Origin of the sequence: Longispora sp. NPDC051575, assembly GCF_040681875.1 — a bacterium.
Taxonomy (GTDB): Bacteria; Actinomycetota; Actinomycetes; order Mycobacteriales; family Micromonosporaceae; genus Longispora.
Genome location: NZ_JBFAZP010000004.1, coordinates 1 through 56,104 on the forward strand (window position 1 = coordinate 1; position 56,104 = coordinate 56,104).

The 56,104-nt window shown below is 74.8% G+C and carries 52 protein-coding genes and 2 riboswitches; of the genes, 18 read left to right on the plus strand and 34 right to left on the minus strand.

The window, feature by feature from the left end:
• Positions 1 to 199: 199 nt before the first annotated feature.
• From AB0M43_RS11010 to AB0M43_RS11025, 4 genes are all read right to left on the minus strand, one after another.
• Positions 200 to 2,875: a hypothetical protein gene (locus tag AB0M43_RS11010; protein WP_363723357.1), complete on the minus strand. Its 2,676-nt coding sequence runs from the start codon at positions 2,873 to 2,875 to the stop codon at positions 200 to 202.
• An 84-nt stretch (positions 2,876 to 2,959) separates the two neighbouring features.
• Complete coding sequence (locus AB0M43_RS11015; protein WP_363723359.1) at positions 2,960 to 3,190, minus strand: helix-turn-helix transcriptional regulator; 231 nt, start codon at positions 3,188 to 3,190, stop codon at positions 2,960 to 2,962.
• Entirely contained in the window at positions 3,184 to 3,612 is a 429-nt protein-coding gene (locus AB0M43_RS11020; protein WP_363723361.1) for a hypothetical protein, read from the minus strand. The genes AB0M43_RS11015 and AB0M43_RS11020 overlap by 7 nt, the downstream gene beginning before the upstream one ends.
• Positions 3,613 to 3,681: 69 nt before the next feature.
• On the minus strand, positions 3,682 to 4,665 hold the full coding sequence (locus AB0M43_RS11025) for a DUF5937 family protein (RefSeq protein WP_363723363.1): 984 nt from the start codon (positions 4,663 to 4,665) through the stop codon (positions 3,682 to 3,684).
• Between the two features lie 93 nt (positions 4,666 to 4,758).
• Between AB0M43_RS11025 and AB0M43_RS11030 the strand changes: the two genes are divergently transcribed.
• From AB0M43_RS11030 to AB0M43_RS11050, 5 genes are all read left to right on the plus strand, one after another.
• Positions 4,759 to 5,322, plus strand: a complete 564-nt coding sequence (locus AB0M43_RS11030; RefSeq protein WP_363723365.1) for a tetratricopeptide repeat protein — start codon at positions 4,759 to 4,761, stop codon at positions 5,320 to 5,322.
• Positions 5,323 to 5,570: 248 nt separating this feature from the next.
• Positions 5,571 to 5,900, plus strand: coding sequence for a winged helix-turn-helix domain-containing protein (locus AB0M43_RS11035; RefSeq protein WP_363723366.1), 330 nt, complete (start codon positions 5,571 to 5,573; stop codon positions 5,898 to 5,900).
• Positions 5,900 to 6,154: a hypothetical protein gene (locus AB0M43_RS11040; RefSeq protein ID WP_363723367.1), complete on the plus strand. Its 255-nt coding sequence runs from the start codon at positions 5,900 to 5,902 to the stop codon at positions 6,152 to 6,154. The genes AB0M43_RS11035 and AB0M43_RS11040 overlap by 1 nt, the downstream gene beginning before the upstream one ends.
• A gap of 139 nt (positions 6,155 to 6,293) precedes the next feature.
• Positions 6,294 to 7,841 carry an acyl-CoA thioester hydrolase/BAAT C-terminal domain-containing protein gene (locus AB0M43_RS11045; RefSeq protein ID WP_363723368.1) on the plus strand — a complete coding sequence of 516 codons (1,548 nt, stop codon included), beginning with the start codon at positions 6,294 to 6,296 and terminating at the stop codon, positions 7,839 to 7,841.
• A gap of 60 nt (positions 7,842 to 7,901) precedes the next feature.
• Positions 7,902 to 8,510, plus strand: coding sequence for an NIPSNAP family protein (locus tag AB0M43_RS11050; RefSeq protein ID WP_363723370.1), 609 nt, complete (start codon positions 7,902 to 7,904; stop codon positions 8,508 to 8,510).
• An 11-nt stretch (positions 8,511 to 8,521) separates the two neighbouring features.
• Here the strand turns inward: AB0M43_RS11050 and AB0M43_RS11055 are convergent, their stop codons facing one another.
• Complete coding sequence (locus AB0M43_RS11055) at positions 8,522 to 8,893, minus strand: VOC family protein (protein WP_363723372.1); 372 nt, start codon at positions 8,891 to 8,893, stop codon at positions 8,522 to 8,524.
• Between the two features lie 111 nt (positions 8,894 to 9,004).
• On the opposite strand from AB0M43_RS11055, the gene AB0M43_RS11060 reads away from it, so the two are divergent.
• Complete coding sequence (locus AB0M43_RS11060) at positions 9,005 to 9,481, plus strand: VOC family protein (protein ID WP_363723374.1); 477 nt, start codon at positions 9,005 to 9,007, stop codon at positions 9,479 to 9,481.
• A 28-nt stretch (positions 9,482 to 9,509) separates the two neighbouring features.
• Here AB0M43_RS11060 and AB0M43_RS11065 read toward each other — a convergent pair whose 3' ends face one another.
• Positions 9,510 to 9,911, minus strand: a complete 402-nt coding sequence (locus AB0M43_RS11065) for a hypothetical protein (RefSeq protein WP_363723375.1) — start codon at positions 9,909 to 9,911, stop codon at positions 9,510 to 9,512.
• Positions 9,912 to 10,141: 230 nt separating this feature from the next.
• On the opposite strand from AB0M43_RS11065, the gene AB0M43_RS11070 reads away from it, so the two are divergent.
• A complete protein-coding gene (locus AB0M43_RS11070) occupies positions 10,142 to 11,554 on the plus strand; it encodes an alkaline phosphatase PhoX (RefSeq protein ID WP_363723377.1) in 1,413 nt (470 codons plus the stop codon).
• A 154-nt stretch (positions 11,555 to 11,708) separates the two neighbouring features.
• Here the strand turns inward: AB0M43_RS11070 and AB0M43_RS11075 are convergent, their stop codons facing one another.
• From AB0M43_RS11075 to AB0M43_RS11085, 3 genes are all read right to left on the minus strand, one after another.
• Complete coding sequence (locus AB0M43_RS11075) at positions 11,709 to 13,016, minus strand: dienelactone hydrolase family protein (RefSeq protein WP_363723379.1); 1,308 nt, start codon at positions 13,014 to 13,016, stop codon at positions 11,709 to 11,711.
• A gap of 63 nt (positions 13,017 to 13,079) precedes the next feature.
• Positions 13,080 to 14,123: a methyltransferase domain-containing protein gene (locus AB0M43_RS11080; RefSeq protein WP_363723381.1), complete on the minus strand. Its 1,044-nt coding sequence runs from the start codon at positions 14,121 to 14,123 to the stop codon at positions 13,080 to 13,082.
• The gene (locus AB0M43_RS11085; RefSeq protein ID WP_363723382.1) at positions 14,123 to 14,416 is read right to left on the minus strand and encodes a hypothetical protein; all 294 of its coding nucleotides are present in this window, start codon (positions 14,414 to 14,416) and stop codon (positions 14,123 to 14,125) included. The genes AB0M43_RS11080 and AB0M43_RS11085 overlap by 1 nt, the downstream gene beginning before the upstream one ends.
• Before the next feature lie 58 nt (positions 14,417 to 14,474).
• Here AB0M43_RS11085 and AB0M43_RS11090 point away from each other — a divergent pair, with 58 nt between their 5' ends.
• A complete protein-coding gene (locus AB0M43_RS11090; RefSeq protein WP_363723384.1) occupies positions 14,475 to 15,110 on the plus strand; it encodes a TetR/AcrR family transcriptional regulator in 636 nt (211 codons plus the stop codon).
• Between the two features lie 84 nt (positions 15,111 to 15,194).
• On the opposite strand, the gene AB0M43_RS11095 is transcribed toward AB0M43_RS11090, so the two are convergent.
• A complete protein-coding gene (locus AB0M43_RS11095; protein ID WP_363723386.1) occupies positions 15,195 to 18,296 on the minus strand; it encodes a tetratricopeptide repeat protein in 3,102 nt (1,033 codons plus the stop codon).
• Between the two features lie 1,315 nt (positions 18,297 to 19,611).
• On the opposite strand from AB0M43_RS11095, the gene AB0M43_RS11100 reads away from it, so the two are divergent.
• Entirely contained in the window at positions 19,612 to 20,010 is a 399-nt protein-coding gene (locus AB0M43_RS11100; RefSeq protein ID WP_363723388.1) for a hypothetical protein, read from the plus strand.
• Positions 20,011 to 20,058: 48 nt separating this feature from the next.
• Here the strand turns inward: AB0M43_RS11100 and AB0M43_RS11105 are convergent, their stop codons facing one another.
• Positions 20,059 to 21,354 (minus strand): MFS transporter, encoded by a 1,296-nt coding sequence (locus tag AB0M43_RS11105; RefSeq protein WP_363723390.1) that lies wholly within the window; start codon positions 21,352 to 21,354, stop codon positions 20,059 to 20,061.
• Positions 21,355 to 21,716: 362 nt separating this feature from the next.
• Between AB0M43_RS11105 and AB0M43_RS11110 the strand changes: the two genes are divergently transcribed.
• Positions 21,717 to 22,718: a GNAT family N-acetyltransferase gene (locus AB0M43_RS11110; protein WP_363723392.1), complete on the plus strand. Its 1,002-nt coding sequence runs from the start codon at positions 21,717 to 21,719 to the stop codon at positions 22,716 to 22,718.
• 105 nt (positions 22,719 to 22,823) lie between these two features.
• On the opposite strand, the gene AB0M43_RS11115 is transcribed toward AB0M43_RS11110, so the two are convergent.
• The 8 genes from AB0M43_RS11115 to AB0M43_RS11150 form a co-directional block, all read right to left on the minus strand.
• Positions 22,824 to 23,459: a hypothetical protein gene (locus AB0M43_RS11115; protein WP_363723394.1), complete on the minus strand. Its 636-nt coding sequence runs from the start codon at positions 23,457 to 23,459 to the stop codon at positions 22,824 to 22,826.
• 13 nt (positions 23,460 to 23,472) lie between these two features.
• A complete protein-coding gene (locus tag AB0M43_RS11120) occupies positions 23,473 to 25,965 on the minus strand; it encodes an ATP-binding cassette domain-containing protein (protein ID WP_363723395.1) in 2,493 nt (830 codons plus the stop codon).
• A gap of 3 nt (positions 25,966 to 25,968) precedes the next feature.
• Positions 25,969 to 27,975 carry a protein kinase gene (locus tag AB0M43_RS11125; RefSeq protein ID WP_363723397.1) on the minus strand — a complete coding sequence of 669 codons (2,007 nt, stop codon included), beginning with the start codon at positions 27,973 to 27,975 and terminating at the stop codon, positions 25,969 to 25,971.
• A 114-nt stretch (positions 27,976 to 28,089) separates the two neighbouring features.
• On the minus strand, positions 28,090 to 28,671 hold the full coding sequence (locus AB0M43_RS11130; protein ID WP_363723399.1) for an SRPBCC domain-containing protein: 582 nt from the start codon (positions 28,669 to 28,671) through the stop codon (positions 28,090 to 28,092).
• Positions 28,668 to 29,030 (minus strand): metalloregulator ArsR/SmtB family transcription factor, encoded by a 363-nt coding sequence (locus tag AB0M43_RS11135; RefSeq protein ID WP_363723401.1) that lies wholly within the window; start codon positions 29,028 to 29,030, stop codon positions 28,668 to 28,670. The genes AB0M43_RS11130 and AB0M43_RS11135 overlap by 4 nt, the downstream gene beginning before the upstream one ends.
• Positions 29,031 to 29,144: 114 nt before the next feature.
• A complete protein-coding gene (locus AB0M43_RS11140; RefSeq protein ID WP_363723403.1) occupies positions 29,145 to 29,480 on the minus strand; it encodes a hypothetical protein in 336 nt (111 codons plus the stop codon).
• Positions 29,481 to 29,570: 90 nt separating this feature from the next.
• Complete coding sequence (locus tag AB0M43_RS11145) at positions 29,571 to 29,774, minus strand: hypothetical protein (protein ID WP_363723405.1); 204 nt, start codon at positions 29,772 to 29,774, stop codon at positions 29,571 to 29,573.
• A gap of 240 nt (positions 29,775 to 30,014) precedes the next feature.
• Positions 30,015 to 30,668: a 3'-5' exonuclease gene (locus tag AB0M43_RS11150; RefSeq protein WP_363723406.1), complete on the minus strand. Its 654-nt coding sequence runs from the start codon at positions 30,666 to 30,668 to the stop codon at positions 30,015 to 30,017.
• 246 nt (positions 30,669 to 30,914) lie between these two features.
• On the opposite strand from AB0M43_RS11150, the gene AB0M43_RS11155 reads away from it, so the two are divergent.
• Together AB0M43_RS11155 and AB0M43_RS11160 are read left to right on the plus strand one after the other, a co-directional pair.
• Positions 30,915 to 31,541 (plus strand): flavin reductase family protein, encoded by a 627-nt coding sequence (locus AB0M43_RS11155; RefSeq protein WP_363723408.1) that lies wholly within the window; start codon positions 30,915 to 30,917, stop codon positions 31,539 to 31,541.
• A gap of 10 nt (positions 31,542 to 31,551) precedes the next feature.
• Positions 31,552 to 32,208 carry an NAD(P)H-binding protein gene (locus AB0M43_RS11160; RefSeq protein ID WP_363723410.1) on the plus strand — a complete coding sequence of 219 codons (657 nt, stop codon included), beginning with the start codon at positions 31,552 to 31,554 and terminating at the stop codon, positions 32,206 to 32,208.
• 3 nt (positions 32,209 to 32,211) lie between these two features.
• Here the strand turns inward: AB0M43_RS11160 and AB0M43_RS11165 are convergent, their stop codons facing one another.
• Entirely contained in the window at positions 32,212 to 32,865 is a 654-nt protein-coding gene (locus AB0M43_RS11165; RefSeq protein WP_363723412.1) for a GNAT family N-acetyltransferase, read from the minus strand.
• Positions 32,866 to 33,160: 295 nt separating this feature from the next.
• Between AB0M43_RS11165 and AB0M43_RS11170 the strand changes: the two genes are divergently transcribed.
• Together AB0M43_RS11170 and AB0M43_RS11175 are read left to right on the plus strand one after the other, a co-directional pair.
• Complete coding sequence (locus AB0M43_RS11170) at positions 33,161 to 33,517, plus strand: hypothetical protein (protein ID WP_363723414.1); 357 nt, start codon at positions 33,161 to 33,163, stop codon at positions 33,515 to 33,517.
• A 68-nt stretch (positions 33,518 to 33,585) separates the two neighbouring features.
• Positions 33,586 to 33,939: a hypothetical protein gene (locus AB0M43_RS11175; protein ID WP_363723416.1), complete on the plus strand. Its 354-nt coding sequence runs from the start codon at positions 33,586 to 33,588 to the stop codon at positions 33,937 to 33,939.
• 95 nt (positions 33,940 to 34,034) lie between these two features.
• Here AB0M43_RS11175 and AB0M43_RS11180 read toward each other — a convergent pair whose 3' ends face one another.
• The 7 genes from AB0M43_RS11180 to AB0M43_RS11210 all read right to left on the minus strand — a co-directional run bounded on the left by AB0M43_RS11180 (position 34,035) and on the right by AB0M43_RS11210 (position 41,981).
• The gene (locus AB0M43_RS11180; RefSeq protein WP_363723418.1) at positions 34,035 to 35,027 is read right to left on the minus strand and encodes a hypothetical protein; all 993 of its coding nucleotides are present in this window, start codon (positions 35,025 to 35,027) and stop codon (positions 34,035 to 34,037) included.
• Between the two features lie 11 nt (positions 35,028 to 35,038).
• Positions 35,039 to 35,191: riboswitch (cyclic di-AMP (ydaO/yuaA leader) on the minus strand.
• A gap of 151 nt (positions 35,192 to 35,342) precedes the next feature.
• A complete protein-coding gene (locus AB0M43_RS11185) occupies positions 35,343 to 35,822 on the minus strand; it encodes a universal stress protein (RefSeq protein ID WP_363723420.1) in 480 nt (159 codons plus the stop codon).
• Positions 35,819 to 37,057 carry an ArsB/NhaD family transporter gene (locus AB0M43_RS11190; protein ID WP_363723422.1) on the minus strand — a complete coding sequence of 413 codons (1,239 nt, stop codon included), beginning with the start codon at positions 37,055 to 37,057 and terminating at the stop codon, positions 35,819 to 35,821. Before AB0M43_RS11190 ends, AB0M43_RS11185 begins: the two co-directional genes overlap by 4 nt.
• A 188-nt stretch (positions 37,058 to 37,245) precedes the next feature.
• Positions 37,246 to 38,073, minus strand: a complete 828-nt coding sequence (locus AB0M43_RS11195) for a PhzF family phenazine biosynthesis protein (protein ID WP_363723423.1) — start codon at positions 38,071 to 38,073, stop codon at positions 37,246 to 37,248.
• Positions 38,074 to 38,209: 136 nt separating this feature from the next.
• Entirely contained in the window at positions 38,210 to 39,298 is a 1,089-nt protein-coding gene (locus tag AB0M43_RS11200) for an NADAR family protein (protein ID WP_363723425.1), read from the minus strand.
• Between the two features lie 129 nt (positions 39,299 to 39,427).
• A complete protein-coding gene (locus AB0M43_RS11205; protein ID WP_363723427.1) occupies positions 39,428 to 40,696 on the minus strand; it encodes an MFS transporter in 1,269 nt (422 codons plus the stop codon).
• A 49-nt stretch (positions 40,697 to 40,745) separates the two neighbouring features.
• Positions 40,746 to 41,981, minus strand: a complete 1,236-nt coding sequence (locus AB0M43_RS11210; RefSeq protein ID WP_363723428.1) for an aminotransferase class V-fold PLP-dependent enzyme — start codon at positions 41,979 to 41,981, stop codon at positions 40,746 to 40,748.
• On the opposite strand from AB0M43_RS11210, the gene AB0M43_RS11215 reads away from it, so the two are divergent.
• Positions 41,980 to 43,371, plus strand: a complete 1,392-nt coding sequence (locus tag AB0M43_RS11215; protein ID WP_363723430.1) for a PLP-dependent aminotransferase family protein — start codon at positions 41,980 to 41,982, stop codon at positions 43,369 to 43,371. The genes AB0M43_RS11210 and AB0M43_RS11215 overlap by 2 nt on opposite strands.
• A gap of 111 nt (positions 43,372 to 43,482) precedes the next feature.
• On the opposite strand, the gene AB0M43_RS11220 is transcribed toward AB0M43_RS11215, so the two are convergent.
• Positions 43,483 to 45,117, minus strand: a complete 1,635-nt coding sequence (locus tag AB0M43_RS11220) for an FAD-dependent oxidoreductase (RefSeq protein ID WP_363723432.1) — start codon at positions 45,115 to 45,117, stop codon at positions 43,483 to 43,485.
• Between the two features lie 84 nt (positions 45,118 to 45,201).
• Here AB0M43_RS11220 and AB0M43_RS11225 point away from each other — a divergent pair, with 84 nt between their 5' ends.
• Positions 45,202 to 46,524, plus strand: a complete 1,323-nt coding sequence (locus AB0M43_RS11225; protein WP_363724540.1) for a cytochrome P450 — start codon at positions 45,202 to 45,204, stop codon at positions 46,522 to 46,524.
• A gap of 50 nt (positions 46,525 to 46,574) precedes the next feature.
• The gene (locus AB0M43_RS11230) at positions 46,575 to 47,213 is read left to right on the plus strand and encodes a maleylpyruvate isomerase N-terminal domain-containing protein (protein WP_363723434.1); all 639 of its coding nucleotides are present in this window, start codon (positions 46,575 to 46,577) and stop codon (positions 47,211 to 47,213) included.
• Between the two features lie 69 nt (positions 47,214 to 47,282).
• Here the strand turns inward: AB0M43_RS11230 and AB0M43_RS11235 are convergent, their stop codons facing one another.
• The 5 genes from AB0M43_RS11235 to AB0M43_RS11255 are packed head-to-tail and all read right to left on the minus strand — an operon-like array spanning position 47,283 to position 53,086.
• A complete protein-coding gene (locus AB0M43_RS11235) occupies positions 47,283 to 48,587 on the minus strand; it encodes an aminotransferase class III-fold pyridoxal phosphate-dependent enzyme (protein ID WP_363723436.1) in 1,305 nt (434 codons plus the stop codon).
• Positions 48,584 to 49,294 carry a CoA-transferase gene (locus AB0M43_RS11240; protein WP_363723438.1) on the minus strand — a complete coding sequence of 237 codons (711 nt, stop codon included), beginning with the start codon at positions 49,292 to 49,294 and terminating at the stop codon, positions 48,584 to 48,586. The genes AB0M43_RS11235 and AB0M43_RS11240 overlap by 4 nt, the downstream gene beginning before the upstream one ends.
• The gene (locus AB0M43_RS11245; protein WP_363723440.1) at positions 49,291 to 50,178 is read right to left on the minus strand and encodes a CoA-transferase; all 888 of its coding nucleotides are present in this window, start codon (positions 50,176 to 50,178) and stop codon (positions 49,291 to 49,293) included. The genes AB0M43_RS11240 and AB0M43_RS11245 overlap by 4 nt, the downstream gene beginning before the upstream one ends.
• Positions 50,179 to 50,188: 10 nt before the next feature.
• Positions 50,189 to 51,526 carry an aminotransferase class III-fold pyridoxal phosphate-dependent enzyme gene (locus AB0M43_RS11250; RefSeq protein WP_363723442.1) on the minus strand — a complete coding sequence of 446 codons (1,338 nt, stop codon included), beginning with the start codon at positions 51,524 to 51,526 and terminating at the stop codon, positions 50,189 to 50,191.
• Complete coding sequence (locus AB0M43_RS11255) at positions 51,527 to 53,086, minus strand: aldehyde dehydrogenase family protein (protein WP_363723443.1); 1,560 nt, start codon at positions 53,084 to 53,086, stop codon at positions 51,527 to 51,529.
• 326 nt (positions 53,087 to 53,412) lie between these two features.
• Positions 53,413 to 53,620: riboswitch (cobalamin riboswitch) on the minus strand.
• Positions 53,621 to 53,721: 101 nt separating this feature from the next.
• On the opposite strand from AB0M43_RS11255, the gene AB0M43_RS11260 reads away from it, so the two are divergent.
• On the plus strand, positions 53,722 to 55,113 hold the full coding sequence (locus AB0M43_RS11260) for an alkaline phosphatase D family protein (RefSeq protein ID WP_363723444.1): 1,392 nt from the start codon (positions 53,722 to 53,724) through the stop codon (positions 55,111 to 55,113).
• A gap of 130 nt (positions 55,114 to 55,243) precedes the next feature.
• Here AB0M43_RS11260 and AB0M43_RS11265 read toward each other — a convergent pair whose 3' ends face one another.
• Entirely contained in the window at positions 55,244 to 56,074 is an 831-nt protein-coding gene (locus AB0M43_RS11265) for an NAD(P)H-binding protein (protein WP_363723445.1), read from the minus strand.
• Between the last annotated feature and the right edge of the window lie 30 nt (positions 56,075 to 56,104).

Here is a 56,104-nt window from a genome sequence, read left to right on the forward strand (position 1 = left end):
TCGCGGGCAACTCGGGGCCGCCCCCCCGGCCGCACCCGGGGCCCCACGGCTCTTTCTCCCGCCGGGCCACCCGTCGCGCCGGGCGGCCCGCGGTGGCGGCGACCGGCCCCGCAGCCGGCCCCGCCACCGCCCGGCGCACGCGGTCGGAACGGTCCCGCTCACAGGACCGGTCCCGGCCCGCGCGGCCGGAACGACTCCCCTAGGTGACCGTCACCGTCGCGGTGCCGGTCGCCGCCGTCGCCGGGTCGATCAGCAGGGTGTACACCCCGGCCACGGGCAGCGTCACGCTCGCGAAGGTGGTGTTCGCCCCGCCCGAGGTCTTCGAGGTCAGGGTGCTGCCGTCGGGCCTGCGGAGCACGTACCCGGTGCTGGGTCCGAAGGTCGCCCCGGTCACCGCGACGGTCACCACCTGCCCGGCCGTGGCGGTGAAGGACACGACGGCGTTCTGGCCGACCGTGGTCACCGCGACCGGCTTCGGCCCGCCGCCCGGGCTCGTGCTGACCGCGACGTCGGCGGGTACGTCGTACACCTGGGCGGTGATGCCGCCGACCGCCGCGATCTCGGGGTCGACGAGCAGGCTGTACGTGCCGGTGTCGGGCAGCACCCGGGTGTCCAGGAAGCAGCTGGCCCCGCAGGACACGTTCTGCACCAGGGTGCTGCCGTCCGGCCTGCGGAGCACGACGGTGGTGTCCGCCGCGCCGTAGGTCCCGCCCGAGAGCTTCACGGCGATCCGCTGCCCGGCGGTGCCCGGGAAGGTCAGCTCGGCGTTCTGGCCGGGGGTCGTGGTGCTGACCGCCGTGGCCGTGCCGTCCGTGGCGACGGTCCCCGCGAGGTCGGCGGCGACCGCCCAGGCCCGGAAGTTCACCGTCCCGGTCAGGTCGTACTTCGGGTCGTAGGCGACCGAGTACGTCCCGGTCGTCGGCAGGGTGAACGTCTCGAACACGCAGGACACACCGCAGTTGCTGGTCAGCAGCGTGCCGCCGTCGGGCTTGCGCAGCGTGGCGGTCGCGCTGGACGCCGTGCCGTACGTGCCTCCGGAGAGCTGGAGGAACACCCGTTGTCCGGCGGTGCCGGCGAACGTGGCCACCCCCCGCTGGGCGGGCAGCGCCACGGCCAGCGGCACGGCCGGGTCGCCGAGCGCGGTCGGGGTGACCACCTCCCGGCCGTCGGTCAGGGACAGCGTGATCGAGCCCGTGTCGGTGCCGTCGGGGTCGACGATCACCGTGTAGGTGTCCGAGGCCCAGTAGTCGGGGATCGCCTCCAGGTAGCAGGTCGTGCCGCAGGTGGAGCTGGTGATCAGGGCGGTGCCGTTGTGGTCCACCACCTGGACCTTGGTGGTGGTCGGGCTGAAGGTCCCCCCGGTGAGCTTGACGCCGACCCGCTGCTTCCACAGCGCCTTGAACGTCACCCGGGCCTGCTGGCCGGCGGCGACCGCGGTGAGGGTGAGCGGCGGGCCGTCCAGGGTGCCGGCCACGGTCGGCAACGCGGGGCTGGAGTACACCTGCGCGGACACCGGGCTGGTCTCGAGCCCGGAGCGGACCACGATGGTGTGCGTGCCGGTGGCGGTCGGCAGGACCTCCTCCAGATTGCACAGCCGGCCCCCACACTCCTCCGCGCCCTTCAGGTACGCGCCCGTCGGCCCGAAGATGTCCACTGTGGTGCGCCACGGGGACAGCCGCAGGTCGACCTTGACGAACAGCCGCTCACCGGCGACGGCCGGGAACTGGAACGTCGGACGCTCGCCGGGCACGGTCGGGGAGGCGGTGCCCGAGGGGCCGTCCACGGTGAGGGGGACGACCGTCGACGGGACCAGGAACAGCTGGACGGTCAGCACGCCGGTGCTCGACTGGGTCGGCGCCAGCTGGTACCGGTACTCGCCGTCCTCGGGCAGTGTCGCGGCCCCGAGCAGACAGGTGGGCGGGCACGGCTGGTAACCGGTCGGATCCGGGGTCAGCACGGCGCCGCTGGGCGAGTAGAGCGTCGCGGTGAGCTTCACCGGCACGGTGCCCTGGTCGGTGAGCAGCGCGGACACCCGCTGGCCGGCGGTGCCGGTGAAGGTGACCGTGGCGTTGCGGCCGGGCACCGGGAACGGCACGGAGACGGCGGGGCCGCCGGGCGTGGCGGCCACCGACCCGTCCGGGCCGACGTCGTAGAGGGTGAAGGTGAACGGGTAGAGGGCCGACGGGGTCGTCCGGAACACGTAGACGCCGTCGGCGGGCAGGACGACCGGGCCGACGAGGCAGTCCTCGTGGCACGGGTAGCTGACGTCGTACACCGCCGTGCCGTCCGGGCCGAGGACGGTGCGGGCGTACAGCGCGAAGCCGCTCGTGCCCCCGGCCGCGCGCAGGGACACCCGCTGCCCGGCGGTACCCGTGAACGGGATCTGGACCTGCTGACCGTGCGCGACGGTGGTCACCGGCACGCCGGGTCCGCCGATCACCGCGCCCGCGACGGTCAGCGTGGTCTCGTAGGTCTGGACCCGGATCGAGCCCGCCGCGACGCCGGTCGGGTCGACGACGACCGTGTAGGTGCCGGTCACGCCCAGGGTCTGCGGGGCGAGGGTGCAGTTGGCCCCGCAGCTGGTCTTGGAGGTGGCCTGGGTGCCGTCGGGCAGCAGCAGCCGGGCGGTCGCGCCCGACGGGCCGTAGGTGCCGTAGGAGAGGGCGACGACGACCTGCTGACCGGCGGTACCGGGGAAGGTGATCCGGCCGTTCTGCTCGGCGGCCAGGGCGACCGTGAGCGGGGCGGCGTTGAGGGTCGTGGCGGTCTGCAGGTCCGGCGGGGCCGCGTGCGCGACGCCGGGGGTGAGGAGGGTGAGGGCGCCGGCCGCGACGAGCGCGGCCCACGTGGTGAGTCTGTTCCGGTTCAGGGACACGAGGACTCCTGGTGTGGGATGGTTCCCGGAGGGTGCCCTCCTTTCACCGTCTATAGTAGACAGTTGTCGGGAACCGGATAACCCCTAGGAGCCGACCTCCTCGTCGGGGTAGCCGAACACGTCGTCGAGCCGGACCCCGAACACCCGGGCGATCTGGAAGGCCATCTCCAACGACGGCGAGTACCGGCCGGCCTCGATGGCGATGACGGTCTGGCGGGTCACGCCGATCCGGTCGGCCAGCTCCGCCTGGGTCATCTCGCCGCGCGCGAACCGCAACGCCCGGATCGCGTTGGTCACCCTGGTCGGCTTCACCACGAGTGGAACCCCCGCCGGTAGGCCACGATCTTCGCCACGGACGCCAGGACCGCCGACAGGAAGAACGCCAGGCAGATGACGTTGGCGATCCAGAAGTGGTCCCAGTCGGCGAGCGCCATGGCCAGCGCCGCGACCCCGCCGGCGACGACCAGGGACTGCCCGATGTGCTCGCCGAACCGGTTGATCTCCCTGTCCCGTTGATCCTTGTGCCGCGTCTCGCGGGGGCCGGCGATCGAGGCCAGGATGGTCAGCGCGATCGAGGCGACGATCGCGCCACCCACCGTCCACAGCAGGGTGGCCACGTACGGCACCTCGGCGAGCGGGGTGGGACCCGCCCGGCCGAGGATGATGACGGCGTAGGTCGCGTAGGCGACGGCGGAGACCACCACCATGATCCAGGCGCGTTTCTCTTCGGTTGGCATGCCTTCAATGTAAAGCAACTTTGACATCGTGTCTACTTTTCTTGACCCATTCGACGGGTACGCGTCACGCTAGCGGCCCGGGTGGGTGGCCGCGTCGCCGAGGGCGGTACGCCGGTAGCGGATCTCGTGCCGGTGGCGCTCGCCCACCACGAACCCCGCGTCCCGCAGGATCGTCAGGTGCTCGGACACGGTGCCGGCCGCGAGCGCGTGCCGGTGCGCCAGCGCGGTCGTGGTCGCCGGCCCGGTCAGCCCGGTGAGCAGGGCCGCCCGGGTGCGGCCGATCAGCCGGGCGAGGGCCGCGTCGGGGGTGCCGCGCGCCGGCTCCCACAGGGCCCCGATCCCGCGCGCCGGGTAGATGACGGCCGGCTGCCAGGGCGGGTCGAGGACGACGACCACCTGGTCCCACTTGAAGACGCTCGGCATCAGCAGCAGGCCCTCGCCGCGCAGGTCGCGGTGGTCGTCGTCGCCCCGCGCCCGGGTCAGGGTGTGGTCCTGCCAGCGCAGCGCCGGGTGCAGCTCCGCGAACAGCCGGTCCAGGCCGCCCTCGGCGAGCCGGCGGGACTGGAAACCCACGTCGGCGTCGAGCAGCGCGCGGACCCGGGGCCAGACGGGCTCGACCAGGGCGTGCCAGGCCTCCCGGAGCAGCCCGGTCAGCAGCCGGAGCACCTCGGCCGGGTCGCCGAGCAGCAGCCGGCCCGTGGGGCTGTCGGCCGCGCCCGGGGTGTCGCGCAGCGAGAGCCCGATCTCCGCGCGGACCCGCTCGGGCGGGGTGGCCGCGATCCGGGCCAGGTCCTCGTCGAACCGCACCAGCGGGCCGGTCGGCGGCGGGGCGAGGAAGTCCGGGGCGTACCCGCGCCTCGGTTGCAGGAGGGTGACCGGGCGCAGGTCCAGGCCCGCGAGCCGGGGGCGGGCCGCGTCCAGCCAGCGCTGGTGGTGCCCGGCGCCCTCCTCCGGCGAGGTCAGCCGGATCGCGGACACCGTCTCGAACGCGGCGGACATCCCGAACCGGCAGCGCAGCAGGTCGGCGGGGCCGAACCGCAACGTCACGGCCATGACCCGCTCCTTCTGGTCGCGCGCTGGGCGGCAAGATTCGGGGAGGGCCGAATCAGTGGTGCCGACCCTAGCAGTACCCGCAGGATTGCTTTCATGATCACCCGCCAGCGCGGCGGGCCTGCCACGGAGGAGCACACCATGACGCACCCGACCCCCGCACCGTCCGCCGAGTGGGAGCAGCGGAGCGTGGCCCTGTGGGCGACGATCGACGCGCACACCGAGGAGGAGTTCGTCGCCCTGGTCGACGAGCTGGTCGCGGACCTGCCGGCCGACAGCGGGCTGGCCCTGTTCGAGCGCGCTGCGGCCCAGGACTCCACCGGGCACTCGGACCGGGCCGTGCCGCTGTACGCCCGGGCGCTGGAGGCCGGACTGCCCGGGGAGCGCCGGCGGCGGGCCGTGATCCAGATGTCCAGCTCGCTGCGGAACCTGGGCCGGGCGGAGGAGAGCGTCCGGCTGCTGACCGCCGAGCGCGCCCTCGGCACCGACCACCTGAGCGACGCGGTCGCGGCGACCCTGGCCCTGGCGCTCGCCGACACCGGCCGGGAGCGGGAGGCCGTGTCGGTGGCCGTGGCGGCGCTCGCCCCGCACCTGCCCCGGTACCAGCGGTCGATGGCCAACTACGCGCGGCTGCTCGTGGAGCCGGACGAGGAGGCCTAGCCGGATCCCCGGCCTTGGCCGGGCCGGATCTGGGCGCCGGACCAGACCGCCCGCACCGGGCCGGCCGCGCCGGGCCGGCCGCGCCGCGTCGGGCCTGAAGCGCCAGGCCGGGCCGGAAGTGCCAGGGCCGGCTGCCGGTCCGGATCTCCCGAAGGGGGGAGGGCTCACGCCCTCCCCCTTCCGCGTTGACAATCGCAGATAGCACATGCAAACTTCTACTTGCAGGTGCGGAGAGGAGGCGGGCCGACGTGACGGAACCGACCGGCGACGAGCTCGTCCAGATCCTGGCGACCCTGTCCAACCCGCACCGGCTCCGGGTCGTCGCGGCCCTGGCCGGCCGGCGCGAGTACGTCAGCCAACTCGCCCGCGAACTGGGCATCAGTCGCCCGCTCCTCCAGGTCCACCTGCGCAAACTCGAAGCGGCCGGTCTGGTGTCGGCGACGCTGGAACTCTCGGAGGACGGCAAGGCGATGAGGTACTACGAAGTCACACCGTTCACGGTCCGGCTGACGCCCGAGCTGATCGAGATGGCGGTCGCGACCCTCACGGTCGACGGCGCCGAGAAGGGGGACCGGTGATGGACAACGGCTTTCTGATCCTGGGGGTCGTCGGCCTGACCGCGTGCGTGGCGGCGGTGGCCATCTGGCAACTGTTCGCCACCCAGCGGGCCCGGGCGACCCTGGCCCGCGAGGACGAGTACCGGGGCCTGGCCGCCCGCGCCGTCCTCGCCGAGGAGGCCAACGCGCGCCGGCTCGACGAGCTCGCCACCGGGCTGGCCGACGTGCGGACCAGGCTGGAGAAGATCGAACGCGTCCTGACGGCCGTCGAGTAGCGGTCGCCGGGCAGGAAGACAGTTGGGCCGCCGAGCGGGAACTCGGCGGCCCGGCGCGGGAGAGAACGCACTACCCGTACCGCCGAGGCGGTGCGGCTGGACAAGCACGTACGCCCACCGACGAGGAGCACCTTATCCCATGTCGTTCACAACCATGCGCGCGTCACGGCGCGCGGCCGTGCTGGTCGCGGTCGCGGCGGCGACCCTGCTGCCGCCTGCCGGCCCCAGTCCGGCACGGGCGGAGGTCACGGCTCCGACGCCGGCCGGGGTCACGGCTCCGACCAGGTCAGTGGCCCTGCCGCCGGCCGAGGTCACCGCCACGGACGTCACCGTGCACAGTGGAGCCCTCGACCTGCCGGGCACGGTGTTCGCCCCGGCGGTCCCCGGCCGGCCCCCGGCACCGGCGCCGCCCGGTGCCGCCGGCACACCCGCCTCCCCCGGCACGCCGGGCGCCGCCACACCCGGTACCCGTCGCCCGGGGGTCGTGATCGTGCACGACGCCGGTCCCCGCCCGCGCGCCACCTACGAGGCCGAGGCCCGGCTCCTGGCCGCCGCCGGCATCGTCACGCTCGTCTACGACAAACGCACCGAGGGGTACTCGCTGACCCTCCGTTCGTTCGAGGACCTCGCCGGGGACGCGGTCGCCGCCGTCGAGGTGCTCCGGGCCCGCCCCGACGTCGGCCCCGCCCTGGTGGGCCTCCTGGGCCGCAGCGAGGGCGGTTGGGTGGCCCCGCTGGCCGCGAGCCGGTCGGACCGGGTCGGGTTCGTGGTCACGGTCGGCGCGAGCGGCCTGTCCCCGGCGCGCGCCCAGGTGTGGAGCAACATGGCGTACCTGGAGCACGCCGGGGTCGCGTCGTCGTTGCGCGGGCCGCTCGGGGCCGACTTCACCCGCCAGCTCGTGGCGGCCGGCCTGTTCGGCGCGGCCGGCCACGATCCCGTCGTGCCGCTGGAACGCGTGCGGCAGCCGGTCCTCGCCGTGTTCGGGGCCAACGACCGGTCGACGGCCCCGGGCGAGAGCGTCCGGCTGTTCGGCACGGCCCTGGCCAGGGGCGGCAACCCCCACCACACCATCCGGGTACTGCCCGGGGCCGACCACACCATGCACCACTCCCCCGACGGCTTCGCCCGGGCCACGGAACCGGCCCCCGGCTACGTCGACCTGGTCACGTCCTGGGTCACCGGCCTGGGCCGGCGGTCCCCGGAGACCAGCGCGGACCCGGCGCCCGCCCAGTTCGCCGACAGCGTCGCGGTGCGGCCCCTGGCCTGGTACGAGTCGGGGGCCGTCCAGCTCGGCGCGCTCGCCCTGATGCTGGTCGCGTTCCTGGCGTACCCGGTGGGCGCCCTGGTCCGTCGGCTGCGGCGCGGCCGGCGCGCCCCGGACAGGCCCCTCGGACGGGTACCGGCGCGGATCCTCGCGGTCCTCGGCCCCCTGACCGTGCTCGGCGGCCTCGGCTACCTCGGCTACGTCAGCGCCACCGCCGCCCGGGCCCTCGGTCCGGTCGTCGCCGGGCGCCCGCTGCCCTGGCTGGTGCTGCAACTCCTCGCGGTGGTGCTGTCGTTCTCGCTCGCGGCGGTGGCGGTCGCGTTCCGGAAGGACCGGACCGCCCGTGCCCGGCTCGGCACCGTCCTCGCGGGCGGCCTGGTGTTCCTGCCCTGGGCCGCCTACTGGGGACTGCTCACCCCCTGACCGGGACCCGGCGGGATCACTGACAGAGGATGTCAGGGGGTCGGGCGTAGCGTCCGGGGCATGATGATCGTGGAACTGCGGCAGTACACCCTGCGGCCCGGGCGGCGGGACACCCTGATCGACCTGTTCGAGCGGGAGTTCGTCACCAGCCAGGAGGCGGCCGGGATCCGGGTGCTCGGCCGGTACCGCGACCTCGACGACCCGGACCGGTTCGTCTGGCTCCGGACGTTCCCCGACATGGCCGCCCGGGCCGCCGCGCTCACCGCGTTCTACACCGGGCCGGTCTGGCAGGAGCACCGCGACGCCGCCAACGGCACGATGCTCGACTCCGACGACGTACTGCTGCTGCGCGGCCCCGGGTTCGACACCCCGCCCGGGGCCGGGCTGGTCACGGCCACGATCTGCCACCCGCGCGACCCGGCGACGTTCCCGGACCTGTTCGAGCGCCGGCTACGCCCGGTGCTGACGGCCGCCGGGGCCGAACCGCTGGCCCCGCACCGGACCGAGCACGCGGAGAACACGTTCCCGGCGCTACCCGTCCGCACCGGCGAGGACGTGTACTGCTGGTTCGGCACCGGACCGGGTGATGTCGCGTGGCCGGCGGACGTGACCGCCGCGCTCCTGACCGGGCCCCGCCACCTCCGACTGGAACCGGTCCGACCGCACTGAGCGCCCGGGAGTCAGCGGGGCTGGAGGACGGACAGGATGTTGCCGGCCGGGTCCGTGAACCACGCGATGTCCGGGCCGTGGCCGCGCATGACCCCCTTGTCGTCCTGCCGGAAGCCCTCGTAGCGCTCGAACACCACCCCGCGCGCCGTCAGCTCGTCCACCGCCTTGTCGATGTCGTCGACCGGGAAGTTCAGGATCGTGAACGTGGCCGGGACGTGGCCCTCCTTCGGGTACACGACGACCTCGCCGCCGCCCGCGAGGTGCAGGGTGAGCATGCCGCGTTCCTCCGTCACCCGCAGGCCGAGGATGTCGCCGTAGAACTGTCTCGCCCGGGACACGTCCCCGACCGCGAACCCGCTGAACGCCCTGGTCTCCGCGAACATGCCGTCTCCTCTGGCGTGGCCGAATATTCCGGACAGAACGCTGATTCTGCCAGGGACCGGCGGCCGGGGGTTAGCGTGGACGGAGAACCGGCCCACCGGAGGAGCGGACCCATGCAGAAGATCACCCCGTGTCTGTGGTTCGACAACCAGGCGGAGGAGGCGGCGGAGTTCTACGCCTCCGTGTTCCCGGACGCGCGGATCCTGGAGGTCTCCCGGTACGGGGACGCCGGCCCCGGCCCGGAGGGCACGGCGATCACGGTGCGCTTCCTGCTCGCCGGCCAGGAGTTCCTCGGGCTCAACGGCGGCCCGGCGTTCACGTTCACCGAGGCCATCTCCCTGTCGGTGGACTGCGGCAGCCAGGAGGAGGTCGACGGGTACTGGGCGAAGCTCACCGCCGACGGCGGCCAGGAGAGCCAGTGCGGCTGGCTGAAGGACCGCTACGGGCTGTCCTGGCAGATCGTGCCCCGCGAACTCGTCGACCTGCTGGGCGACCCCGACCCGGAGAAGGCGAACCGGGTGATGGCCGCCATGCTCCAGATGCGCAAGATCGACGTCCAGGCGCTGCGGGACGCGTACGCGGGGACGTGAGCCCCCGCGTACCCCTCCGCACTGGTTTCTAGAGGGCGCGGCAGACCGGGGGTGCCGTGGCGGTGTGCGGGCTGGTGCGTTTCGCCGAGACGCACCACCGCTGGTTGCCGGCGGGGTTGGCCGCGGACGTCGTGACGGTGCAGGTCAGGGCGCGGCAGGACTTGTTGGCGCTGGTCGGGAGCGCGCCGTCGCGGGTCAGCGTCACGGTCACGCCCAGGTTCGTCACCACCCCGGGACAGCCCACCGTGGCCTCGCCGACCACCCGGCCGCCGCTCACGTACGGCGCCTTCGCCGCGATCGTGCACTCGACCAGGATCCCCGCCTCCGCCGCTCCGGCCGCGCCCGCGGGGCTGCCCGCGCCGAGCAGCACCCCCGCGGCGACCATGGACAAAACGATCAGGGTGCGGGCGGTCTGCCATCGGGTCGTCATGGTTCCTCGTTTCGGTAAGTGATCCGTGCGGACAGGTCAATTCGATGCGGACGGGGGTTGTCCCGCCACCTGACCAGCCGTCCGGGACTGACTCGGACGCCCGAAACGCCCGATGGTCCCATGGATTAGCCCCGTGTTCGCCTGTGGTTCACCCACTGCGGCCCGGGCGTTCGGAAGCCCTGACTTGGGTGCTCCTAGTACCCCTGAGCTTCCACTGGAAGGTGTCCACCGTGACGTCCCCACTGTCCCGTCGCACGCTGCTGCGCACCAGCGCTGTCGGAGGCCTCGGCATCGCCGTCGCCGGAAGCATCGAAGCCATCGCCGGCCCCGTCGCCGCCCAGGCCTGGCGCCCGGACGGCACCTACGGTGCCCTCGTCGCCGACCCGAAGGGTCTGCTCGCGCTCCCGCCCGGCTTCACCTACGAGATCGTCGCCCAGGCCGGCGTCACCAAGCTGGAGACCGGCGAGTTCACGCCCGGCGCCCAGGACGGCACCGGCTGGTTCCGCGGCCCGAACGGCACCGTGCTCGTCAACAACCACGAGCTCAGCGGCAACCCGGCCAACCGGGTGCCCGCCCTGCCGGGCCTGACGTACGACCCGGGCGCGCCGGGCGGCACCACCAACATCGAGACCGACCGCTGTGGCGTCCGGATCCGCGAGTACGTGAGCCTCGCCGGCACCCTGACCAACTGCGCGGGCGGCACCACCCCGTGGAAGACGTGGCTGACCTGCGAGGAGACCGAGCAGAAGGCCAACGCCACGTACAAGAAGGACCACGGGTACGTCTTCGAGGTCGACCCGCTGGACAACACCGCGAACCTCAACCCGGTGCCGCTGAAGTTCCTCGGCCGCTTCGCCCACGAGGCCGTCGCCGTGGACCCGACCACGCACCAGATCTACGAGACCGAGGACGCCGGCAACCCGCTCGGCCTGTACTTCCGCTGGACCCCGCCGGCCGGCTGGCGCGGCAAGAAGGGCGCCCTGCGCGACCTGGCCCTCAGCGAGGGTGGCGACACGGCCGGCACCCTGGAGGCCATGAGCTGCTACGACGGCATGAACCACGTGGCCAACCTGGCCGAGGCCACCGTGCCGGGCACGAAGTACTCGGTCAAGTGGGTGAACGTGCCCGACCGCGACGCCAAGACCGTCTCGGTGCGCAAGCAGTTCACCACCGACCAGGTGACCCGGAGCAAGAAGCTCGAGGGCCAGTGGTGGGCCGACAACGGCGTCTACTTCGTCGCCAGCTTCTCCCGCAAGTCCGACGGGCACATCAACGAGCACGACGGCCAGGTCTGGTACTACGACCCGGCCGCCCAGACCGTCACCCTGAAGACCATCTTCGGCGTCAATACCGACCCCGACTCCGAGGGTGCGAACTGGGACGGCCCCGACAACATCACGGTCTCCCCGTACGGCGGCGTGATCCTCGCCGAGGACGGCAACGGCGTGTCGCACCTCGTCGGCGTGAACCGGCAGGGCAAGTCGTTCGCGATGGCGCGCAACGAGCTCAACGACTCCGAGTTCACCGGTCCGGTGTTCAGCGGCGACGCCCGGGTGCTGTTCGCGAACATCCAGACCCCGGGATACGTGCTGGCGATCCTCGGGCCGTGGGGCGCGGTGGACCGCACGCCCGGCGTGTACTAGGAATCCACGACGCCGCCCCCTGCTCCCGTGTGGAGCGGGGGGCGGTTTCGTGATGCCGGTGGGTGTGCCTGGGCGGTCGGGCCGTCGCGCCACAGGATCGCCGAACCCGGCGGCACTGGGGCGGGGAACGCGGCGGCTCGCCGGGGCCGGGCACTCACCGGTCGGCTGCGGCGCTCCGTCCCGCCAGCGCCCGTCGTCCCGGGGCGACCCGGCCCCCGTCGCCGAAGGCCGGGTGCGGGCGGCCCGTACGCCAGCGCACCTCCACCTCCGGGAAGCCCACCGTCGGCCCGTCGAACAGGTCCGTGGGCCGGCCGCGCAGCCACAGGTCGAAGTACGCGCGCAGGTAGGTCCGGGCCGCCCGGGACGACCGGGCCGGCGCGATGGTCCCGAACAGCACCGCGAACAGGTCCGCCGGCCACAGGTCGGCCAGCCCGGCCGGCTCGACGAACCACGGCGGGTCCACCTGCGAGTAGTGGCCCGAGCCGGCGAGGACCAGGTGGCGGCCCCAGCCCCGGTGCCGGGCGCGGAACAGCGGCCAGGTGTCGTGGTCCCAGTCGGCGGTGGCGAGCAGGAACGGCCGGTCCAGGCCGGCCTCGGGCGCGCGGGTGCCGAAGAACGCGCCGTCGAGGTTCACGCCGCACCGCACCCGGCGGTCCCGCAGCATCCAGTCCGCCGCCGCCGAGCCGCCCATGGAGTGGCCGAGCACGCCGAGCCGGGTCACGTCCGCCACCGGCCAGCGGGCGCACCAGTCGGCGACGAAGCGCAGGTCCGCGACGCGTACCCCGATGTTGAGGGTGTCGTCGGCGGCGGTCGGCTCGGCGGGCAGCCGGGAGGTCTCCAGCCGGCCGCCCGGGAACTCCACCGCGTCCGCGTCGTAGGTGTGGTCCACGGCCACGACCAGGTAACCGTGGCTGGCGAGGTCCTCGGCGACCGTGGTCGCGTTGGTCCGGCCGCCGCCCCAGCCGTGCGAGAACAGGACCACCGGGCAGCCGGTGCGCGCGGGCGGGGCTCCCGTGCGGGCGTACGGGCGCAGCTGCGCGAGGGAGCCCGCGGGTACGCCGAGGCCGGTTTCGAGGTGCGCGACGGCCTTCGGGGCGAGGTAGGCGGCCCGGGGGCCGTGGGCCGTGGCGGCCGGGTACCAGGCCTGGACCATCAGCTCGCGCCAGCGCTGGCCGGGGGCGTACGGGTCCCGGCGGGCGTGGTCGACGAGGCGGGTGGACAGGGTGCCGACGGGCCAGGGGCCGGTGGGGGCGGGGAGCCATTCGCGGGGCAGGGTGGGGCCGCCGGGCGCGGCCGGATCGGTGGTCGGGGCGGCGGTCGGGGCGGCGGTCGGGTCGCCGGGCGGGGTGGCTCCGGGTGGGCCTCCGGGGGCCGCCGAGGCCGTCGAGGGGTCCAGGCCGGCCCCGGCCAGTCCCGCTCCGGCCAGCGCGAGTCCGGACAGCAGCACGGCACGACGGTCCACGGGAGCCCCACCTTCAGTTAAGAGTCCTAAGTGAAGTCAGGCTAGGGGCGCCGTCGACCGGGGTCAATGGTCCGGCGCCCGCGCCGTGAGCAGCCAGAGGCCGGCTGGGAGGCGGTACCCGACGCCGCGGTCCCGGTACCGCGAAAGGAGTCCTGCCGCCCCGGCCCGCGCGGCGGCCTGCCGGCCCGGGGACGCCGCCCGGTACGCGGCCCCCGCCGGCCCGACCTCCACGAGCCACGCCGCGACCGTCTCGGGCTGGTCCGGCGCGCGCAGCTCGACGTCGTGCGCCTCGACCCCGACCTCGGCGAACCCGGCGGCGACCAGGACCCGGCGCGCCCGCCCGGCGTCGGCGAACGCGAACGGGCCCGGCTCGTCGCCGACCGGCAGCGGCGGGAGCGCCCCGACGTGCGGCGCGGCCCCGAGCAGCGCCGCCGCCAGCCACGGGTTCGCGCCCCCGTCGCGGAACACGGTCGCCGCGAGCCGGCCGCCCGGCCGCAGCGCCCGGCGGACCGCCGCGCAACCGGCCACGGGGTCGGCCAACGACATCAGGGCCATCCGGGAGTACGCGGCGTCGAAGGGCGCGCCGGCCACCTCCGGCACGGTCTCGATGTCGGCGGCGAGGAACCGCGGCCCGGGGAACCGTTCGGCGGCGGCGCGGACCATGTCCACGGAGAGGTCCAGGCCGACCGCCGCGCCGGTGGGTCCGACGGCGGCGGCCAGTTCGGCGGTGGTGCCGCCGCAGCCGCAGCCGACGTCGAGGATCCGCTCGCCGGGGCGGGGGGCGAGCCGGTCGAGGGCGATCGCGCCGAGTGGCCGGCCCAGGGCGTCCTGGCGGTCGGCGTGCCGGATCCAGCCGGCGGCGGCCCCGGCCCAGAAGTCGGCGTTGCGGGCTCGGGCGGTGGCGTGGGCGGACGGCCCTCCCCCAGGCCGGGGGCCACCGAGGACCGGCCCGGACTCCGGGCCGGACTGGCCGGACCCCGGGCCGGACTGGCGGAGGTCCAGGTCGGACGCGCCGGACTCCGGGTCGGACGGGCCGAGGTCCAGGTCGGACGGGCCGAGGTCCAGGTCGGATGGGCCCGCGACAGGGCCGGGCGGGTAGCCGGGCATCAGAACGGCATCTCCGCGCCGGTCACCACGACGGACCGGAATCCCGCCGCCTTGCCCGCGTCGAACCCGTCCTCCTGGGCGGCCAGCCCCGCGGCCCGCAGCAGCCGTTCGGACTGGAACCGGCGGAACGCGTCCTCGTCCCGCCACACGTTGATGATCCGCCAGCCGCCCTCGACGGGGCCGGCGACGTGCGCGAGCAGCCCGGGCGGCCGGTCGGGGCCGAGATGCTTCTCCACCATCCGGTACTCGGCCTCGTCGACCCCGGGCATCTCCTGCAGCACTCCGTACGGCACGGCCACCACCTCTTTCAATAGAGTGAACCTCTATCCAATAGAGCACTACACTACTCCGGTGGTTGTCAAGAGGCGGTACGACGCGACCGGGCGGCAGGAACAGGCCCGCCGGACCCGCCGGGCGATCCTGGACGCGGCCGGCAGGCTCTTCGTCGATCCCGGCTACGCGGCCACCCCCCTGACCGCCGTCGCCACCGAGGCCGGCGTCGCGGTCCAGACGGTCTACGCGGTGTTCGGTACCAAGCAGCGGCTCCTGTCCGCACTGGTCGACGTCACGATCGCCGGGGACGACGAGCCGGTGGCGCTGCCCGACCGGCCGTTCGTCGCCGAGATCCAGGCGCTGCCCGAGGCCCGGGCGAAGCTCGCGCGGTACGCCCGGCACCTCGTCGAGACCCACGCCCGGCAGACCGACGTGATGCTCGCGCTGGCCGGGGCGGCCACGGCGGACCCCGAGGCGGCCGAGATCTGGCGGCGCAACGTCGAGGACCGGCGGCGCGGCATGGGCATGTTCGCCGCCGAGCTGGTCGGGACCGGGCAGGTCCGGGCCGACCAGGACGTCGAGGGCGTCACCGACGTGCTCTGGCTCGCGATGGACTTCCGCAACTACGACTGGCTGGTCCGGCAGCGCGGCTGGGCGGCCGGACGGTTCGAGCGGTGGTTCGTGGAGTCGGTGGCGGCGGTGGTCCTGGCCTGAGGGCCGCGCGGGCCAACACGCCCAGGGCACCCGCCCACGGCCGCCTCGCCTGATCCTGGCCGCCCGCCCGGGCCCGGGCCCGCCCTAGCCCGCCCCGCGCACCACCACGTCACACGAAGCGACCTCCTCCAGGTACGCCCGCAGCTGCCGCTCCTCCACGACCCCGAGCCGCGCGTACATCCCCAGCGCCCGCTCCCAGCAGGACACCGCCTCCCGGAGCTCCCCCAGCCCGTGGTGCCCGCGCCCCAGCCCCTCGACGGCCCTGGCCCGCGCGTAGGCGTCCCCGGTCTCCAGCGCGACGGCCTCGGCGAGGGCGTGCAGCCGCAGCACCTCCTCCGGATCGCGGCCGGCGGCACCCAGGCCGTTGAGGGCGTGCGCCTCCAGGTTGCGGTCGCCGAGTTCGCGGGCGAGGTCGAGGGCGCGGCGGTGGTGGTCGCGGGCCAGGTCCAGGTCGCCGGCCCGGTGGTGGACGTCGCCGATGCCGGTGAGCGAGTAGCCCTCCGAGGACCGGTGGCCGATCTCGCGGTGCAGTCGGCGGGCCCGCGCGTAGTGGTCGAGGGCCAGGTCGCGCTGGTCGAGCCGGCCGTGGATCAGGCCGAGGTTGGCCAGGGTGTTGGCCTCGCCGCGCCGGTTGCCGGTCTCCCGGGTGACGGCCAGGGCCCGGCGGCAGTGGTCGAGAGCCTCCTCGTACCGGCCCAGCCGGTGGTACACGGTCGCCAGGTTGGCCAGCGCCGTGCCCTCGACCTCCCGGTTGCCGACGTCGCGGGTGGCCACCAGCGCCTGGCGGAAGTGCTCGGCGGCCTGCCGGTAGTCGCCGAGCCGGCCGTGGATGCCGCCGAGGGTGTTCAGCGCGATGGTCTCGCCGAGCCGGTGGCCGGTGGCCCGGTGCAGCGCGAGGGCCCGTTGGAGGTTGTCGAGGGCCAGGCCGAGGTCGCCCCGGTGGCCGTGGATCATGCCGAGGACGTCGAGCGCGCCGGCCTCGCCCCGCCGGTCGCCGGCCTCGCGGTGCAGGTCCAGCGCGCGGTGGATGTGGTCGAGGGCGAGGTCGTAGCCGGACCAGCGGAAGTGCACCTGGCCGAGGAAGCGGAGCAGGTCGGCCTGCCGGGCGGGGTCGTCGGTGGCCCGCAGCGCGTGCCCGTACAGGGCGAGCGAGTCGGCGTAGTGCGCGTGCGCGTCGAGGTACCGCATCAGGGTGGTCGACAGGTCGTAGCCGAGCCCGGGCCGGCCGGCGGCGGGGGCGGCCTCGGCGGCGGCGAGCAGGGTGGCCCGTTCGGCGGTCAGCCAGGCGAGCGCGGCGTCCTTGCCGGCGAACGCGACCGGGGCGGGGTGCGCGACCACGGGTTCCGGGTACCGGCCGGGCGGCACGACCAGGTTCGTCAGGGCGACGGCGGCACCGGCCGTGGACACGTAGTGGTCGAACAGCCGCCCCAGAGCCTCCTCCCGGTCGGCGGGGACCTCGGCGGCGCGGGCGGCCGCGTACACCCGGAGCAGGTCGTGGAAGGTGTAGCGGTCGTCCGCCGACCGGCCCAGCAGGTGCGCCTCGGCGAGCCGGTCGAGGAGGTCCCCGGTCTCCTCCGGGGTCCGGTCGGCGAGGGCCGCGACGGAGGCGGGGGCGAAGTCCGCGCCGGGGTGCAGCCCGAGGAGCCGGAACAGGCGGCGCTGGTCGGCGGGCAGCGCGTCGTAGGACAGGTTGAACGCGGCGGTCACGTCCCGGTCGTCGAGGGACAGTTCCGCGAGCCGCTGGTGCTCGGCGCGCAGCAGCTCCGCGAGGCGGGCGACGGGGCGGTGCCGGCGCGGGCCGATCCGGGCGGCGGCGATCCGGACGGCCAGCGGCAGGTACCCGCAGAGCCGGAGCACCTCGGCGACGGCCTCGGGTTCGGCGAGCACCGCGTCCCCGGCGGCGGCAACGAACAGGGCGCGGGCGTCCTCGGCCGGCAGCACCTCCAGCAGCAGCGACTCGGCCCCTTCGAGGGTGGCGAGCCGTCGCCGGCTGGTGACCAGGACCAGATTTCCGGGGGTACCGGGCAGCAGCGGCCGGACCTGCCGCGCGTCGACCGCGTTGTCCAGCAGGACCAGCACCCGGCGGCCGGCCAGCCGGTCCCGCCACAGGGCGGCCCGCTCGTCGAGGTCGGACGGCACCTGGTGCTCGGGGACGCCGAGCGCGCGCAGCAGCAGGCTCAGCGCCGCCCCGGAGTCGACGGGTGCCCGCCCGGGGGTGTATCCGTGCAGGTCGACGAACAGTTGCCCGTCGGGGAACCGGTCGGCGAGGGCGTGCGCGATGTGCACGGCCGTCGCGGTCTTGCCGATCCCGGGCATGCCGTCGATCGCGGAGATGACGACGGTGCGCGCGGCGCCCTCGGCGAGCGTCATCAGGTAGGCGACCTCCGCGACCCGCCCCGTGAAGTCCGGCACGTCGTACGGCAGCAGCCGGGGCACCCTGCGCTCGACCGGCGGCGGGGCCGGGTTCAGGTCGGGGTCGTCGCGCAGGATCCGGCCGTGCAGCGCGGCGAGTTCCGGGGTCGGGTCGAGGCCGAGCTCGTCGGCGAGGTGCCGGCGCGCGTCCTCGTACCGGCGCAGGGCCTCGGACCGCCGGCCGTCGCGGTACAGCGCGAGCAGCAGCAGGCTCAGGAACCGTTCGCGCAGCGGGTGCTCGGCGTGCAGCCGGGCGAGTTCGCCGACGGCCTCGTGGTGCCGGCCGGCCCGCAGTTCCCGGTCGAGGCACTCCTCGGCGGCGGCCAGCCGTTCCTCGGCGAGCCCGGCGCGGAGCCGGTCGACCAGGGGGGTGCCGCGCAGGTCGGCGAGGGGGTCGCCCCGCCACAGGGCGAGCGCCGCCCGGAGCGGGGCCGGGTCGGCGCCGGGCAGGGCGTCGGTGACGGCCGCCTGGAACGCCCGGACGTCCACGGCGGCGGGCGGCACCTCCAGCGCGTACCCGTGGCCGCTGCGGCGGATCTCGATCCCGGCGGGCCGGAACACGGCGCGCAGCCGGGACACGTAGGTCTGGATCAGTCCGGAGGTGCGGTCGGGTGGCGCCTCCCCCCACAGGCCGTCCACCAGCCGGTCGACGGGGACCACCCGGCCGGCGTCGAGCGCGAGCAGCGCCAGCACCGTCCGTTGCATCGCGGACCCCAGCGGAAGGGCCACCCCGTCGTGCCGGACCTCCACCGTCCCCAACAGTCCCACCCACATGGCCGGAAATGTAGCCGGCCGGGCGGCGTTGACCTAGTAGACGTTCATCACTACCCATTGTCGACTACGGGGCGCACCGACCCGAGCACTGCCCGGGTTCGTCGCGCCCCGTGACCCCACCCCTACCCGGGGGTAATATTTGCCCAGTCAACCATCTGCGACCACCCAGCCACCTGCGGATACCCGGTTATCGACGCCGACGACACCACCCGCAAGACCATCGATCAACCCCACTCGACGGGTACGCCGCGCCGAGCCGCCCGGCCTCGTACTCCGGTCGCGCACGGTAACAGTTCCTCGTCCGCCCGGGCCGTCTTCCGGGTCCCGGGCGGACGCGGCCTAGTGGTGCTGGGGGCGTCGATCCGCCCGGGACGGACGTGGCCCGGTCACGCCCGGGGCGTGGTGGCTGCGTTCAGTCGCGCACGTAGTAGTCGCCGAGCACGCCGTCGTAGCCGCCGCCCGGTCGGCAGCACCGACGGAAACCGCCGCCCGGAGCCGCACGGGCACGCGTCGCGGCCGCCCAGCTTCTCGATCAGTTCCTTGCCGCGGCCGACCACCCGGTCGCCGCGCCCGACCCGCGTCTCGCTAGAGGGAACCCCCGGCGGCGCTTGCTGGTCGGCTCAAAAGGACGCCTCGGCGTCGTGGTCGCGGTACATGGTGACCTCCAGGTTCGATCCGGACCCCGGACGTTAACGGGTACCCGGCCACGCCGCGACCGAATTCACCGTGCCCGCCCGGGGCCGCGTGGGCGGCGTGGGCCGGGCCGGGGCGGGACCGGCGGCGTGGGCCGGGCTGCGGCGCGCAGGCTACTCCCCCGCCGGCCGCCGTGGGGCGACAACGGCTCTGACCTGGCCGGATGTCCAGGTCAGGGGCCCACGGGCGGGCAGGCCGAACTGACTGATCAGGCGAACCGCCGGCCCCCGGACCGGGCGTAGCGTCAGGTCAGGCGCAGGAGAACCCAACCCACTCCGAACAGCTCACCACCTTGCGGCTGGCGCCTGCACCGCACCCTCGATGTCCTCGAGTATCCCGCCCGTCACAGCTGGGGGTGCGAAGGAACGAGCGGCGTCCGCCCTGGGCCATGGGGGCGGGCGCCACTCGTCCGTCAGGCACCCGTGGACGCCGGGCCATCCCTGGGCACCGCTCGCCCCTCAGACCGTGGGCGCCACCAGTCCTTCGGGACCTTCGCCCGGCAGACCGTTGGCGGGCGCCACGCAGCCGCCCGGTGACTCGTGGGCACGGCTCGCCCTGTCAGGGCGGTCGGGGTCGGGACGGGCCGGGAGTCTGGCAGGCTGGACGGGTGGAGGCTGGAGAGGTGCGACCCCTGGTCATCGTGGACTCCGCCAACGTGGTCGGCTCACGGCCCGACGGCTGGTGGCGGGACCGGGCCGGGGCGGCGCGGCGGCTCCTGGAGGAGCTGCGCGGGTACCCGGGGGACGCGGAACTCGTCCTCGTCACGGAGGGCCGGGCCCGGATCGCCCCGCCCGACGGAAACCACGGGCCGGACGGCCGCGTCACGGTCGTGCACGCGCCCGGTTCCGGGGACGACCGGATCGTGGAACTCGTGGCCGGGGCGGTGGCCGCCGGGCCCGGCCGGTCGGTCACGGTGGTGACCGCCGACCGGGGACTGCGCGACCGGGTCACGGCGCTCGGCGCGGCGACGGTCGGCCCGCGCTGGCTGTGGGACCGCCTGGACCGCCCCGACCCGACGTGACGTCCGGTCGGGCGGGCGCCCGGCACGGTCCGGCGTCCGCGTCACGGGTCAGTTCGGCGGGGTCCGGGGCGGGGTGTCCGCCGTGCGCAGGGCCCGGGCCGCGTAGCAGCCGGCGGCCAGGACGAGCAGGGCTGCCGCGCCGAACACGGTGTCGATCCGGCCCAGGTGGACACCCGCCACGGCGAGGTGCGGGTCGCGGAGCACGGTACTGACCAGCAGCCCGGCGAGCGACGCGGAGACCAGGGCCGGCAGGTGGTACGACAGGGTCAGCACCGAGCTGACCCGGCCCTGGTGGTCGCGCGGGACTCGCCGTTGGAACAGCGGCATCGCGGCGGAGGCCAGGACGCCCACGGTCAGGCTCTCGCAGAACGCGAGGACCAGCGCAGGGCCGATCGCGTCCGCCCGGGAGTAGCCGAGCAGCAGGGCGCCGTTGGCGAGCACCGCCGCCGCGTACACCCGGGCGGGGCCGTACCGGTCCGCGCACCGGCCGCCGACCAGGCCCCCGGCGAGCGCGCCGAGGCCGAGGGCCGCGCTCAGTACCCCGAACCAGATCCGGGGTTCGGCGCGCAGGTTCTCGGCGACGAAGTACACGTCCAGGGCCGTGACGGCCCCCGCGCCGACGACGGCGACCGTGCGTGTGAGCAGGACCGCGCGCAGGATCCGGTCCCGGGCGACGAACCGGAACCCGGCCAGGTACTCCCGCCCCCAGGACGGCTTCCGGCGCGGAGCCGGGACGGTGGCCGTCGGGGCGACCCGGACCGCGCGGATCGCGGCGTAGGACACCAGGAACGAGGCGGCGTTGGCCGCCAGTGCCCACTGGGGGCCCGCCGCGAACAGCAACGGACCGGCCAGCGGCGGGCCGACCAGGGCGGCGGACGCGACGACGGCCTGGTGGTAACCGGCGGCGCGGCCCCGCAGGTCGGCCGGCACGACGTCGCCGAGGAGGACGAACCGGGCGGCGTTGAAGAACTGGGCCACGGCGGTGCTGGCGGCGACCAGTACCCCGATGAGGCCGAGCAGGACCGGCAACGGGACCGTGCCGTCGGGCAGCGCCGCGACCAGGGTCAACGCCCCGATCAACCCGGCGCGGAGCAGGTCGGCGCTCAGCATGGTCCGGCGCTTGTCGGGCCAGCGGTCGACCAGGGCGCCGGCGACCGGGCCGACGAGCACCACGGTCCCGGCGACGACCGCGAGCACCGCGCCACTGACCAGCGGCGCGGACGGCCGGCCGGCGAGCAGCACCGTGGCCACCCAGAGCAGGACCGTGGTGTCGAACACGACGTCGCCCAGTGTGGACACCGTCCTGCCGACCCACAGCCAGGTGTAGTTCCGATTGATCACCACGTCGTTCCGCCTTGTCCTCGCGGGGTCGCCCTGGTTTCGGGCACAAAAAAGCCTCGGATCCGTGGGGTCGGATCCGAGGCGGGCCGGCGCGCGGCGGACGTTCGGGGAGGCCGGGCGCAGTCACCGGCGCAGACAACCTAGCGGACGGCAGCCACCGGGCGCCAGCCCACACCGATGCGCCCGTGGACCGGGCGGGCCACTCCCGGGCCGTGGGGTCGAGGCACGGCGGGGCCGGCGGACGCACGATCGGACCCGCCCACACCGGGGCCCCGGGCCACACCCTGGAACGGTGCGTTCGGGGGCGGTGGCGACTGCGGGGTTTGGCTATCGTGGGTCGTCGGACCACGACACGGGGAGTACCGATGCGGATCACGCTGTTCGAGCCCGACGCCGTCACGGAAGGCGACTGGGACGACCTGGCCGAGGTGGCCCGCGCGGCGGCCGCCGCCGACCGTCCCACCGAACCCGCGCCGACCCGCGCCACGACGGTCACCCGGCTCACCGCGCCGCCCTCGCCGAAGCGCCGCCTGCCACGGTGGACACTCCGGGACGGCGGGCGGATCGTCGGCCACGCCATGCTCGTGCTCTTCGACGACGAGAACACCGACCTGGCCGGCCTCGACGTCACGGTGCACCCGGACCACCGGCGGCGCGGCGTGGGCACGGCGCTGCTGCGCACCCTCGTCGGGGCGGCCGAGGGCAGGTCGACCCTGTTCCTGGAGGGTCTGCCCGAGGGCGGGCCGGGCGCGGCGTGGGCCGGGGCGCACGGATTCGAGGTCGTCCAGCGCACCGCCCTCCAGGCCCTCGACCTGTCCACCGTGGACCGGAGCCGCTGGCGGACCCCGGCCGCCCCCGGCTACCGGCTGGCCCGGTGGCGCGACAGCGTGCCGGAGGAGTACCTGGCCTCCTACGCCGCCGCCCGCAACGCCCTGCACGACGCGCCGCGGGGCGACCTGGACTTCACGATGCCCGAGTGGGATCCGCTCCGGGTGCGCGAGGCCGAGGCCGCCACCCTCGGCCGGGGCGGCGAGACCCGGATCGTGGCGGCGGTGCACGAGGCGACGGGTACGGTGGCGGGCCTGACCCTCCTGGAGGTGTACGCGCACAGTCCCGCCGTCGGCCGCCAGCAGGACACCTGTGTGCTCGCCGCGCACCGGGGCCACCGGCTCGGCCTGTGGATGAAGGCGGACAACCTGCTGTGGCTCGCCGAGGACCGCCCGGAGGTCACCCGGGTGGGCACGTACTCGGCGGCGGACAACGGGCCGATGCTGCGCGTCAACCGGCAGGTCGGGTTCGTCGTGGAGGCCTCGACGGCCAATCTGCGGGCCGACCGGGCGGCCCTGGCGGCGCGCCTCGGCGGCTGACGGCCCGTCGCGGGCCGGGTCGCGACCGTCCCGCGCCCCGGCCGCCGACCGGACCGGCCGGACGCACGGCCCGGCACCTCCCGTCGGCGCGCACCCCGGCCCTGCTCAGGCCGGCGGCACGATCTCCCCGGTGATGGCCCGCTGCCGTTCCGCGACGGCCGCCGCCAACGGCGCGAACGCCGGCAGCAGCACCCCCTGCGGCCCGTACACGACGCGGGCGGCGAGGACCGCGAACCACGGGGCGGCCGGGCCGTGCAGCATCAGCGGCTCGCCGACCTCGTAGCGCAGCACGAACGACCACCGCGCCAGGTCGCAGGCGAACTCGACGACCCCGTTATGCCAGAAGCTCAGCCACTGGCCCTGGTAGTCGCACAGGAACCGTTGGCTGGTCAGGGACGTGCGCACGTGCGCCTGGTCGCGCCACTGCACGGCGGCCATCGCCTCGGCCTTGCGGCGCGCCGAGGAGTTGCCGATCGCGTCGGCGGCCATGCCCATCGCCACGAAGGACGCCGAGCCGAACCAGAACGAGTTGCTCTGGTTGTACGTCACGGACATGCCGTACAGCCGGGCGTAGCCGAGGACCGCGTCGCCGTAGCGGACCTCGTCGGGCTGCATCCGCAGGGCAGACGGCGGGAGGGCCAGGGGTTCGCCGCCCCGGGCCAGGTGCTCGTACAGCCGGCAGGCGCTGAGCCAGCCGTCCCGCAGCGCCGCGTCGAGCGGGTCGTTGCCCGGTTTCGCCATCCCTACCGTCCCCTCATCTGCCGGGTTCGTGCCGGCGGAGTGCCCACCGGGTCGCGAAGGTCAGCAGCACGGCCTGGACGACCAGCACCCACAGTGCCCACAGCCAGCCGGTGACCTGGTGCCGCCACAGCGCGTCGGCGGGCGGCTCCACCATGATGCCCCGCAGGTCGACCGTACCGGCGGCGGCCGCGTACCCCCAACGGGACGGGGACAGCCAGGACAGTTCCTCGACCCCGGTGCGGCCGACGACCTCGAACAGCCCGCCGCTGAGGACGAGCTGGGCCATGACGAGGCCGACGAGCACCGGCATGGTCTGCTCGCCGGTGGTCACGTACGCGCTGACCAGCAGGCCCAGGGTCGTGCAGGTCAGGGCGGTGAGCCAGACGGCCACGAACAGTTCGAGCACGGGGAGGCCGAGGACGAGCGCGTCGCGGCCACCGGGGCGGCCGAGCAGGCCCAGGAACACGAACAGCGCGGACTGCGCGGCGGTCACGACGGTGAAGACCAGGAGCTTGGAGGCCAAGTACGCGCCCGGGGACAGGCCGACCGCGCGTTCCCGGCGGTAGATGGCGCGTTCGCCGACGAGTTCGCGGACGCCGCCGGCGAGGCCGAAGAAGACGGCGCCGACGATCAGTACCACCAGGAGTTGTTGGGCTTCGGTGCTGCGGCCGAGGGCGTTGGCGGGCCGGCCCAGCCCGTCGTCGCCGGGGATCACGTGCAGCAGCGCGGCCAGGCCCAGGGGCAGGCCGAGGAGCAGGGCCGCGTACATCCGGTCGGCGAGGGTCACGGCGGACATCCGGCGGGTCAGGATCCCCACCTGGCGCAGCCAGCCCTGCCTCGGCCGGGGCGCGGCACCCGGCGAGCCGGGCTCCACCCGGGGCGGGGCGGGGACCGGCGCCCGCCCGACGGTGGCCGCGAACCGGGCCGCCCAGCCCTCCGGGTCCTGGTAGACCTGCTGGAACACGTCGGCGTACTCGCGCGCGCCGAAGAACGCCAGCACCTCCCCCGGCGGCCCGAAGTAGGCGACGGTGCCGCCCCGGCCCAGGACCAGCACCCGGTCGCACACGCTCAGGTGCAGAGGGCTGTGCGTGACGACGACGACCGTGCGGCCCCGGTCGGCGAGGTCGCGCAGGCCGACCATGACATCGCGGTCCAGCGCCGGGTCGAGGCCCGAGGTGGGCTCGTCCAGGAACAGCAGCGAGGGCTCGGTCAGCAGTTCCAGCGCGACCGAGGTGCGTTTGCGCTGGCCGCCGGACAGGGTGTCGATCCGCTGGTCGGCGTGCGGGGTGAGGGCGAGCTGGCCGAGGACCTCGTCGATGCGCTGGTCGCGTTCGCCGACCGTCACGTCGGGGCCGAACCGCAGCGCCGCCGCGAACCGCAGCGCCCGGCGCACCGTGAGCTGGCTGTGCAGGATGTCGTCCTGGGGCACGAGGCCGATCCGGTGCCGCAGGTCGTCGTACTCCGCGTAGAGGTCGCGGCCCTCGTAGGTGACCGTGCCGCGCTGGGCGGGCCGGTTGCCGGTCAGCGCGCCGAGCAGCGTGGACTTCCCCGCCCCGCTCGGGCCGACGACGGCGAGCAGGCTGCACTCGGAGAGATCGAAGGACACCCCCGCCAGGAGGGTACGCGCCCCCGCGGTCACCGTGAGCCCCTCCGCGCGCAGGGACACCCGGCCCGTGTCCACGTACTCGCGCAGTTCCCGGCCGTCGAACACCATCTGGTGGTGCCCGAACGACAGCAGGTCCCCCGGCCGGAGCTGGGCGTGGGCCACCTCCCGGCCGTTGACGAACGTGCCGTTGCGGGTGCCGTGGTCGAGGATCCGGGTGCCGGAGGAGTCGCGGATCAGGTCCGCGTGGTAGCCGGAGACGAGCAGGTCGGCGAGGACGATGTCGTTGTCGGGGGCCCGGCCGATCCGGGTCCGGGTGCCGGGCTGGTAGCGGGCGGACGGCACCCGGCCGGCCTCGAACCGCATCCCGGGCGGGGCTCCGGCGGCGGGCTGGGCACCGGGGTGGACCTGAGATTGCCCGCCCACCCGGGGGCCGGGCTGGCCGCCCGCGTCGATCCTCGGCGGGGAGGCCGCGTTGGCCCCCGGCCCCGGCGGCATGCCGGCACCTGGCCCGACCGGCGGCACACCCGTGAGGACGGTCGGCGTGGCCCCCGACGAGGCCTCGTCCGGCACCAGGTGGGTCGGCGGCGGCAGCGGCCCGGCCGCCAGTTCGGGCCGGAACAGCACGGTCGGCCCGTCGGCGGCCCCGAGCCGCACCGCGCACGGCCCGACGATGTCGAGCACCCCGATCGGCCCGGCCGCCGTGTACGTGCCGTTGCTGCTGCCCAGGTCGCGGAGCCGCCAGCGCCCGTCGCGGAACCCGACCTCGACGTGCTGGCGGGACACCCGGGGGTCGTCGACCACCAGGGGGCACAGCGGATCCCGCCCGATGATCACCACCCCGTCGGCGGGGGTGAAGCGGCGTTCGCCGTGCGGAAGCCGGATCAGGAGCGCGTCGGTCACGCCTCAGCCCTTCGGTAGCCGGGCGGCCATCGCGGTGGCCAACTCCACGGTGTCGGCCTGGTACGCGCCGTAGCCGCCGCTGTTGGTCGCCGTCACCATGAACACGACCTGGCCGGAGCGCACGAACACAGCCGCCTGGGAGCGCTCGGAGTACCCGGAGCCCTCGGAGAAGTACACCCCGAACGCCTCCTGGCCGATCTTCGGCACCGCGAACGGTTTCCAGCCGCACCGCTCGGAGCTGGTGCGCGCCGCCGCGAGGAACGTGGTGGCCGACGTGCCGTAGAAGCCGGCGACGGCCGAGGCGATGTACGGGTACCCGGACATGCTCACCAGGTACGTGTTGGAGGTGTGCGCGCCGACCGCGTCGCCGTTCACCGCCGGTTCCGCGCACATCTTCAGCTTGGTGAGGCCGCCGTTGAGCGCCTTGGGGTCGCCGCCCTTGGTGATGCCGTCCTCGGGGGCCTTCGTCGCCGCGAGGATGTCGCCGACGGAGACGAGCACCGGTTCCAGGACGGTGACGTCCGGCGGGGGCACGCTGCGGTCGACCGGGGCCCTGGTCTCCTTGCCGAGGCCGTCCAGGCCGGTGCCGCCCTTGCCGAACATGTTGCTGACCGAGGACAGGCAGCACAGCCCGACCAGGACGGCGACGAGGCCCCCGGCGACCCAGGCGATGATCTTGCCGGTGGAGGCCTTCTTCTTCGGCGGCGGGCCACCCAGGTAGCCGGCGGCGGACATGCCGAGGCCGGTGGGCATCGGGTAACCACCGGGCGGGCCCATCGCCGGGCCGGACGGCCCCGGCGGCGGCAGCGAGCCGGGCGGCATCGGGTAGCCGGCCGGCGGGCGGGGCCCGGAGGTCGGCGGCACCGCGTAGCCGTCCGGTGAGCCGGGCGGCATCGGGTAGCCGGCGGGCGCGCCGGGGCCGGAGGTCGGCGGCACGACCGGGGATCCCGGCGGCGCGGGGTAGCCGGCCGGCGGTCCCGGAGGCGGCCCGTAGCCGGCGGGCGAGCCCGGGGGCGGCCCGTAGCCGGCGGGCGAGCCCGGGGGCATGGGATACCCGGCCGGCGGTCCCAGCGGCCGCCCGGCCGACGTCGGCGCGACGGCCGGCGGCCCGAACGGCGTCCCAGCAGGCGCGCCCAACGTCGTCTCGGGCGGCGCGGTGCGCATCGCCTTCAGCCAGGCGGCGGCGCTCTCCGGCCGCGCCTCGGCCCGCACGGCGAGCATGGACAGCACCCCGCGCACGACCCGGTCGTGGCCGGGGCCGAGCGCGGCGGTCATCCGGGCGGCCATGCCCTCGAAGTCCCCGGGGACGGGCATCTCGGCGGTCAGCGCGTAGTACACCGTCGCGCCGAGGGTGTAGCGGTCGGTCGCCGGGGTGTACTCGCCCCGGGCTAGCGACTCCGGGGCCATGAACGGCGCGGTGCCGAAGATCCGGGAGGTGGCCGCCGCGTGCTGGAACCGGACCAGCCCGAGGTCGACGAGGTAGACCCGGCCGTCGTCGGCGAGCAGCACGTTCGCCGGCTTGATGTCGCGGTGCAGGACGGCGACGCCGTTGGTGTCGCGGCCGCTGTGCAGGTAGTCGATGGCCTCGGCGATCGGCTCCAGCGGGGCGAGGACGTCGAGGCCCCGGATCCGGCCGCTCTCCAGGGCCTCCTGGAGGCTGTAGCCCTCGATCCACTTCATGACGAAGTAGAGCCGCTGGCCCTCGGTGCTGGCGGCGGCGCCGGCCGGGTGCGGCGGGGCGCCGACGAACACCTCCTTGACCTTGACCACGGCGGGGTGTTCGAGGTGGGTGGCGAGCGCGGCCTGCAGGCGCAGGTCCTCCAGGGAGCGGTCGGTCCGGTCGCCCGCGACCTCGATGATCTTCACCGCGTAGGCGAAGGGGGCTCCCCCGTGGTACTCCTCGGCCCGCCAGACCTCGCCCTCGCCACCGGCGGCCCGGCGTTCGGCCAGCTCATAGCGGTCGGGGGCTTCGGTGGGGCCGGCATGGGTGCGTTCCTCGGGCTGCGACACGCGCCCATCTTGCCAGCCGGGCGCAACCCCGCACATCCACGGTGGATCCGGGACGCTCCGTAGGGAGCCGGTCACGAGGTGGGGCACCGGGCGGCCGGTGCCCCGTACCCGTCCCTAGCGGTTCTTGTCCTTCTCCAGCAGCTCGGCGAGCGCGGCCATGCTCGACTCGATCGCGGGGCGGTAGTCCTCCACCATGTGCAGGGCCCGCGCGTCGAGCTCCGCGGGCAGCGTGCCGCGCAGGTACTCGTCGAGGGAGAGCAGGCGCGGGCCGTAGCCGCCACCCATGCAGTACACCGCGTCGAAGATCTGGCCGCCGATCTCGTGGGTGTCGATCGTGGTGGCGTGCTCGAACTCCAGCACGGTGGTGCCGTCCGGGTTCGCGGTGAGGCGGAGCACGATCTCGTCGGGCGCGGGGTCGACGCCGCCGAGCTCGACGGTCAACAGGTGCGGCGCCTCGCAGCGGGTGACCTTCCCGGGGCCGAAGTCACCCTGGGTGAAGGTGCCGCCGACGGTCAGGTCGCCCTCGACGGGCGCGTACCACCGGCGGAGGCGGGCCGGGTCGGTGCACGCGTCCCACACGTCGGCGATGTCGGCGTCGTAGGTGCGGCGGAACACGGCGCAGCGGGCCTCGCCGGCGGCGATCTCGCGCCGGTACAGCTCGTGCTGGGTGTCGAGGTGGTCAGCGGTGACGGTCATGGCGTGTCCGTGCCTTTCGTGGTGGGTGCCGCCCCGCGCCGTTCGCGCTTGCCGCGCGCGAGTTCGGTGGCCAGGGCGTCGAGTCGTTGGTTCCAGAAGTGCCGGTAGGGGTCGAGCCATTCGTCGACCTGCCGGAGGGGTTCGGCGTCGACGGCGTAGAGCCGCCGGGTCCCCTCGGCGCGCACCGTCGCGAAGCCCGCGTCGCGCAGCACCCGGAGGTGCTGGGAGACGGCCGGTTGCGAGATGCCGAACTCGGCCTGCACCACGGCCCCGAGGTCACCTGCGGCCCGCTCGCCGTCGGCGAGGAGTTCGAGGATGCGCCGGCGTACCGGGTCTCCGAGGATGTCGAATGCGTGCACCACCCGAGAGTATGCGCACCTGCTTATATAAGCAACCCCTAAAACTTCATGGGCGGGGTACGGAAAGGGCCGGGCCCATCCGTCGCTGGATGGACCCGGCCCGCACCGCTCGTCCTAGCGGCCCAGCAGGCCACCGAGCCCGCCGTGGTGCGCGGCCGGCGACTTGCTCGGCCCCACGCTGGCCGGGGCCGGCGCGGGCGGCTTCACGGTCGTCGGGCCGGCCGACGGCTTCTTCGCGGCCGGGGCGGTGGTCTTCGGCGGCCGCACGGCCTTCGTCGCCGACGGCCGCACCTTGGGCGCCACCGCGGCGCTGGGCGTGGCCGACGGCTTGGCCGGGGTCATGAACTGCAGCAGCGGACCCTGCAGCGGCGCGGCACTGGCCACCCCGCCCGCCAGGGCCAGTCCGCCCGCCACCACGAGCCCGGCAGTCAGCCACCATTTCTTTTGCACAACCGCATCCCTTCAGCGTCTGGACGTCCGCAACAGAGTACGCGAATCGCCCATAACCGAAGAAATCGATGCAGCTGGGCCCCGGTGCCGCTACGCCTCGGCGGCCAGCAGGCTCATGGCGTAATCCTCGACGCCCTCCTGGTACAGCACGACCCGTTCCGTGCCGCCGTCGCGCAACTCCTGCCACACCTCCCCCACCCACGCCTCGGCGTCGGCCTGGGTGTCGAACTCCTCCGGCGCGACGGCCGGCGGCGCCTCGGTGCCCGCGGAGTCCTGGAATCGCCACGTCCACATGGTGGTACCCCTCTGCTCGGTTGGGTTCTTCCTACCCGACCGGGCGGCGCGACCAACCTCGACCCGGCCCCGGATTCCGGGTTCCGGGTTTCCGGCCCGGACGCCCGGTTGCGGCCAGGGTCCCGCCCGGCCCCGGACACAGGAGAAGCCCGGCTCGTTCGTTTCCGCATCTCTGCTTCACGATCGGGTCGGGCTTCACCTCAGACTCTAACCGAACTCTTACTCACCGTCAAGAGTTGATTACCTACGGTGCCGGAGCCCCACCCTGCCGGCGAGGACACCCAGATCCGTGGTGTCGTGCAGGCGCAGCCCGGCGAGCATCACGTGCGCGGCGGCCCGGGCGTCCGACAGCGCGGCGTGGTGCTCCAGGGTTCGGAAGCCGGTGGCCGTGGCCACGGTCGGCAGCTTGTGGTCGCCCAGGTGCGGCCACAGCTGCCGGGACAGCTGGAGGGTGCAGTACATCCGGGGCGACGGCACCGGGCGGCCGACCAGCTCGTGCGCGCGGGTCAGCACGCTGTTGTCGAACGACGCGTTGTGCGCGACGAGCGGCCGGCCCGCCGTGAACCGGTCGATCAGGTCCAGCGCGTCCGCGCAGCTCGGGGCGCCGCGCACGTCGCGCGCCGTGATGCCGTGCACCCGCACGTTCCACGGGTTGAACTCCGCCGCCCGCTCCGGCGGCCGCACCAGGGTGCCGAACGCGTCCGTGACCTCCCCGTCGGTCACCGCCACCATGCCGACGGCGCACATGCTGCCCCGCCGCGGATTGGCGGTCTCGAAGTCGATCGCCACCCAGGACGTGAGCGCGTCGACCGGCGCGGCCTGGCCGGGCACGGCGCGGACGGACGGCGGGCGGGCCGAACGGGACGCGGACCTCGACGTGCCAGTGGTGTCCACCGGTCCACTATGGCACCGGGGGCGCGCGGGGCCGGGCGGGGACACGCGGAACACCCACCGTCGGGTACCGGACGGGACGGCCGCTCCTTCGCCACGGCCGGAGCGCGGGCCGGCGCTCGGGACCGAGGCTCGGGGCCGAAGCTCGGGGCCGAAGCTCGGGGCCGAACGCGAAGTCCGTTCCCCGCCAGCACGACCGGCCCGCCCCGGGCACGCTCGACGGAGACCCGATCTCACGGAGGACGTCCCATGCACAAGGTCACCGACCTCAAGGTGCTGTACTTCGGCACCCCCGTGGTGCTGATCAGCTCCCGCAACGCCGACGGCACCGCCAACCTCGCCCCGATGTCCTCGGCCTGGTGGCTCGGCCAGAACTGCATGCTCGGCCTGGGCAACAGCGGGCACACCACGGCCAACCTGCTCCGCGACGGCGGCTGCGTCCTCAACCTCGTGCCGTCGGACCTGGTGGAGGCCGTCGACCGGCTCGCGATGACCACCGGCGCTCAGGACGTGCCCGAGAACAAGGCCGCACAGGGGTACCGGTACGAGCCGGACAAGTTCGGGCTCGCCCGGCTGACCCCGCAGCCCTCGGAGCTGGTCGGCGCGCCCCGGGTGGCCGAGTGCCCGGTCCAGCTGGAGTGCGAGGTGGTCACCGCGCACCCGTTCGGCACCCGGGCCACGGCGTTCGAGGTGGCGGTCCGGCGCGCGCACGTCGAGGAGAGCCTGCTGATCCCCGGCACCCAGTACGTCGACCCGGTCGGCTGGGACCCGCTGATCATGAAGTTCTGCGAGTTCTTCGGCGGCGGCGGGTACGTGCACCCGTCCCGGCTCGCCGAAGGCTGGAACATGCCGCACCAGCTCACGCCGGCCACCTAGGGTCGGATCCATGCGGATTGTCATCGCCGGCGGCCACGGTCAGATCGCGCTGCGCCTGGAACGGCTCCTCGCCGGGCGCGGGGACACGGCGACCGGGCTGATCCGCCGCCCGGAACAGGCCGACGACCTGCGCGCGGCGGGGGCCGAGCCGGCGGTGTGCGACCTGGAGACGGCCACCGTCGCCGAGGTGGCCGCGCACCTGGCCGGGGCGGACGCGGCCGTGTTCGCGGCCGGCGCGGGCCCGGGCAGCGGCATCGACCGCAAGGACAGCGTCGACCGGGGCGCGGCGGCCCTGTTCGCCGACGCGGCGGAGCGTGCCGGGGTCCGCCGGTTCGTGGTGGTCTCCAGCATGGGCGCCGACCCCGAGCCCCCGGCCGGTACGGACCCGGTGTTCGCCGCCTATCTGCGCGCGAAGGGCGCGGCGGACGACGACGTCCGGGCCCGGCCCGGGCTCGACTGGACGGTCCTGCGGCCGGGGCGGCTCACCGACGGTCCGGGCACCGGACTGGTCACGCTGGCCGAGCGGACCGGGCGGGGCGACGTGACCCGCGACGACGTGGCGGCGGTCCTGCTGGCGCTCCTCGACGCGCCGGGCACGGTCGGCCGCACCCTGGAACTGGTCGGCGGCGACACGCCCGTCCCCCGGGCGGTCGCCGGCCTCGGCTGAGTGTCAGGCCGGGCGGGCGATGAGGACGTCGGCCTCGCGCCGCCAGCCCAGGCGGGAGTACAGGTGCTGGCCATCGGCGCTCGCGATCAGCAGCCCGGTCCGGGCGCCCTGGTCCACGGCCGCCCCGGCGAGCGCGCCCATCACGGCGCTGGCCAGGCCCCGGCGGCGGTGCTCGGGGCTGGTCTCGATCCGGTCGGCCACCGCGTCGGTACCGGAGACGGCGAGCTGGCCGCGGGCCGCCAGTACCCCCGAAGGGTCGTGGATCGAGACAGTGACGACCGGGCCGTCGACCTCGACCGTCGAGCGGTAGGTGTCGGCCGGGGCGTGCCGCGGGTGGGTGGTCAGGTCGACGCTCATCAGCCACTCGGGGCGGTCCAGCAGCTCCAGGCCGCCGGCCGCGAGGGCGGTGCCGACCTCCTCGGGGCGGGTGGTGGTCACCGTCAGCCACGTGCGCAGGTCGGCGGCGGCGACCCGGGCGGCCAGCCGGGCCACCGAGTCGGGTTCCTCGTCGGCGCGGAGCGCGAACACCTCGACCTGCCGGCCGGGCTGGTCGCACCGGACCTGGAGGCCGCCGTCGACCGGCTCGGGGGCGGGCAGGCGCCGGGCCAGGCCCCAGCCCCGCAGCCACCGTCGGACCAGATCCTCCGTGATGATCATCAGGCCATTACAGCACGCCGCCCCGGCCCCGGACAGGGTCTGTGGCCCGCGCCATGGCCCGGCCCCTGTCGGCGGCCCGCCGGGGCCCGGCCAGCGGGCGGCCTGAACCTGACGGTCCGGTTCCCGACGCCGGACTCGCTGGTGATCACGCAGGACGCGCCCCTGGCCAGGACATCCACGCGACGCTCGCCTCGTGGGACCCAGTGGGCCGAGGGACGAAGGCATCGACATCTATAGACACTGTCTAATGTAGACTGTTACGGTCGCCTCTCCCTCTCCCAAAGGAGAAGCACCCATGTCACGACTACTCAGGACGGCCCTCGCCGCCACGTTCGCCCTCGCCGCCACCGGCGTCAGCCTCGCCGCCACCGCCCCGGCCCAGGCCGCCCCGCCGTGCAGGGTCGCGTACTTCCTCAGCGACCACGGGACCTCGATCGGCGCGGAAGCGTGGATGATCTGCTACGACGGGCTCCCCGAGCGCCAGATCTACGTCTCGCTCCAGCGCCTGAACCCGACCACCGGCGCCTGGACGACCGTGTCGAGCTACTGGGAGACCACCAGCTACACCTGTGTCGGCACGGCCACGAACACCTACCGCAGCATCAACGACACGACCAGCGTGGTGCGGACGATCACGGCCAACTGCGGCTGAACCCCGGCGGCGGGCACCACAGGGGTACCCGCCGGCCAACCCGCCCCTCTCCCGAAGGAGAAGCACCCATGTCACGCATTCTCAGGACGACCCTCGCCGCCGCGTTCGCCCTCGCGACCACCGGCGTCAGCCTCGCCGCAAGCGTGCCCGCCCAGGCCTACCCGACGTGCCGGACCAAGTACTACCTCACCGACGATGGGACGTACCTCAGCGCCGGGGCCTACATGATCTGCGACAGCGGCGACGAGCGCGACATCTACGTCCGACTCCAGCGGCTGGACCCCGCCACCGGCAGTTGGACGACGGTGTCGAGCAACTGGAATTCCACGAGCTACACCTGCGTCGGTACGGCCCCGAACACCTACCGCCGCATCAACGACACGACCTCCGTGGTCGCCACGATCACCGCCAACTGCGGCTGAGATCCGGGCGGCGGGTACCCCTACGGTGCCCGCCGCCCGCACGGGCGGGCCGACACGCGGTCGGTCAGGGCGGGGCCGGCCCGACCGCGAGGTGGTCAGCGCATCGACAGGTGCACGTGGTTCGTGTGCTCCGACGAGGGGTCCCCGCTGCCGAAGTACGAGCGCCAGCCCGTGCCCGGCATCCAGATCTGGCGGAACCAGATGACGTAGAGCACCCCGAGCCGGTCCGCGTTGGCGATGTACCAGGCGGCGAGCTTGTTCCCGTAGTCCTTCTCCGCGCCGACCGCCATCCCGCCGAAGCCCTTCGCGGCCGAGGACCAGTCGCAGGCCTTGCCGCGCGGGTGCTCCCCGCCGTCCTCGGCCGAGCGGTAGCAGGACACGTAGTGGTCGAAGTTCGCCTTCTTCGTCTCGTTGTACGCGTGCAGGGTGCGCGGCGACAGGCAGCCGCTGGTGGTCGGGTCCTTCACGGAGCAGCCCTCGGACGGGAAGCTGCCGTCGGGGTTGCGCGGCGCGGGGGTCGCGTTGGCCGGCAGGTCGCCGAAGCCGAGGGTCGGGTCGCCGCCGCCGGCCGAGCGCAGCGCCTTGAGCGCCTCGTCCTGGCGTTTGCGCAGCTCCTTGAGCTGGTTCTCCTGTTCGAGGATCGCCGCGTCGAGGTCCTTGCGCTGCCGGGCGAGGGTGGCCTGGGCGGCCTTGAGCGCGGTGACCTGGGCCCCGTCGCGCTCGGACAGGTAGCGCACCGTCGCCGCCGTGTCCAGGAAACTCTCCGGCGACCCGCTGGACAGCAGCGCCTGGAGCTGGGCCGACGAGCCGCCCCGGTACTGCGCCGCGGCCAGCCGGCCCACCGCCGCGCTCAGGTCGGCCACCCTGGCCTGGGAGGCGAGGATCTCCTCGGACAGTTCGCCCTCGCGCTTCTTGGCGTTGGCGATCGCGGTGCGCGCGTCCTGGTACCCCTGGGAGGCGGCCCGGAGCGCGTCGCGCAGTGGCTTCGTGCCCCCCTCGGGCTCGGCCTGGGCGGGGGTGATCGCGACCAGCACGGTGGCGGCGACGGCGACGACTGTCAGGGCGGCACGGCGTACTAAGACGGACAAGACAGACAGAACCCTTCTCCCGTACCCGCCTACCAGGTCAGCTGACGGATTCGGGCGGGAAGAGCGCCCTACCGGCCGGCCCTCCACAGAGGAGCCGGGCGGATTCACCCCACGTACCTTGGGTCCCCGGCTCACCCCGGAGGGTGACTCGGCGGTGACTCCCGGTGCCACCCGTCGGCGGCGAAGGCCGGTCGTCTGCACGCCGATGCTAGGACAGAGCGTGACTCTCGGCAACTACCGGCCGTTCAATCACACACAGTGGAGGGTGGGTCGTCACACAGAGCGACAATCCGAGCAGACCGGTACCCGGCGGGCCTACCCGGCCGGCGGGAGCAGCCGCGGGGACGTCGCCGCGTCCGGCCACAGCAGCAGCACCCGGCACGGCGCGTGGTCCACCACGAACCGGGTCGCCGGCCCCAGGCTGCCCGGCCCGGGCCGGGAGTGGTCGCCGTCCCGGGCCAGGATCAGCAGGTCCGCCGCCTCGCACGCCTCGACCACCAGCCGCTCGGCCCGGCCGGACGTGGCGGCGGTGTGCGCCGGGCGGCCCAACCGGGCCACGGCCGCGTCCAGCAGGGTGCGTTCGGCGGCCCGGACCGCCGCCTCGACCGTGTCCCCGGGGTCGGTGCCGTGCCCGCCCCGGCCCAGCCGGCCCAGGAACGCGCCGTGCAGGCTCTCGGCCACGCCCGGGTCCGTGACGTGCAGGAGTGTGATGTCCGCGCCCGGCGGCGCCAGGTCGGCCGCCGCGTCGACGCAGGCCGGCCACGTGCCCTCGGTGAGCCAGACGAGAATCCTCATACCCCCCACAGTCGCAGCCCCAGCCACAGCGCGACCACCCCCGAGGCCAGACACGCCGGTACGGTCAGCGCCCCGAGCCGGAGGAACTCCGTCGCGGTGGGCCGGGCGTCGTGCGCGTGCAGGATCCGCCGCCACAGCAGGGTGGCCAGCGACCCGACGTACGTGAGGTTCGGGCCGACGTTCACGCCGATCAGCACCGCGAGCACCAGGCCCGGCGAGTGCGCGACGGCGGGCACCAGCACCAGGGTCGCCGGCAGGTTGTTGACCAGGTTCGCCAGCACCGCCGCGAGGGCGGCGACGGACAGCAGGCCCAGCAGGTCGCCGTGCCCGGGGACCAGGCCGTCGAGCAGCGCGCCCAGGCCGTGCCGGCGGACCGCGAGCACCACCACGCCCAGGGCCAGCACGAACCCGCAGAACGCCGGGTTGGTCTCGGCCAGGATCCGGCCGAGCCGGCGCGGGGCCCGGCGCAGCTCCGGCAGGGCCAGCAGGACCGCTCCCCCGGCGGCGGTCCAGGCCGGGTGCACGCCCAGCGGCTCGGCGACGGCGAAGCCCGCCAGGGTCAGGGCCAGCACCGCGAGGGCGTAGCGCGGGGCGGGCGCGGCGGGCACGGGCACCGGCTGCGCGGGGGTGCCCAGGTCAGCGGCGAAGAACCGGCGGAACACCAGGTACTCGGTGCCGATCACCGCCAGCCACGGCAGCGCCATCAGCCCGGCGAACCCGGCGAACGTCAGCCCGGTGGCCGCGAAGGCGAGCAGGTTCGTCAGGTTCGACACCGGCAGCAGGAGCGAGGCGGAGTTCGCCAGGTGGGTGCAGGCGTACACGTGCGGGCGGGCCCGGACCCCGACCGCCGCCGTCGTCGCGAACACCACCGGGGTCAGCAGCACCACCGTCGCGTCCAGGCTCAGCACCGCCGTGACCAGGGCGGCGATCAGAAACACCACCCCGAGCAACCGCTGGGGGGTACCGCCGCCGAGCCGGGCCGCGAGCGCGCCCGCGTACCGGAAGACGCCCGCCGTGTCGGCCAGGTGCGCCAGGACCAGGACCGCCGCCAGGAAGCCGACCGTCGGGGCCAGCGCCACGATCTCCGCCCACGCGGCGCCGGGCGACACCAGTCCGAGGAGCACCGCGAGGGCCGCCGCCGGGCCCGCGACCAGCACCTCCGGCAGCCGGGCCGGCGCGGCCACCGCGAAGCCCAGCACTCCCACCAGCAGCGCCACCGCGATCACCATCTGCACGGGCACACGCTACGGAAGCCCGGTCCCCGCCCACACGGGGGCCGGCCGGCCGTGCGGCACGCCGCGCGCGGAAGGGCCACCGACGTCCCGACCGCCGCCGGGTCCGTGGCAGCCGACCCGCGCGGCGGGTACGGGCGAGGCGGCCGGCCCGGACGGCTGTGCGCCCCGCGTACCCGAAAAGTCGGGTTTTAGAGGTTGACCTCGCCTGTCACGCAGGTCACCGTGCCGCCGGCCACCCAGAGCGCGCCGTCGGCGTCGACGCTGACGTGCACCCTGCCGGCCCGGCCGAGCGCCGCGCCCTGGCTCGCGACATAGGGCGCGGTGATCCGGCCGGTGCGCAGCAGCCACCCCGCGACGGAGGCGTTCAGGCTGCCGGTCACCGGGTCCTCGACCGTCGCGCCGTCCTTCGGGAAGAACGCGCGGACCTCCAGCGCGGCCGGCGAACCGGGCGGGTGCAGGCCCACCACGCCGAGGTCGAGATCCACCGCCGTCGGGCGCACCGCCGCGACCGCCGCCGCGTCGGCGAGCAGCACCGCCACCCAGCCGGGCCCGTTGTCCACCCACTCGGCGTCCACGACCGCCGACCGGTCCAGGCCGAGCAGGCCCGCGATCCGCACGACCAGAGCCTCGTCGACCGGTCCGGAACGCACCAGCGGCGGCGCGGCGAACGCGAGGCCGTCGGCCGTGCGGCGCACTCTGACCAGGCCGGCCCCACATTCCTGCACCACGACCTCGGATCCAGGGGTACCGCCCGCCGACAGCCACGCGTGGCACGTGCCCAGGGTCGGATGCCCGGCGAAGGGCAGCTCCTCGGTCGGCGTGAAGATCCGCACCCGGTAGTCGGCGTCCGGGGTGCTCGGCGGCAGCACGAAGGTCGTCTCGGACAGGTTCGTCCAGTGCGCGAACCGGTGCATCTGCTCCGTGGTCAGGCCGGTGGCGTCGAGGACCACGGCGACGGGATTGCCCTGGTACGGGGTGGTGGTGAAGACGTCGACCTGCCGGAAGGGACGCAGCATCCGGTCAGTCTAGGGCCCGGGCGCGGCACCGCCGCCGATAGCGGGCGCGGGTCCCGGCGGCGGGTCCGCGCGGGGTGGGGGCTGCCGACCGTGCGGGGCGGCTCCCGGGCAGGGCAGGCCCGCGTGGGCGAACCCGTCAGAGCAGGCCCGCGCGGGCCGCCGCGAGTTCGGAGCGGACCTGTTCGAGGACGCGGCCCATCCGGTCCCGGGCGTCGAGGAACCCGGAGTCCGTGCCCCGGTACTCGATCCGGGCGTCGCCCGTCGCCAGCAGCACCTCCGCCAGCTCCGGGTGCTGCCGGCACCGCGCCCGGTGCAGCTCGGCCACCACCGCCTCCCGCGCCACCGTCCACTCCGGACGATGCCCGCCGGCCGCGAGCAGCCTCCGGGCGTCCCAGTCGCTGCGCGCGCCCCGGATCGCGTCGCGCACCCCGGGATCGGCGGCGGCCAGGGCCAGGTACGCCCGGCTGAGGGTCGGGTACGTGTGCCCGCCGACCTCGACCGGCGCCGGGTACTCCGCGCGCAGCACGTGCACGCTCGGCGGCCCCGGCCAGCTCCCGAAGACGGTGTCCAGCACGACGGTCGGCTGCCCGGCCCCGGCGGGGCCGTCCGCGTGCCGCCGGGTGTCCGCCTCGTCGGCGGCCCGGGCCCGGTCGGCGAAGAACTCCAGCGCCTCCGCGTGGTCCTCGGCGGTCACCGGGTCGCCGTCGCCGTCGAGGGGCTCGCCGGCCGGGGTGGTCAGCGCCCGGTACGGCCAGTCCTTGACGTCCATGTCGCCCAGGTACATCCGCTCGTGTTCCGGCACCGCCAGGTACGCCTCGCGCAGGGCGGACCGGTTCTCCTCGGTGGGCGCGCGGCGGAACACCTCCACGGCCTCGTCGCACCGGGCCTCGGCGGTGGGCCGGCCGGCGAGCCGGTCCATCTCGTTGCGGACCTCGGCGAACAGGTCGTCGGCGGTCAGCTGGTCGTAGGAGTGGGCGAACTCCCAGGTGGCCAACTCGAACGCGGAGGCCCGCGCGCCGTCGCGGGGCGTGACCGTGATCCAGCCGGAGTCGAGTTTCGCGCGGAGCTCGTCGAGGGTGAGCAGGCCCCAGCACTCGACGACCCCGTCGGCGTACACGATGAGGTCGGTGAGGAAATAGGTGTCGCCGTTGCGGACGAAGACGGGCCGCCAGGTGCCGTCGATCCGTTCCTCGTCGACCATCCGGTACGCGCGCCGCTTCGTCACGGGCCCAGTATGGCCACCGCGCGCCACCCCGCCGGGTCCGTGTGGGCGCGGGGCGCGGGCGCCCGGCCGTCGGGAGCGCGGGGCGGCCGCCCGTCGCAGCCCGCGCGGACGCCCCCGCTCAGCCGGGTGTCACCCGCCCCGGGGTTCCGGCAGTTCCCGCAGCCGGCTGACCGGCGACACCACCAACGCGATCACCACCAGCGCGGACGCCACCGCCGCGACGGTCAGCGCGCCCCGGGCCCCGATCGCGCCGGACAGCAGCCCGGCCGCCAACCCGCCGAGGGCGCCGCCGCCGAACAGCAGGGTCCGGAACACGGCCGTCATCCGGCCCATCATCGACTGCGGGGTGGCGGTCTGCCGCAGGCTCACGATGATCACCCCGGCGACGCCGAGCCCCAGGTACGTCAGGAAGAACGACGCCACGAACAGGGCCACCATCACCGGCCGGGGGCCGGCGGCGAGCGGGATCAGCGCGGGGCCGAGGACCAGCGCCGACTGGGCGACGAGGTAGACCCTGCCCAGGGGGAAGCGCCGGATCACCCGCCGGGAGATGGTCGCCCCGATCAGGCCGCCGACGGAGGCGGTCGCGAAGACCCCGCCGAGCGTGGCTGCGTTCAGGCCCAGGTCGTGCGTGCCGTACAGCAGGAACATGGTCCATACCGTGACCAGGGAGAAGTTGCAGCAGAACCCGACGAGGGCCAGGGCTCGCAGCACCGGGTCGCCGAACACCCAGGCCAGGCCCTCGCGGAGTTCCGGGCCGAGCCGGCGCCGCCCGGCGGGTGCGGGGCGCGGTTCGGGGGTGCGGATCAGGAGCAGCGAGACCACGGACGCCAGGTAGGAGCACGCGTCGACGACCAGCGCCACCGGGGCGGTCACGGCGCTGACCAGGGCGCCGGCCAGCCCGGGGCCGGCCACGTCGGCGGCCGAGGAGCTGACCCCCATCTTCGCGCCGGCCTCGACGTAGTGCGCCGGGTCGCGGACCAGGGTCGGCACATAGGACATCCAGCTCACGTCGAACAGCACCGACGCGACGCCGATCGCGCAGGCGATCAGCAGCAGCGGGGTCATCCGCAGCACGTCCAGCGCGGCCAGCGCCGGGATCAGGGCCAGCAGGACCAGCCGGACCGCGTTCGCGCCGAGCATCACCGGTCGCCGCCGGACCCGGTCGACCCACACCCCGAAGACCAGGGCGAGTCCGAGGTACGGCGCGAGCTGCAGGAACCGCAGCAGCCCCACCTGGGCGTCGGTGGCCCCGAACGCGTGGATCGCGGTGAGCGGCAGGGCCAGGTTCGTGACCTGGGTGCCGAGCAGCGACAGGGTCTCGCCGAGCCAGAACTTGAGGAAGTCGCCGTTCCGCCACAGGCTCGCGGGCCGGGCCGGGGCATCCAGGACGGTCACCGGGCGCCCCGTCCGGTCCGGGTGGCCGGGGTCGCGGGTCGGGTCGGAGTCACCGGAGGCCCGCCCCGGCCAGTTCCGCCACGAGCCCCGCGACCCGCTCGATCTCGTCGTGGGTGTTGTAGTAGTGCGGGGACAGCCGCAGGCACCAGTCCACGTCCTTGTCGCCGAAGTCGAACTGCGCGAACTCCCGGAAGCTCAGCGCCGAGTTCACCCCCCGGGCGTCGAGCGCGGCCTTGAACGGCTGCGCCTGCCACCCCTCGACGGCGAACGTGACCAGCGCGCCCAGTTCCGGGCCCCGGTCGAGGACCCGCACCCCGTCGATGACCTCCAGCCAGCTGCGCAGCCGGGCGGCCAGCGCCGGGGTCCGCCGGGAGATGGCCGCCATGCCGACGTCGCGGGCGTACCGGGTGGCGGCGGCGCAGCCCAGCACCGTCGCGTACGGGAACTCCCACTCCTCGAACCGGGCGGCGGTGTCCGACCGGCGGTACGCGTCCGGGGCCGTCCACCTCGCGCCGTGCATGTCGGGGAACAGCGGCTCGTACCCGGCGTGCAGGAACCGGTCGGACACGTAGAGGAAGCCGGAGCCGCGCGGGCCGCGGAGAAACTTGCGGCAGGTGGCGGTGAGCAGGTCGCAGCCGAGGGCGGCCACATCGAGGGGGTACTGCCCGACGGACTGGCACGCGTCCACCAGGTACAACAGGTCCAGTTCCCGGCAGTGCGCGCCGATCTCGGCGACGGGTTGCACGAGGCCGGAGTTGGTGGGGATGTGGGTGGCGGCCACCAGCCGGGGACGGTGCTCGCGCATCAGGGCGGCCATCGCGGGGACGTCGACCCCGCCCTCGGGCGCGTCGGGGGCGTGCACGACCCGTACCCCGAACCGCTTCCTGAGAGACAGGAAGGCGATCTGGTTGGAGACGAAGTCGTTGCGCGTGGTCAGGATGACGTCGCCGGCCGCGAAGGGGATCGACGACAGCGCGGTGGCGTAGGCGTGGGTGGCGCTGCCGGCGAAGGCGATGTTGTGCGGCTGGGCGCCGATCAGCGCGGCGATCTCGGTGTAGAAGGCGCGGACCCCGTCGGCGCGGGCGGCGGACGCCTCGTACCCGCCGATCTGGGATTCGAGGGTGAGGTGGTCGAGCATCGTGGCCAGCACGGGGGCGGCGAGCAGCCCGCAGCCGGCGTTGTTGAGGTGGGTGACCCGCTCGCAGCCGGGGGTGTCGGCCCGCAGCGCCGCGATGTCGAGTAGCGATTCCCCCGGGGAGACAAAAGCGCTATCCTTTGTACTCATGTCAGACAGTAGCACTTCTGTCGATCTGGTCACCACCCTCCGGGCGCTGCTCCGCGGGCTGTCCCCCGGCGACCGCCTGCCCAGCAGCCGCGAACTGATCGCGCGCCACCACGTCAGCCCCGTCACCGTCGCCCGGGCCATCGCCCAGCTCGCCGCCGAGGGCGCGGTCGTCACCCGGCCGGGCAGCGGCACCTACGCCGCGACGCCCCGGACCCGGCCCGGCGAGGGCCCCGCCGACACCGCCTGGCAGACGATCGCGCTCACCGACCGCGCCGTGGACACCCGGTCCATCACGGACGGCCTGGGTCCCGCGCCCGCCGGCACCCTCCTGCTCGACGGCGGCTACCTGCACCGGTCCCTGCAGCCCACCCGGGCCCTGGGCGCGGCCCTGGCCCGGGCCGCCCGCCGCCCCGACGCGTGGGACCGGGCCCCCACCAGCGGGCTGGCCGCGCTGCGCGCCGTGTTCGCCGGCATCGCGGGCGGCGGGGTGACCCCGGAGGACGTCCTCGTCACGGCCGGCGGCCAGAGCGCGCTGTCCATGGTGTTCCGGGCGGTGGCCGCCCCCGGCAGCCCGGTACTCGTCGAATGCCCCACCTACCCCGGGGCGCTCGCCTCGGCCCGGGCCGCCGGCCTGCGCCCCGTGCCGGTGCCGATGGACGACGACGGGGTCCGGCCCGACCTGCTCGCCGACGCGTTCGCGATGACGGGCGCGCGGCTGTTCTACTGCCAGCCGACGTACCACAACCCGACCGGGACCGTGCTGTCCGCCGACCGTCGCCGGCAGGTGCTCGACGTGGCCCGGGCGGCCGGCGCGTTCGTGGTCGAGGACGACTTCGCCCGGCACCTCGGGCACGGCGGCCCGACGCCCCGGCCGCTGGTCGCCGACGACCGGGACGGCACCGTCGTGCACCTGACCTCGCTGACCAAGCCCGCCGCGCCCAGCCTGCGGGTCGGCGCCCTGGTGGCCCGGGGCCCGGTGATGGAACGGCTGCGGGCCCTGCGCCGGGTCGACGACTTCTTCGTGCCCCGGCCGCTCCAGGAGGCCGCGCTGGAGCTGGTCAGCTCGCCGGCGTGGGACCGGCACGTCCGGGGCCTGGCGACGGCGCTGCGCGACCGGCACGCGGAGCTGTCCGCCGCCCTGGCCCGGGAGGTTCCCGGGTGGACCGTGGCCCGGCCGGTCGGCGGCGGGCTGCACCTGTGGGTCCGGCTGCCGGTCGGCGCCGACGCGGGGGCGGCGGCCCGGGCCGCGCGGCAGGTGGGGGTGGCGGTGAGCGTCGGCGACCGGTACTTCGCGGCCGAGCCGGCCGAGGCGTGCCTGCGGCTGGGGTTCGCGGCGACGGCGGACCGGGCGGAGCTGGCCGAGGCGGCGAGGCGGCTCGGCCAGCTGTAGTCCCGGGGCGGGTTCTGGCCCCGTGCGGCGCGGCCCGTCGTGGCCCTCCGCCGGTCCTGGCCCGCCGTGGCCCGTCGCAGGGCCCGGCCCGTTGCGGGGCCCGGGCCCTGATCAGCCCCGCAGGTACTGAGTGATCGCCTGCGTCGCCACCGCGCCCTGCCCGACCGCCGACCCGACCCGCTTCACCGACCCGGCCCGCACGTCGCCCGCCGCGAACACCCCCGGCATCGACGTCTCCATCAGCAGCGGCTCCCGGTCGGCCGCCCACGGCACGGGCAGCCGGTCGGGCCGGGACCGCACGTCCGGTCCGGTGAGGACGAAGCCGAACTCGTCCAGCCCGACCGCGTCGGCCACCCAGGCGCTGCACGGGGTGGTGCCGATCAGGATGTACAGCGAGCCGGCCGGCACCGTCTCCGTGTCCCCGGTCGCGACGTCGCGGAGCACCAGCGCGGCCAGCCGGCCCTGCCCGATCGCCTCGGCCAGCTCGACGCCCTCGCGCAGTACGACGGCCGGGTGGTCGACGAGCCGCTCGACCAGGTAGTTCGAGGTGGCCGAGGCGTGGATGGACTTCTCCCGGACCAGGACGGTGACGGAGCGGGCGTGCTCGGCGAAGTACAGGGCCGCCTGGCCGGCGGAGTTGCCCGACCCGAGGATGTAGACGTCCTCCCCGGCGGTCTGGCCGGCCTCGGTGAGCGACGCTCCGTAGTAGACGCCGGCGTTGAGCAGGTCCGCCACGCCCGGGGCCGCCAGCCGCCGGTAGGACATGCCGGTCGCGACGAGGACGGCCCGGGCGGCCAGTTCCGCCCCGTCGGTGAGCACCACCCGGTTCACGCCGTCCTCGCCCGCGCGCAGCCCGGCGGCGACGCTGGTGCACAGCCACTCCACCCCGAACCGCTTCGCCTGGGCGAGCGCGCGCTGGGCCAGGTCCGCGCCGGTCAGGCCGGACGGGAAGCCGAGGTAGTTCTCGATCGTGGACGTACTGCCGGCCTGCCCGCCCGGGGCGTCGTCCTCGATGATCAGCACGGAGAAGCCCTCGCAGGCGCCGTACACGGCAGCCGCCAGGCCGGCCGGTCCGCCGCCGACGATGACCAGGTCGTATCTGTCGCGGGTCGCCTCCTGGGTCAGCCCCAGCGCGCGGGCCAGCTCCGCGAGGCTCGGGTCCGCGAACGACCGGCCGTCGCCGAGCGCGACCGTGGTCGGGGCCGCCTCGTCCTCGGTGTCGACCCACTCGAACGGGATCACGTTGCGGGCGAGGAAGTCCTTGACCTCGTACGACCGGGCGGCGAACCGGTGACCGGTGACCCGGACCCCCAGGTGCGCGGCCATGTTCTGCGAGTCCCAGTCGAACAGCACGTCGTCGAGGGCCGGGTACAGCCGCTCGTCGGCGGGCAGGTACGGGGCCACCAGGTAGCGGTCCAGCCCGGTCCGGTTGATCGCGTCGAGGGCGGCGTCGGCGTCGGTGGCGGCGCACAGCAGTACCCGTTTCGCGCCGGGCTGGTCGTCGCGGAGCGTCGCGAGCAGTTCGGTGCCGAGGCCGTCGGTCAGGTGCTGCTGGGTGACGACGAGTGCGATCGGCGAGCCGACCTGCGGCAACCGGCGGGCCAGGGCCAGGGCCTCGGCGCGGCCGGACGCGCCGACCACCCGGAACCGGTCGAGGTAGCGGGCCCGGAGCCCGGCCACGAGCTCCTCGCGGGCCAGGACGTCGCCGTCGACGAGGACGACGGCGGGGCGTGGGGCGGCGTTCATGCCGGGGACCTCCAGGGTGCGGGCGCGCGCGGATGTGCGGTTAGAGTCAGATCAAATGTCTTTATTATTCTATTTGGAGTGTTGATGTCTCTTATCCCCACCCTCGACCGGCGTCCGCCGTCCGGGGCGGGTGCCCGGACGGAGGTCGCCACGGCCGTGCGGGAACCCGCCGCCGGGGTGGCCGTCGCGCCCCGCGCCCGGGGACTCGCCCGGGCCGGGGCCGCCGACCAGCTGCGGTTCGGGCTGCGGCACCGGGTGCCGGCCCTGCTCCGGCGGGCGCCGCTCCCCCGGCGGTGGGCGGTCCGGGACGACACCGTCCGCCTGCCCGGCGCGCTGCTCGCCCGGTTCCGCGCGACCTACGGCGACGCCGTCTGGGTCCGGGACCAGCGGGGCCCGGCACTGCTGGTGCTGGGGACGAACGGCCTGCTCCGGGTACTGCACGGGCCCGCCGCCCCGGGGCACCCGCACGCCGCGATCGTCCGCCGGGTGATCGGCGAGGAGGTCGGGCGGCTGCTCACGGCCCGCGCGGTGCTCACCCGGGCCGTGTTCCAGAACTCCGTGGACCGGATGGCCCGCCGGATCGTGCTCGGCGACGCGGCGGCCGACGACGCCGAGGTCACGGGCCTGTACCTGGAGCTGCGGTCCGAGGGCAACTGGCTGGGTACCCGCCCCTGGCGGACCGACCGGGCCCGGGCCGCGCACGACCGGCTCGCCGAGCGGCTCCGGTCCTATCTGGACGCCGCCGCGCCGGGCAGCCTCGTCGCGGCCCTCGCGGCCGACATGACGTCCGGCATCCACGGCGGCCCGATGGCGGCCGGCAACTCCGGCGATTCGGTGGCGGCCGGCGTCCCCGGCGCGGTGTCCGGCCCGGCGGGGACCGACGGCGTCCCGGTCGGTCAGATCGCGCACTGGTTCCTGGCGTTCGACATCCTCGCCGACACCGGCCTGACCACGCTCGTCGTGCTCGCCGGGGAACCCGGGCTCGGCGACCGGGCCCGCCGGGACCACGACGTGGCGCGGGCCTGCGTCCTGGAGACCCTGCGGCTGTGGCCCCCGGCCGGCGACCTGTTCCGGGAGACCACCCGGGACCTGGACTGGGACGGCGAGTTCCTCCCGGCGGGCACCCGTCTCCTGGTGCCGGCCGCGTTCCACGAGCGCGCTCGGTCCGTGGCGGACCCCGACGCGTTCCGGCCCGACATCCGGGACCCGTGGCCGGGCGCCGGGTTCTTCCCGCTCGGCCCGGACGGGGCGGGCGAGGACCTCGGGCTGCTGATGGCCACGGAGCTGGTGGCACAGTCCCTGGACCGGGGCCGGTACCGGCTGCTGTCGGCGGGGCTGCCCGTGCGGGGGCCGTTGCCGCAGGTGCTGGACCCGGGGGCGTTCCGGCTCTCCGTGGGCCGGCGCTGACCGGATACGGTCGGAACGGCACACCGACCAGCCCCTGAGGAGAGTGCGGGATGACCGGCATCCGAGACGACTTCCTGGCCACGGCCCGCACCGCCGCGCGCCTGCTGCGGGACCCCGCGGTCGCCGCCCGGTGGGACGGGCCGAGCGCGCTCGCCGAGTTCAGCGTCGGCGGCCTGGCGGGCCACCTGGCGTACCAGGTCCTGGCGGTGCCGACGATCCTCGCCGGCCCGGTGCCGCACGAGCCCACCATCCCGGTCCTGGAGCACTACGGCCAGGTCGCGTGGGTCGGCACGGCCCCGGACGAGGACATCAACGTCCGGATCCGCGCCGGGGGCGACCAGGAGGCCGCCGACGGGCCGGACGCCCTGGCCGCGCGGGTGGACGCCGCCCTCGCGGAACTGGACGCGGGTCTGGTGGAGGAGCCGGACCGGGCGGTGCGGATCCCGTTCTGGGGCCCGTGGTCGTTGACGCTCGACGACCTGCTGGTCACCCGGATGATGGAGCTCGCGGTGCACTCCGACGACCTGGCGGTCAGCGTGGGCGTGCCGACGCCGGAGCTGCCGGCCGGCGCGGTCGACACGGTCGTGGACCTGCTGTCCCGGCTGGCCGTGCGCCGGCACGGTCCGACGGCCGTACTGCGGGCCCTCAGCCGCGCCGAACGCGCCCCGACCACGATCACGGCCTTCTGACCCGACCGGCGCCGGTGCCGACCGGGCCCGCCGGAGCCCGGTCGGCGGAGAGTCGCCGCCGACCGACCGCTACCTCGGAACGGTCGCCGTGATCGCCGCCGCGCACAGCTCGGCGATCTCGTCCACCTCCCCCTCCGTCACCGTCAGCGGCGGCCCGAGCAGGATCAGGTCGCCCTCGACCCCGTCGGCGCACCCGGTCCCGGAGTACACGAGCAGGCCCGACTCCCGGGCCGCCGCCACGATCCGTTCGGTCACCCGGTCGGCGCGCGGGAACGGCGCCCGGGAGTCGCGGTCGGCGACCAGTTCGACGCCGATCAGCAGGCCCCGGCCCCGGATGTCCCCGACGTGCGGGTGCCCGGCGAGCCGCCCGGCGAGGACGGCGGCGAGCCGGTCGCCCCGGGTCGCCGACGCGGACACCAGGTCCCGGTCGCGGAGGATGCCCAGCACCGCCAGGCCGGTGGCGGCGCCGACCACGTGGTGGGAGTACGTGAAGCCGTGCGTGAACCCGGTGGACAGGATCGTGTCGTGTACCTCGCCGGAGCACACGGCGAGCCCGAGGGGCCAGTACCCGGATGCTGTGCCCTTGCCCGCGACCAGGATGTCGGGGCGCACCCCCCAGTGGTCGACCCCGAACCAGCGCCCGGTCCGGCCGAAGCCCGTCATCACCTCGTCGGCGATCAGCAGCACCCCGTGTCGCCGGCACGCGTCGGCGACGGCCGGCCAGTAGTCGTCGGGGGGCACGCAGCCGCCGAGCCCGGCCCCGGCGATCGGTTCGGCGACGAACGCGGCCACCGGTTCGGCGCGGAACAGGTCCTCCAGCGCGGCGGCGTGCCGGGCCCCGCAGCCGACGGGATGGCTGTCCGGGAACGGGCAGCGGTACTCGTACGGCGTCGAGGTGTGCCGGGCCTGGCCGAGCCACGGCCGGTACGGGTCCCGCAGGGCGGCGCGGCCGGACACGTCGAGCGCGCCCCGGGAGTTGCCGTGGTAGGAGCCGTGCCGCCCGATGACGACGTGCCGGTCCTCGCCGCGCGCCCGGTGGTAGGCGCGGGCCATCTTCAGCGCGGTCTCCACGGCCTCGCTGCCCCCGGACACCGGGTAGACCCGGGGCGCGTCGACGGGCAGGACCGTGGCGAGCGCGTCGGCGTAGGCCTCCAGGGCGTCGGAGGTGAACATGGTGCCGTGCGCGTAGGAGACCCGGGCGGCCTGGGCGGCGGCGGCCCGGACCACCTCGGTGGCGCCGTGCCCGACGCCGACGACGATCGCGCCGCCGGCCGCGTCGAGGTAGCGCCTGCCGTCGGTGTCCCACATCTCGGTGCCGAGCGCCGTGGCGATCCGGGGCAGCGGGCCGGTGGCGCGGGAGAAGACGTGGCTCACGTCAGGTACACCCCTTCCGGGTCGAGCTCTTCGCGCAGCAGGCGGAGTTCCTCGTCGGTCGGGGCGGGCGTGGTGACCAGGTCCGCCGAGACCCGCACCTCCCAGCCGGTGGCGGCGCGGACCTCGTCGAGGGTGACCCCGGGGTGCAGGGCGACCAGGGTCAGCTCGTCGCGGGCGGCGAACTCGCCCAGGTCGGTGACGACCCTGCTCAGGCCGCGCCCGGAGCTGGTCACGAAGTCGACCCGGTCCACGAAGGACCGCCGGGACTGGCGCATCAGCACGAACACCTCGCCCGCGTTCTGCGCGATGTCGCACGCCCCGCCGGAGCCGGGCAGCCGGAACTTCGGGTGCGCGTAGTCGTCCCCGATGACGGTGGTGTTGACGTTGCCGTGCCGGTCGAGCTGGGCGGCGCCGAGGAAGCCGACGTCGACCAGGCCGCCCTGGAGGTAGTACTGGAAGAGTTCGACCATGCTCATGGCCGCGACCGCGCCGGTGACCAGGCACGGGTCCCCGATCGACAGCGGCAGCCGGGCCGGGCGGGCCCCGCACACCCCGGACTCGTAGATCAGTTCGATGTCGGGGGCGACGGTGCGCTGGGCGAGGGCCACACTGATGTTGGGCAGGCCGATGCCGACGAAGCAGACCCGTCGGCCGGCCAGGGCGCGGGCCCCGGCGACGACCATCATCTCGGTACGCGTGTAGGTCACCGGTAGTCCCCGTAGTCCACCGAACCGGACGGCGCGGGCGCCGGGGTCAGGTCGTCGAAGTAGGAGTCGCCGAGTTTGGCCAGGTAGCCGGCGTGGTCGCGGGTGCCGTGCACCCATTCGTCCAGCCACGCCTCCAGCAGGGCCGGGTCGCGGCTGATGTGCTCCCAGGCCAGGTAGAACCGGTTGTCCCGGTCGTAGTGGCCCTGGGCGTAGGAGGGGTGCGCGCCGCGCGGGCAGTGCACGACGGCGTCGACCTTGAGGCCGGGCAGCAGGGTCCGGTTCGGGTCGGCGCGGATCACGGACTCCTCGACCAGTTCCTCCACGACGACGATCACCCGCCTCGCCGCGAACGCCGCCTCCTTCTGGCAGCCGAGCAGCCCCCAGGCCTGGGTGTTGCCGTGTTTGTCGGCGCGCTGGGCGTGCACGATGGTCACGTCGGGGTGCAGGGGCGGGACGGCGTACACCTCCTCGCCGTCGAAGGGCGACGTCACGGTGCGGATGTTGTCGTTGACCGTGGGCAGGTCGCTGTCGACGTAGGACCGGAGCGGGAAGAACGGCAGCCGGGCGGCGCCGGCGGCGTACCGGCCGACCATGCCGAAGTGCGAGTACTCCTCGACCTCGAACCCGGGCCCCTCCACCAGCCGCCGGACGGCGTGCAGCGAGCCGACGCCGGGGTTGCCCAGCCAGGAGAACACGAGTTTGCGGGCCACCCCGGCGCCGATCAGCTGGTCGTAGATCACGTCGGGGGTGAGCCGGCACAGGGTCAGGTCCCGTTTGCGCTGCCGGATCACCTCGTGCCCGGCGGCGAAGGAGATCAGGTGGGTGAAGCCCTCGATCGCCAGGGTGTCGCCGTCGCGGACCAGGTCCGCGACGGCCTCGCGCATCGTGGCGACCTTACTCAACGCCGGCCCCGACCCGCTCGCTGAGCAGCGCGATACCGGTGGCGACCTCGGCCACGGCCTCGCCGAACAGCCGCAGCGCGGTCGCGCACTCCGCGCGGGTGACCGTCAGCGGCGGGGACATCCGGATCGCGTTCTCGCCGGCCTCCAGGACGAGCAGGCCGCGCTGGAACGCCGCGTGCTGCACGAGTCCGGCGAGCCGGCCGTCGGGGAACTCGACCCCGATCATCAGGCCGAGGCCGCGCACGTCGCGGAGCAGGTCCGGGAACTCCGCCGCCAGGTCGCGCAGCCCGGCGCGGAGGTACTCGCCCTGGTCGGTGGCGTTGGCCATCAGGTTCTCGTCGGCGATCACCCGCAGGGTCGCCAGGCCGGCCGCGCAGGGCACGGGGCTGCCGCCGTAGGTGGAGCCGTGCGCCCCGGCCGGCCAGCGGTCCATCAGGTCGGCGCGGGCCATGAACGCGCCCAGCGGCAGGCCGGAGGCGATCCCCTTGGCGCTGATCAGGATGTCGGGCTTCACCCCGGTGTGCTCGATGGCCCACATCCTGCCGGTCCGGCCCATGCCCGACTGGACCTCGTCGGCGACGAGCAGGATGCCGTGCCGGTCGCACACCTCGCGGAGCGCGGCGAGCCAGCCGGCCGGGGGCACGAGGAACCCGCCCTCGCCCTGGATCGGCTCGACGAACACGGCGGCCACCTCGCGCGGGTCGACCTGGTAGCGGAAGAGCGTGTCCTCCAGGTAGTCCACGGAGGCCGGCGCGTAGGGCGCGTGCAGCACGCCGGGCAGCAGCGGGCCGAACCCGGCGTGGTACTTGGTCTTCGACGCGGTCAGGCTCATCGCCCCGTACGACCGGCCGTGGAACGCCCCGAAGAAGCTGATCACGTACTGCCGCCCGGTCGCGTACCGGGCCAGCTTCAGCGCGCCCTCCACGGCCTCGGCGCCGGAGTTGGACAGGAACACCCGGACCGGCCCGTCGATCGGGGCCGTGTCGGCCAGGGCCTGGCACATCCGCGCGTAGATGGGCAGGTAGAAGTCGCTGGCGGAGTAGTGCAGCAGCTCGCCGGCCTGTTCGCGGACGGCCGCCACGACGGTCAGGTGCGCGTGGCCGGTGGAGTTGACGGCGATCCCGGCGTTGAAGTCGAGGAACAGGTTGCCGTCGACGTCCTCCAACGCGCAGCCCCAGCCGCGCCGGGGCGCGATCGGGTACGCGCGGGGCAGCGACGGGCTGGTCACCGCCGCGTCCCGGGCGAGCGCGGCGCGGCCGAGCGGGCCGGGCAGCGGGGTCACGAGGTCCGGCACGGGCCGGGTCGGGTCGAACCAGGAGGGCACGTTCATCTAGGACACCACCGTCTGGGACTGCTCGCGCAGGAACTGTTGGACGTAGTACGGGCCGCCGCCGGCCTTGCCGGTGTTGCCGGAGCCCTTCCAGCCACCGAAGGGCTGGACGCCGGGCCACGCGCCGGTCGTGGCGCCGGCCGGTCGGTTGACGTAGACGACGCCGGCCTGGATCCGGTCGAGGAACTCGGTGACCTCGGCGTCGTCGGTGGAGAAGAACCCGGCGGTGAGGCCGAGCGGGGTGGCGTTGGCCAGCGCGTACGCCTCGTCGAGGGAGTCGACGGCGGCGACGGCCACGAACGGCACGAACAGCTCGCGGCGGAACAGCTCGTCGTCGGCGGGCAGGTCGGCGACGACCGTGGGGGCGACGTAGTGCCCGTCGGGCAGGCCGTCGCGGAGCACCTCGCCGCCGGTGACGATCCGGCCGTGGGCGCGCGCCCGGGCGACGGCGTCCTCGAACCGGGCCACGGCGGCCGCGTCGATCACGGGGCCGAGGTAGGTGTCTCGGAGCAGCGGGTCGCCGACGACCAGGGCGGAGGCCCGGGCGGCCAGCCTGTCGAGGAACGCGTCGTGCGCCTCGCGGGCGACGTACACCCGGGAGCAGGCCGAGCACTTCTGGCCGGACAGGCCGAACGCGGAACGGGCCACGCCGTCGGCGGCCCGGTCGAGATCGGCGCGCGCGGAGACGATGGTGGCGTTCTTGCCGCCCATCTCGCAGATCACCGGCTTCGGATAGCTTCGGGAGAAGGCGCCGATCACGGACATGCCGGTCTCGTAGGAGCCGGTGAACGTCAGGCCGTCCACGCCGTCGTGGGCGACGATCGCCCGGCCGGGCCCGTCGTCGCCGGGCAGGAAGTGCGCGACACCGGGCGGCAGGCCCACGTCGAGCAGGCATTCGAAGAACTTCCACGCGGTGTACGTGCCCTGGAGGCTCGGCTTGAGCAGCACCGTGTTGCCGGCGGCCAGGGCGGCCCCGACCGGGCCGGCGGCCAGGGCCATCGGGAAGTTGAACGGGCTGATCACGGCCCACACCCCGTGCGGGCGCAGCACACTGCGGGTGGACTCGCGGGGCGCGATGGTGGCCATCGGCCGGTCGAAGCCGTCGTTGAGCTCGAACTGGTCGCAGTAGTACCGGATCAGGTCGGCGGACTCCTCGACGTCGCCGAGGGCCTCCAGGCGGTTCTTGCCGACCTCCATCGTCATCAGCGCGGCCAGCTCGTTCGAGCGGGCGCTGATCAGGTCGGCGGCCCGGCGGAGCAGCACCAGCCGGTCCGGCCAGGGGGTCGCCGCCCAGGCCGGGGCGGCCTGCCGGGCGGCGCGCACGGCGTCGTCGACGTCCTGGGCGCTGGCCGCGCGCACCGTGGCCAGGCGCAGGGTCGTGTCGTTGGGGCTGCGCAGGTCGACCGGGGCCGCACCCTGGCGGGGCGCGCCGTCGACGTGCGGGTGGACGGTGGCGCCGAGCCAGGTGCGGGCGAGGGTGACGCCGTCCTCGTAGCCGGCGTGCAGGTCCTCGTTGTCCGCCGACAGGGTGGCGTAGGTGACGCGGAAGCGTGCGGTCACGGGCCGGGCTCCTCTCACTCGGGAATGGACAGCCGACAGTGTGCATCAACAAATTCCCAGTACACAAGAGCTTCTTTCAAGAAATTCTTTTGTGTACTGACGCTGTGGCAGGAGATTCTTTATCCACTCCGGGCATGCCGAAGGAGCGGCCGGCCCTGGTGCGGCCGGTCGCCTGGCAGGTGGTGCGGATCTAGTCCGGGGCTACCCCGGAGGCACGGAACACAGGTGTGGAGTCCTTCCCTCGAAAGCCACACCGTCGAACCCGCGAAGGGACGCGCACGCGTCCGCCCGCCCGACCCACCCACGAGGTCGACGGCCGCGCGCACGGATGTACGCGCGGCGCGGGCAGGTCTTCGGACTCGTGGGCGACGTACACGCTCCTACCGGCCGCCGCTTCCCAGGCTCACGCCCAGTGCTCTTGACGACTTTCGTTCCCACTCACCGCTGCGGGGCAGTCCCGGAATCACACCGGGTTCCCTCTTACGACGCCCCGAACCGCCAGATCCGGGGCGAACCAGCGCCACGGCCATCCTAGGGGATCGAGGTTCGTGGGTGGCACATGTGGGCGTACCTGCGCGTTCACCCACCCGTCCTAGCGTCGGCCCGGCACGGTCCCACCTTCGGAAGGCACCGCCATGACCGGAACCCCCGACCGCCGCTCCCTCCTCAAGGCCGGCGGCGCCGCCGTCGGCGGCCTGGCCCTCACCGGCCTGGCCACCGCGCCGGCGCACGCGGCCGACGCGCCCGCCCCGGGTCCCGACCCCCGGCTCACCCACGGCGTCGTCACCGGCGACGTCACCGAGAACACCGCGCTGATCTGGTCCCGGGCCGACCGGGCGACCCAGATGCACGTCGAGTACGGCCCCGTGGCAGAGGTCGAGGGTCCCGCGCCCCGGCCCGGTGCCCGGAAGACGAAGAAGCTCCAGGTCACCGCCGCGCGCGACTTCATCGGCCAGTTCACCCTGCGCGGCCTGCTGCCCGACACCGAGTACGGCTACCGCGTCGTGCTGTGCGGCGCGACCGCCGACGTCGAGGGCCCGCTCGCCACGTTCCGGACCGCGCCGTCCGCGCTCGTCGCCGCCCCGGTCCGGTTCACCTGGGGCGCCGACGTCGGCCAGGGCGCGCGCAACCGGCCGCCGTTCCCGTCGTTCGCGTCGATGGCGGCCGAGCGGCCCGACTTCTTCCTTTTCAACGGCGACACCATCTACGGGGACGGGGCCACGCCCGCCGGCCCTGGCGCCAAGACGGTCGCCGAGTTCTGGGGCAAGTACAAGGAGAACCGGGAGGACCCGCTGTTCCAGGGCCTGGCCCGGCAGACCCCGCTGATCGTCAACTGGGACGACCACGAGGTCGACAACGACTACCGGGGCCAGGACCCGACCCTGCCCGCCGGCCGGCTCGGCGCGGGCCGCACCGCGTTCCTCGACTACTGGCCGCTGTCCTCGGCGCCCGGGAACAAGTCCTGGCGGTGCCTGCGCTGGGGCGGGGAGCTGGAGGTGTTCGTGCTGGACTGCCGGCAGTACGCCGACCCGCTCGCCAAGCCCGACGGGCCCGGCAAGACGATGCTCGGGGCGCAGCAGTTCCGCTGGCTGCTCAACAAGGTCCGGGACAGCTCGGCGCGCTGGAAGGTGCTCGCCACCTCGTGCCCGGTGTCCACGATGCGCTCGGCGAAGCCCCCGTACGACGACTGGGTGGCCTACGAGCACGAGCTGGGCGAACTGCTCGGCGCGTGGCGGAAGGCGAACGTGCGCAACCTGGTGTGGCTGACCGCCGACGTGCACTACGCGCAGGCGGTGCGGTACCCGGAGATGAACATGTGGGAGTTCCTCGGCGCGCCGATCGGGGCGAACCCGCGGGTCGTTGGCTCGCCGCTGTCGCCGACGTTCGGGGCGCAGGAGCGGTTCCTCGGGCTCAACGAGCGGTACTACGGCAGTGTCGCGGTGGATCCGGTGTCGCGGACGATGACCGTGGACCTCAAGCTCCAGGACGGGACGCTCAAGCACCGGGAGGTACTGGTCGCGGAGTGACCGCGCGGGGCGCGACCGGACCGGCGGGGGTCGGTCCGGTTGCGCCAGCGGCTCTACGGGTCCGGGCGGCCCGGGGTCCGAGGTCCGGGTGCCGCGCCGGATCCGGGGTGGACCGGCGCCCCGCCCGGGCTCAGCCCCGGAACGCGTCCGCGTGCTCCGCCGCCCACTGCGCGAACGACCGCGCCGGCCGCCCCGTGACCTGCTCGACCGTCGGCACCACGGTGTAGCCGATCTCGGGGGTGTTCCCGTGCACCTCGACGAAGAACTCGACCACCTCCGCCGGGTACCCCTCCCCCGCCCAGCGCGCCCGCGCCTCCGCCTCGCTCAACTCGACGTAACGCACGTCGCGCCCGATGGCCTCGGCGATGGTGCGCACCTTCTCCGGCCGGGTGATCGCCTCCGGGCCGGTCAGCGTCAACGTCCGGCCCGCGTACCCGCCCCCGACCAGCACCGTCGCCGCCACCGCGCCGATGTCCGTCTCGTGCACCAGCGCGCTGCGGGTGTGCGCGAACGCCTCCCGGACCACGCCCTCCGACCGCACCGACGGCGCCCACTCCAGCAGGTTGGCCATGAACTCCACCGGCGCCAGCAGCGTCCACTCCAGACCGCTGGCCTCGACCGCCGCCTGGAGCGGGCCGGGCTCGCCGCCGAGCAGCACCGTGATCCGCCGCACCCCGGCCCGCACCGCCAGGTCGACGATCTCGGGGCCGGTCGCCAGCGGCGCGTACGGGTTCGCGCCGTCGCCGCCGAACGTGATCAGGTGCAGCGCGGTCACCCCCGCCAGCGCGGGCCCGACGCTCGCCGGGTCGGTCAGGTCACCGGCCACCACCTCGACGCCGTCGGGCAGGCCGGCCGTGGCCGGGTTCCTGGTGAGCGCGCGGACCCGCTGGCCCGCCCGGAGCAGCTGTCCGACCACCTGGCGGCCGACCGTACCGGTCGCTCCGGTCACGAGAACTGTCATGTCAGGTACCCCTTTGAGCGTGGTTTTGGA

Excerpts from the sequence above, each read along its gene's own strand:
- AB0M43_RS11185 (WP_363723420.1), bottom strand. The coding sequence starts at position 35,822 with ATGAGGATTCTCGTCTGGCTCACCGAGGGCACGTGGCCGGCCTGCGTC.
- AB0M43_RS11165 (WP_363723412.1), bottom strand. The coding sequence starts at position 32,865 with ATGATCATCACGGAGGATCTGGTCCGACGGTGGCTGCGGGGCTGGGGC.
- AB0M43_RS11060 (WP_363723374.1), top strand. The coding sequence starts at position 9,005 with ATGCAGAAGATCACCCCGTGTCTGTGGTTCGACAACCAGGCGGAGGAG.
- AB0M43_RS11170 (WP_363723414.1), top strand. The coding sequence starts at position 33,161 with ATGTCACGACTACTCAGGACGGCCCTCGCCGCCACGTTCGCCCTCGCC.
- AB0M43_RS11055 (WP_363723372.1), bottom strand. The coding sequence starts at position 8,893 with ATGTTCGCGGAGACCAGGGCGTTCAGCGGGTTCGCGGTCGGGGACGTG.
- AB0M43_RS11260 (WP_363723444.1), top strand. The coding sequence starts at position 53,722 with ATGACCGGAACCCCCGACCGCCGCTCCCTCCTCAAGGCCGGCGGCGCC.
- AB0M43_RS11110 (WP_363723392.1), top strand. The coding sequence starts at position 21,717 with ATGCGGATCACGCTGTTCGAGCCCGACGCCGTCACGGAAGGCGACTGG.
- AB0M43_RS11220 (WP_363723432.1), bottom strand. The coding sequence starts at position 45,117 with ATGAACGCCGCCCCACGCCCCGCCGTCGTCCTCGTCGACGGCGACGTC.
- AB0M43_RS11160 (WP_363723410.1), top strand. The coding sequence starts at position 31,552 with ATGCGGATTGTCATCGCCGGCGGCCACGGTCAGATCGCGCTGCGCCTG.
- AB0M43_RS11080 (WP_363723381.1), bottom strand. The coding sequence starts at position 14,123 with ATGCCCGGCTACCCGCCCGGCCCTGTCGCGGGCCCATCCGACCTGGAC.
- AB0M43_RS11175 (WP_363723416.1), top strand. The coding sequence starts at position 33,586 with ATGTCACGCATTCTCAGGACGACCCTCGCCGCCGCGTTCGCCCTCGCG.
- AB0M43_RS11230 (WP_363723434.1), top strand. The coding sequence starts at position 46,575 with ATGACCGGCATCCGAGACGACTTCCTGGCCACGGCCCGCACCGCCGCG.
- AB0M43_RS11115 (WP_363723394.1), bottom strand. The coding sequence starts at position 23,459 with ATGGCGAAACCGGGCAACGACCCGCTCGACGCGGCGCTGCGGGACGGC.
- AB0M43_RS11095 (WP_363723386.1), bottom strand. The coding sequence starts at position 18,296 with ATGTGGGTGGGACTGTTGGGGACGGTGGAGGTCCGGCACGACGGGGTG.
- AB0M43_RS11030 (WP_363723365.1), top strand. The coding sequence starts at position 4,759 with ATGATCACCCGCCAGCGCGGCGGGCCTGCCACGGAGGAGCACACCATG.
- AB0M43_RS11215 (WP_363723430.1), top strand. The coding sequence starts at position 41,980 with ATGTCAGACAGTAGCACTTCTGTCGATCTGGTCACCACCCTCCGGGCG.
- AB0M43_RS11040 (WP_363723367.1), top strand. The coding sequence starts at position 5,900 with ATGGACAACGGCTTTCTGATCCTGGGGGTCGTCGGCCTGACCGCGTGC.
- AB0M43_RS11210 (WP_363723428.1), bottom strand. The coding sequence starts at position 41,981 with ATGAGTACAAAGGATAGCGCTTTTGTCTCCCCGGGGGAATCGCTACTC.
- AB0M43_RS11245 (WP_363723440.1), bottom strand. The coding sequence starts at position 50,178 with ATGCGCGAGGCCGTCGCGGACCTGGTCCGCGACGGCGACACCCTGGCG.
- AB0M43_RS11020 (WP_363723361.1), bottom strand. The coding sequence starts at position 3,612 with ATGCCAACCGAAGAGAAACGCGCCTGGATCATGGTGGTGGTCTCCGCC.
- AB0M43_RS11050 (WP_363723370.1), top strand. The coding sequence starts at position 7,902 with ATGATGATCGTGGAACTGCGGCAGTACACCCTGCGGCCCGGGCGGCGG.
- AB0M43_RS11045 (WP_363723368.1), top strand. The coding sequence starts at position 6,294 with ATGTCGTTCACAACCATGCGCGCGTCACGGCGCGCGGCCGTGCTGGTC.
- AB0M43_RS11195 (WP_363723423.1), bottom strand. The coding sequence starts at position 38,073 with ATGCTGCGTCCCTTCCGGCAGGTCGACGTCTTCACCACCACCCCGTAC.
- AB0M43_RS11025 (WP_363723363.1), bottom strand. The coding sequence starts at position 4,665 with ATGGCCGTGACGTTGCGGTTCGGCCCCGCCGACCTGCTGCGCTGCCGG.
- AB0M43_RS11225 (WP_363724540.1), top strand. The coding sequence starts at position 45,202 with ATGTCTCTTATCCCCACCCTCGACCGGCGTCCGCCGTCCGGGGCGGGT.
- AB0M43_RS11155 (WP_363723408.1), top strand. The coding sequence starts at position 30,915 with ATGCACAAGGTCACCGACCTCAAGGTGCTGTACTTCGGCACCCCCGTG.
- AB0M43_RS11145 (WP_363723405.1), bottom strand. The coding sequence starts at position 29,774 with ATGTGGACGTGGCGATTCCAGGACTCCGCGGGCACCGAGGCGCCGCCG.
- AB0M43_RS11065 (WP_363723375.1), bottom strand. The coding sequence starts at position 9,911 with ATGACGACCCGATGGCAGACCGCCCGCACCCTGATCGTTTTGTCCATG.
- AB0M43_RS11250 (WP_363723442.1), bottom strand. The coding sequence starts at position 51,526 with ATGAACGTGCCCTCCTGGTTCGACCCGACCCGGCCCGTGCCGGACCTC.
- AB0M43_RS11265 (WP_363723445.1), bottom strand. The coding sequence starts at position 56,074 with ATGACAGTTCTCGTGACCGGAGCGACCGGTACGGTCGGCCGCCAGGTG.
- AB0M43_RS11130 (WP_363723399.1), bottom strand. The coding sequence starts at position 28,671 with ATGACCGTCACCGCTGACCACCTCGACACCCAGCACGAGCTGTACCGG.